This window comes from Sphingomonadaceae bacterium OTU29LAMAA1 (genome assembly GCA_024072375.1).
In the GTDB taxonomy this organism is placed as follows: domain Bacteria; phylum Pseudomonadota; class Alphaproteobacteria; order Sphingomonadales; family Sphingomonadaceae; genus Sphingomonas.
In genome coordinates, this window is sequence record CP099617.1 from 3,192,557 (window position 1) to 3,250,227 (window position 57,671).

The following is a 57,671-nucleotide window of genomic DNA, read 5'->3' on the forward strand; positions in this document are numbered from 1 at the left end:
CGAACGTTGCGGATACGGACAGGCGCATCGACGCGATGCGCGAAACGTTGCTGGAGCGCCGCATAGCGCTGCGCGGTAAGCCGGGTCGCGATCGCGGAGAGCGCGGGCACGTCGCCCTCATGCCCTTCGCGAACCGTCGCACCGCCGGTGTCGAGCACGGCGAACAGCGCCTGCTTCTCGTCGAGCAGGATCAGGTCGGGCGACAGGTCGATGCCGCTGATCGCATAGACCTGATAGCGTGCGGTCCCGATCGTTGCGGGGCCGAGCGGGTCGATGTGCAACTGGCCGCCCGGCAGCGCGGGAAGCGTGTTCTTCGGCGCCTTGAGCAGTGCACGGGCGTAGAGGCCGAGCGCCCAAGGACTAGCCGACTGGCCGATGTAGAGTGCGGCGCCGTCAACCTGCGCCTGTCGCGCGCCCATCGCGTCGGTCCAGCGCGCGATGCCGTCGTCGCGGGCGAAACGCTCGTGGACGTCGCCACCGAACGTCGCCTTGCCGTCGAGGGTCCAGCGCAGCGGCAATCCATCCGGGCCGAGGTCGATCGCCTCGTCCATCGTCGGGCCGCGACCGTTGTTCTTGACGTCGTAATGGATCGCGACGCGGTCGCCGGTGCGGACCGCATCGACGCTGCCGACCTTTTCACCATTGGCGATGACCGACAGGCGTTCATGGACTTGGGCTGCGGCAGCAGATGCGCTTGCGAGCAGCACCACGAGCAGGGCGACGGGGATCAGCTTCAAGGCCGCGAACTCCGGTAGAGGTGCGCGGCGGCGGCGAGGTCCTGCACCGCATGGCCGAGCGATTTGTAGAGGGTGATGTCGGCGGCGTGGGTGCGACCGGGAACCCGACGCAGCAGCACCTCGCCGATCTCCGCGACGATGTGGGCGTTGGTGACGAGGCCGGCGTCGCGCACGACGAGGAATTCGGCGGCGGCGTCGCGGGCGGAGGCAATGCTGTCGGCGATGTAGCGGCCCTTGAGAACGAGGGCGCTGTCGACCTCGACCGGGCCGGGGCCGCTCGATCCGACGAGGTTGACGTGGGTGCCGGGACGGACCCAGTCGCCGAGGATCACCGGCTGTGCGGCGGTGGTCAGCGTACAGATCACGTCGGCTGCGCCGGCGGCGGCTGCGAGGTCGTCGGCGCGTTCGCAGGGGAGGTCGGGGAAGGCGGCGATCAGCGCATCGACCTTGTCCGGCGAGCGGCCCCAGATCAGCACGCGCCCGAACCGGCGAACCAGCGGCAGTGCGTGAAGGTGCGTGTGCGCCTGTCCGCCGGTGCCGACGATCAGCAAGGTGGTGGCGTCTGCCCGGGCGAGCGCATCGGTGGCGACCGCACTGGCCGCGGCGGTGCGGATGTGCGTGATCTCCTCGGCATCGGCGATCGCGACCGGGCGGCCTTCGACGGGTTCGAACAGCACGACGACGCCGCGGTGACGGCGTTTACCGGGCGATCGGGGGTCGGCGAACACGCTGATCGTCTTGGTGCCGAAAAAATCCTGCTCGCCCAGGGCCCCCGGCATCTGCGCGAAGGTGCGGCCCGGCCCCAGCGACAGCATCGTCCGCAGCAACTGGCGGGTGGTGCCGGCGGACAGCGCCTGCATCGCCTCCCGCACCACCCGGATACAATCGGGATAGGTCAGGCCGGCGCGGACCGCGTCACTGTCGAAGATTGCCAGATCGTCGCGCGTCATGTTCGCTTCTCCGTCAGCCTGCCCCGCGCCCAGCCTAATGCGGGTGGCACGCAAAAGCTTGTCGATCGTTCGCGCCCATGGTGAGATGGCTGCAGCTTCAATCCCCGTTTTGCCGGAACCGTGCATAATCATGGCTGAAACTCTCGATCGCCTCGACCTCAAGATCCTGGACCGCCTGCAGATCGACTCATCCGAATCGTCGAGCGAGATCGCCGATCGCGTCGGCCTGTCGCAGTCGCCATGCTGGCGGCGCATCCAGCGGCTGAAGGACGAGGGCTATATCAAGGCGCAGGTCGCGGTGCTCGATCGTGAGAAGTTCGGCGAGAGCATGTACATCTTCGCGCAGCTGAAGATGGGCCGGCTGAGCGACGAGGGGCGTGAGCGCTTCATGCGGGCGGTGGAGGAATGTCCGGAGATCACCGAGGCCTATACGCTGTTCGGCGAGATGGACGTGATGCTGAAGGTGCTGGCGCCGAGCATGGGCTGGTATCAGAATTTCACCTTCCGCACGCTGCTGCGGCTGCCGGGGGTCGAGGACATCCGTTCGATCGCGACCCTGTCCGAGGTGAAATGCACGCATCGATTGCCGCTGCCGGCGGCGTGATCGGGGCGCATGCTCGCATTGGCCCGCGTGGCCCCGCATACGCTATGCACGGCGGGCGGTTGGGGCAGTGGGATCGGGCAGAATTTCGCCGAGCGTCACGGCTAGGCTGATCGCCCGAACGAAGGAGGCGTCATGACAGGTCGAATGTTACGCGTGTTGCCGGCGATGGCGTCGCTGCTGTTGCTGGCCGGGGCAGCGGGGGCGGAAGCGGACGGCCCGCGTCTCGTCGTTCGCCTCGCGCCCGGCGCTCCGGATGCGGCGCAGCATGTGCCATTCGTCGATGTGACCCTGATCGCGCAGGGCATGCATGCGGCGGTGGGCGAGGCGCTGTTCGAGCTGCCGATGGTTGCCAACACCGTGGTCACCAGCGGCAAGGATCTGCAAGGGCTCGCGCTGACCGACGGCGCCGGTCCGATTGCAGTGACGACGCAGGACGAGGTGGAGGACGGGTCGAACACGACGCGTCGGTGGCGGGCGTCGCGGGCGGTCGATGGCGTCGTCACCGTGCGCTACCGCGTGCCGATCGATGCGTCCGCGCCGCCACTGGCGTTGCCGCAATATGAGATGCGGACCGAGGGCGGGACCTTTTCCGCGGCTGGCACCGCCTTCCTGCTGCTGCCGACCGACACCACGCCGCGCCGGGTCGAGGTGCGCTGGGACTTTGCGGGATACGGCACGGGCGGAGCCGGGGTGTCGAGCTTCGGTGTCGGCGACGTGACGAGCGCGGCGGCTATCCCTGCGAAAAAGCTGGCGTCGGCCTATTACATGGGTGGTCGGCCGGGCGTGGCGGTGCCGGAGACGGACGGGTTCTTCGCAGCGTGGCAGGGCCAGCCGCCGTTCGCGATGGCGCCGCTGATGACCTGGGCCGGGGCGCTGCACCGCTTCTATGGCGGTTTCTTCGGTTATACCCCGCCCAGCTTCGGCGTGTTCGGGCGCACCAACACGCGCAATCCGGGCAGCGGCATCGGCCTGACCGACAGCTTCGCCTATACCTTCAACCATACGTCGAAGCCCGACGACCTGCGATCGCTGCTGGCGCACGAGATGCTGCATAGCTGGGTCAATTCGCTCGACGGATCGATGGACAGCGCCGGCGGGCTGGACCGGTCGTGGTTCGGCGAAGGGCTGGCGGTGCATTACCAACGGACCTTGCCGTTGCGCGCGGGCATGATCTCGGCCGAGGATTTCCTGAAGGATCTCAACGAGACGGCGGGGCGCTATTACACAAACATCAAGATCGCGACGCCAAATGCGGCCATCCCCGAAGGCTTCTGGCGCGATACGCGTGTGCGGGTGCTGCCCTACGATCGCGGGTCGCTGTATTTCGAGGCGGTGGATGCGCAGATCCGGGCGAAGTCCGGTGGCAAGCGTTCGCTCGACGACATCGTCCGCGCGATGCTGAAGACGCGCCGCGGCGGCGGCACGATGAACGAGGCGCTGTACCGATCGCTGCTGAAGACGGAGCTTGGCACGAAGGGGATCGTCGACCTCGACGCGATGCTGGGCGGGGCGACGGTGCTGCCGCCGTCCGACGCCTACGGCCCCATGTTTCGCCGCGTGACGAAGCCGCTGCGCCGTTACGATCTGGGGTTCGACATGGCGTCGTTGCAGGCAAAGCCGAAGATCGTGCGCGGGCTGGTCGCCGGGTCGAACGCCGCCGCCGCCGGGCTGCGCAACGGCGACGAGATCATGAACGGCTTCCCGCAGGATGCGTTGCAGGGTGACCAGCAGGCCTATGTAGCGCTGGACGTCAGGCGAGGCGGACAGGCTTTTCAACTGCGCTATCAACCCCGTGGCGAGACGGTGCAGGCCTATCAATGGGTCCCGGTGAACCGCGGTGCGCTATCGAAGTCAGCTCTGGCGAACGGCCGATCACGGAAAAGATAGGCATAATAGAAGGTCCGCAGGCGCCGGTGAAACGCGCGGATGCGGTCCTGATAGGCGAGCTGCGCGCCCAGATCGGTCCGGGCGAGACGGGTCAGCAGCGCCTGGACGCCAACGGAGGGCAGGAACCAGCCGAGTGCGCGACCCGCGGCGTCGCGCGCCTCCAGTCCGGAACGATACGCGTGGACTCGGTCGCGAACGCTGTCGTCGCCGTTCTGGTGAAAGGCGAGATACCATTTGTAGTGAAATTCCGGGCCAAGGGGAGCGGAATCCGCCCATTCGGGATGGCCGGCGTAGAAGCGGCGCATCGTATGCCCGCGCGGGATGTCCCATGCGTCGTTCACCGCCTCGCGCTGCGCCAATGCGATCTCCGCCCCCTGATCGACCGGGATAGCAGCGTTGATCGCGACGTTGGCCAGCGTCGGCGCGATCAGCACCAGCACCAGCCATGTCGCTGCCAGCATCGCCGCGTTGGTCACCGAACTCCGGCTGAAGCGGCCCACCAAAGCCGCCAGCGCGACCCAGAACAGCAGATAGGCGAGGGTCACCGCCAGCACGGCCGCGATGATGCCGGCACCGACGCCCTCCGCCATCGCGGCGATGCCGAACGGCACGCCCAGCGCTGCCCACAGCATTGCCATACGCAGTGCCGTCCGTCGCCGCCACAGCGCCCGGCCACCATTCGGCAGGGCCTCCAGCGTGCGTAGCCGCCCCGCTTCGCACTCGCCCGAGACGAGGTCGTGGAACAGCGCGATCACGAACAACGGCGCGAGGAAGACCAGCACGAAGGCGAAGTCGAACCGGCCGGGCAGCGCCAGTTCGGGATTGAACGTGTCGCCGTCGTAGATCTGCGCCTCCAGCCCCAGCGCGCGCACGCGCAGGATGTAGGGCGAGACGTCGCGCATGCCGAACGCGGCGAAGGCGAGCGGCGCGGGCGCGTCCCACGTCGGATGGAAGCTGTAATAGGCCGCGCTGCCGGCATCTTTCGTGCGGTCGACATAATCGATGACGGCGCCGATATCCTCAGCCTGCGCCACCGGAATTGCGGCGATGGCGGCGCGTTGTCGCGACACTTCGGCGATGCCCGCCGCCAGCGCGGCGCTGGTCAGCAACGCCAGCAATATCAGGGCGATCACCGCCAGCCGTTGGCGGCCGAACAGCCGCAATTCGTACATGAACAGGGTCATCGGCGCTCTCCCAACCGGCGCGTGACGATCGCGAGCAGCGCGAGAGCGATCACCAGCCAGCCGATCACGATGGCCAGCCCGGGTAGCGCGGCGGTGGCGAGCGCTGTCCCCGTCGGCGCGACGAAGCGAAAATCGGGCATCGCCTGCCAATGGTCGCCCGACACACGCTTGCGGCGATCGGCGCCTGCGTCGACCGCGGTATCGTCGGCGTAACTGACGCCGTCCGCCTGCATCCGGTTCAGCCGCTGCACCAGTGCGTAGCGATACGCCTCGGCCTGTTCGAGGAAGCGGCGATGGCCGGCGAAGTCCGTGCCGGCCGCCGCCATCGACAACGAACGCAGCGCGATCGCCGGACTGAGCAGGCCGACCGCCTCGACGATCCCGTTCTGCCGCGCCTGTGCGGCGAAGCTGGCGGCGGCGTAGCGACTGAATAGCGATGCGGTAAACCGCTCGCCTTCCAGCGCCACGACGCCCTTGTAGTTGACCGGCAGGTCCTCGACGGTCGCGACACCGTAGCGGTCCAGTACCGATTGCTTGAATGCGGCGAAATGGGGATCGTCGGGATTGTGGCTGTCGCCCATCTTCCGCAGGTCGCGTGCGATCGCGACGTCGGTCTGCAACCGGTTCGCCAGCGGCACCGCAGCGCTCGCAAGATCGGGCGCGACCCGCGGCAGTAGCACCACGGCGACCGCCCATAACGCGACCAGTGCCAGCAACGCGTCGCGACTGCGCCGGACAGATGCGGAAACGAGCAGGATCAGCACCGCCCACAGCGCAAGATAGGCCGCATAGCCGAGCGCGATGATTAGCATCGGCAACACCAGCGCGCCGGGCTGTCCGGCGATCAGCAGCAGCCCGATCATTGCCGGGGCGCCAGCGACTAGGGCGACGGCGCCCAGAGCCAGCAGTTTGCCGCCCACCAGACGCCGACGGCCGACGCCCTGCAGCATCAGCAGGCGCAGCGTGCCGCTTTCCATCTCGCGCGCGAGTGCACCATAGCCGAGGAAGATCAGCAGCAGCGGCGCCACCGCCTGCAAGACGAAGGCCGGGGTCAGCTGACCGAAGCGCACCAGCAGCGAGCTTTGCCGGACGTCGCCGAAATTGGCGGTATTCTGGCGGTGCCCCTCGAGAAACATGCTGTTGCCGGTATAGGCGTCGACACCGGAATCGAACGCCGCAAGCGGACCCAGCGGGCGGAAGATGAAGGTGCCGTAATGCACCATTCGGTGCGGATGGCGATCCGGCTGTGCATCGAACGCGGTTTCGGCGGCACGGGCGTGACGGTCGCGCAGCCCGGCAATACCGTTCTGATGTGCCCGCGAACTCACCACCGCTACCAGCGTCAGCAGTACTAGCAACGCGAAAGCGATCATGGCGACGCGGTTGCGCGCCATCATCCGCAGCTCGTCGCGCGCAATCAGGCGGACGATGCTCATGCCGCCAGCCGCTCGCTGCCGATCTGGAAGCGGGCGTGGAGCGCCCGCACATCGAAACGCTCCGGCCCGCTCGCTGCCACTTCGAGCGCGACGCGGCCTGCTTCCAGAAAGGCGATCCTGTCGGCGACGTCGGCTGCGGACAGCAGGTCGTGAGTGACCATCAGCACCGCCGTGCCCCGCTCCCGCACCGCGGCCAGCAACGCGTTGAAGTCTGCGGTCGCGCGCGGATCGAGCCCGGATGTCGGCTCGTCGAGCAGCAGCACGGGCACCTGACGCAACAGCGCGACCGCAATCGCGACCTTCTGCCGCATGCCCTTGGAAAAGCCGCCCAGTCGCTGATCCCAGGCGCGCTCCTGCAATCCCGCCGCCGCCAGTGCGTCGACGATCGCCCCGCGCTCCTGCCGCTGGCTGGACAGCGCAAGCAGGTAATCGGCATTCTCGACCGCGGAGAGGTGTTCGTAGAGTGCGACATTCTCCGGCAGGTACGCGACGCGGCGACGCGTCTGGTCGGGGTTCGCGGCAGGATCGATCCCGCACACCGCGATCGTGCCCGATTGCGCGCGGGTGAAACCCAACAGCGCGGACAGCGTGGTCGACTTGCCCGCACCGTTGCCGCCGAGCAGCGCGGTGATGCTGCCGGCGGGCACTGCCAGCGACAGGCGGTCCAGCACGATATGCGCATCATATGCCAGCGTCAGATCCTGGATCAGGATCGGATCAAGATGGGAAAGGATGGGCGTCATCGATAACCTCGGTCTGGAAACCGGGGCCACATGCCGCATTGCGGTAAATGTGACAAGATATCATTGACGATGTTACATCATCACAGGCATAAAGCACGTCTGTCGAGGTGCGCCGCTACGGCCCCGATATGTGTTGCCGAAGGGGATATTCATTGCGCCGTTCCATGCTCACCGCCGTCACGGCCGGTGCCTTTCCCCTCGTGGTCGCGCTCTCCTGTCCATTCGCATCGGCCCAGTCGATCAAGGCCGACGAGGAGGCTCGCCGGGAGCGCGAGGAGATCACCGTCACCGGCGTCCGCCAGCCCTATCGCGGCAATTTCGCGTTGCGGGAGATCCCGCAGGCGATCGCGACGATCGACGACAGCGTCATCGAGGAGAATGCGATCCTGCGGCTGACCGATGCGCTGGACCTGAACGCATCGGTGGTGCGGCAGAATACGCTGGGCGGCCTGTGGGACAGTTTCGCCGTGCGCGGGTTCGTCGGCGACGAGAATTTGCCGAGCGGCTATCTAGTCAACGGCTTCAACGCCGGGCGCGGGTTCAGCGGTCAGCGCGATGTGGCGGGGATCGAGCGGGTCGAGGTGCTGAAGGGGCCGGCCGCGGCGGTGCTGGGGCGCGGCGAGCCGGGCGGATCGATCAACATCGTCACGAAGCAGGCCGAACTCGGCCGCAGTTTCGGCACCGCCTCGCTGCAATATCGCAGCTTCGACACCGTCCGGGCGGAGGGCGACGCCAATGTGGCGCTGACCGGGAACGTCACGGCGCGGCTGATCGGCTATGCCGAGAGCGGCGATACGTTCCGCGACATGGTGGAGCAGAAGCGCTGGGGATTCCTGCCGTCGATCGGCGTCGGGCTGGGTGAGGCCACGCGGCTGACCTATGATTTCGAATGGACGCGGGTGGAGGTGCCGTTCGACCGCGGCATCGTCGTGCTGAACGGCGATTTCGATACCGTACCCCGCTCGCGCTTTCTGGGCGAGCCGGGCGACGGCGATACCGTGGCGCGCGCGACGGGGCACCAGTTGCGTCTGCAGCATGATTTCAGCGACACGTGGAGCCTGCTGGTCGGGGCCAGCCACCGCGACACGCTGCTGACCGGCGCGTCGTCCGATGCGGAGACGGTGCGGTCGCGCCAGAAGCTGTATGTCGATGGCCGGTCGTTGTCGCGTCAGCGGCGGACGCGGCGCTACACGTCCGAACACAGCGTGTTCCGCGCGGAGATCGCGGGTGAGTTCATGACCGGGCCGCTCCGCCACCGCGTGCTGGCGGGTGGGGACTTCGACTATTTCGACACCGACCAGATGTTCACCCGCTATCGCGGACCCGTGGTGACGGCGACCACGACGGACCGCGCGGGCTATGTGCTGGACCTGCGCAACCCGGTCTATGGCCGGTATCCGGTCCCGGTCACGACGCCGACCACCGATCGGCTCGACGTGCAGCGCACCGCCGGTGCGTATGTGCAGGACCAGATCAGCCTGACCGACCGGTTGCAGGTGCGGATCGGCGGACGGTACGACGATTTCCTGCTGCGCGTGGACAATCGCCTGACGGGCGTATTGGGCCGGCGCCAGCGCAGCCGCTTCAGCCCGCAGGCGGGCATCGTCTATGAGGCGAGCACGCCGCTGTCGCTCTATGCGGCTTACGGCGAGGGTTACCGCGCCAATATCGGGGCGGATGCGACCGGCAACGTGTTCGAGCCGGAGACGAGCCGGTCGATCGAGGCGGGCGTGAAGCTGACCGCGCTGGGCGGCCGGCTGACGGGGACGCTGGCGGTCTATCAATTGCAGAAATCGAACGTGCTGGCGACCGACACGCTCAACCCCGGCTTTTCGATCGCGATCGGCAAGGCGCGCAGTCGCGGCGTCGAGTTGGACGTCAACGGTCGGCTGCCGGGCGGCGTCGACCTGCTGCTGAGCTATGCCTATACCGACGCGGAGGCGCGATCGCGCGTGCTGGACCCCAATTTCTCGTTCCAGATCGAACCCGGCGATCCGCTCATCAACATTCCCGATCACAATCTGAACGTGCAGGCGATGAAGCGCTTCACGCTGGGCAAGCGCGACGCGATGCTGGGGGCGGGCATCCAGTATCTGGGTCAGCGCAGCGGCGAGACGGGGACCGGCTTCACCTTGCCGTCGCACACGCTGGTACGGGTGTTCGGGCAGATCGGGGTGACCGACGATGTCGAGCTGTTCGGGTCCGTCGCCAATTTGTTCGACGAACACTGGTATGCCAACAGCTATTCGCCGGTCTGGGTGCAGCCGGGCACGCCCCGCACCGCCACGATCGGCCTGCGCGCCCGTTTCTGACCGGGTGACACGGCGAGACCGATCGGCCCCCCGTCGCATCGTTCAGCGTCGTTGCCGCAGCGCGCCTGGATCGACGACATCGTCGTTCGGCAGGGGCGGGCGGGCCGCGAGCGGGGCCACGTGGCGTTGCACCGCCCATGCGTCCATCGTCGCCATGGGCTGTTCGATTGTGGGGGCGAAGCGATCCGACATCATGTAGCTGAGGACGGCATGACGCAGTGATGGAGCCCCGGGGCGATCGGGCATGGCATCGGCGTTGAGGTCGAACGCGCTGACGATCAGCCTGCCGGTTCCCACCCGAACCTCGAACAGCAGCGCCAGTCGCAGGCTGCGGTTCCAGTCGTCGATCGGCTGGACGATCGGCCGGATGTCGTTGCCGAGCGATTCCATGTTCATCGCCGTGGTGTTCTCGATCAGGTCGATCCACTGCCAGTCGCAATGCGCGTCGGTCGGGAATCCACTCAGCGCCGGGTGGTCCGCGTCGTTGAGCAGGCCCAGCATCCACGCGCGGTTGGGATTCATCAGCCGGTTCCAGAAGATGGGCACCGTCGTCATCGCCAGATCGGGATTGCTCGCTGCCGGTTTGCCCGACAGGAACAATACGCGCCCGCCGGCGGCGAGGGCTGCGCGTGCCTCGCTCCATGATGCCGTGACGACGATCCCGTCCGTCGAGATCGCCGGAGGCGCTGCGGGATAGACCCAGATCGGCCAGCGATTGCGGATGCCGGTGCCGTGCAGTTCGAGGATCAGCGTATGGAAGCCCGGTGCGGGCAGGCGCGACAGGTCTGCCTCGACGATGCCGAGGCTCGTTCCCTTGCCGCGCGGAGCGGGCCGCTTCGCCAGCCTGCCGGACAGCCGCGTCCGGCCAGCGGCATCGATGATGCGCCAGCGCGGGTCGATCGCGTTGAAATCGCGGGGGCCGAAATGATAAAGTTCGGCAGCTGCGGTCAGCCGGTCCTGTGTCGTGAAGACGCGCTCCTTCAGCCGTACCAACGGCACCGTGGCGCTGCAGAATTCACGCCATTCGGGTGCGGCGACATAGCCCTTCCCCTCCCAGAAGGCGTCGAGTGGCCCCACCAGCGCGCCGCCCTGGCCAAGGTAATCGTGCAGATCGAGCATCTGGAACCCGGAATGCGAAGAGGTTCGCAAATTGGCCTCGATCTCCTCCTTGTAGCAGGCGACCTGAAAGCGGCCGGATGCCCGCGCCAGGTCGGCGTTGATGTCCAACAGGCCGTGCGCACGGGCGAGATCGCGCATGATCTCGTAATTGCCGGGGACCATATACGGAAGGTCGCCCAGATCCTTGCCGCGGGGAAACGCGGTGTAGGACTGCACGCCGTCGAATTTCGCGATGACGGAGAAGTCGGGATAGGCGCACCATTGCCCGGTTTCGTGGCTGATCACCGGCTGTGGGATCTTCCCGACATGCCCTTTCAGCTCGTCCTCGTAATCCTCGCCGAACCAGCCGCGTGGTCCGCGGACATCGGCGCCGATAACCAGAAAATCCGCGGCATACCGCGTGCCGGGGCCGCCCGGCGGACGCGCGACGCGCCCGGTGCCGTCGGTGTAGAGCCGCCGCGGATCGGCGGCCTTCCACCGTTCGTCCCATTGCGGCAGTTGCGCGTGGAATTGCCCGGCGGGCTCGTTACTCGCGCCGAGCATGATGAAGGATGGATGGTTGCCATAGGCCTTGATCAGCCGGGCCGTTTCATCGTGCAGGAGTGCGAGCATCCGGCCGGCGGGATCGAAGTTGTTCCACATCCCGCATTCGGGCTGGAGGTAAAAGCCGAGTTCGTCCGCGGCGGTGAACGCCGCCTCCGGCGGGCACCAGCTGTGGAACCGCATGCCGTTCAGGCCCCACTCCTTGCAGATCGTGATGATCCGCTTCCACGTCTCTACGTCGGTCGCCGGATAACCGGTGAGGGGAAAGCCCCCGCCATCGTGCGTGCCGCGCATGTTCAGGATCTGACCGTTGATCAGGATGTCGCGACCTGCCGTCGTGATCTCGCGCATGCCGAACGTGATATCGCGTCGATCGGTGCCGGACGGGCTGTCCAGCGCCAGCGTTACGGTTTGCAGGTGCGGGGTGAATTCGGACCACGGACGCGCGTCGGGCAACGGCAGGTCGATCGCGGCGTGGCCGCCCGCGACCGCCCATTCGACTGGAACGGCGACGCCGTTCGCCTTCAGCACGCCGCGCCCCGCGGTATTGGTGGCGTTGCCGATCGTGACGCGGACCAGTGCGCTCCTGTCCGTCAGGTTGGGGTGAACCTGTGCGTCCTCGATCCAGACCGTCGGCGTCGCGGTCAACTCGATCCGGCCGACGACGCCGTTCCAGGTCGCGCCTTCGCCGTCTGATACGGCATGCCCGTCCGGACGGTATACTGGTTCCTGCATGCTGTTATCGATGCGCAGCGTCAGGCGATGCCTCCCGACCGGCAGCACACCGAGATCGAAGTCATGCGGCGCGACCAGCGACGAATCGGACCCGACCATCCGGTTGCCGACGAAGACGTCGGTGCGCCATCGGGTGCGTTCTAGATGTAGTTTTACGAGCTTGCCGGCCCAGGCCGCCGGGATGTCGATATCCCGCTGATACCAGGCGACGCCGAGATAGTGGCGGATCGGCTGGGAGAGGTAGGGGACCTTCACGTTCCCGGGGACGGTGTAATCCTTGTATTGCGGCAACGTATACCAGCGCATGTCGCGGGGCAGCGCGGCGACGAACTGCGTATCGGGCGTGATGGCGTTCCCGAACCCCTGCGTCTGGAGAATGCCCGGAAGGTTGATCCGCAGATCCGACGGCATGACCTTGTTGAACCAGTAATCGGCCGATCCGACGTCGGCCGGATCGAGTGCGAAACGCCATTCCCCGGCAAGCGACATGGCGTTCGCCCGCGCCGCGCGGGGCGGCGCCGGCACCGCATGGACGGCGGCCTGGACACCGGCGGCGCCGATCATTCCGAGGAACGCGCGGCGCGGTAGCAAGGTATCCGTCATCAAGGCCACTTTCCCGCAAAAGTACGCCATTCGCAATTGTTCTTGCCAGTGGCTGTGGCGTATTTGTACCACAACGTCATATTTTGGAACCCAATATCAAGTTCACCTGCAAAAACGTATTGCAAATATGAAATCGGCCTGCGACGTACACGGGGTCGTCATGGCAGCCACCATGCCATGACAGGGGAAGCGGGTGCCATTCCGGTGGTATTCGAATGACATACGGGTCCGTCGGCGCGCTTCGCGGCGGACAATCGATGCGCGATCACAAGACGATAAAAAAGAACGACATGGGAGAGGCAAGATGAGAAAACATGGGGTGAAAGCCGTCGCGCTGCTGGGGGTGTCGACGCTATCGATCGTATCGACGGGCTTCTTTCCAACGGCCGCCGTCGCACAACAGTCAGTTGCGCCGGTCACGGGCGCAAGCGGGCAGACGACGCCGCGCGCAACGCCCCCATCATCACAGGCATCAGCGCCGGGTGCCGCGCAAGCCGCCCCGAACGCCACCGACACGGTCGCGCCATCGCCGCAGACGAGCGCTACTGCCCCGGCACAGACCGCATCCTCGACGCGTGATCCCGAAGAGCTGAACCAGGATCTGGATCGTCCCGCGCGCGCGGCGCCCGATGCGGGCGGCGATCCGACCGATGCTGAAATCGTCGTCACCGGCGTCCGCGCCGCCGAAGCTTCCGCGATCTCGCGCAAGCGGACCGCGCGCACGGCGCAGGATTCGATCGTCGCGGACGACGTCGGCCAGTTCCCGGACAAGAACGCAGCGGAGGCGATCGCCCGTATCGCCGGTGTCGCGCTCGACGTGTCGGATTCGGGCGAGCAGGGCGGCTTCACCATCCGCGGCCAGTCCGCGGACCTGATCCGCGTCGAGGTGGACGGCATGACGACGCTGTCGACCAACGATCAGGGCGGTCGCGCATCGTCGGTCGGCGAATTGTCGTCCGACCTGATCAAGAGCGTCGACGTCATCAAGGGCCAGACGGCGGACATGACCCCCGGCGGCGTCGGCGGCACCGTGCGGATCGAACAGCGCAGCGGCCTCGATTTCAAGGAACCGCTGTACCGGCTGAACCTGCAGAGCATGTACCAGACGCTGAGCGAGAAGGCGTCGCCGCGTATCAACGCGATCGCCACGCGCAAGTTCTTCGACGGCGACGTCGGCCTGATCCTCAACGGTACGTACGAGGATCAGAAAGTCGGCACCGACTATGCCCGCGTCACCGTGGCGAATGCCGGCTATATCCCGCTCGGCGATTACGACAATTCACCGAACAAGAGCTTCACGACGCCCTTCGATCCCGTCGCCGCGGCGGTGACGACCAAGGCGGGTTGCGCGGCGCTGTCGACGACGGGGATCAACAGCCGCCTGAACTGCTATGCGCAATGGGAGGATTTCGTCCCGTCGTTCCCGCGTCCGGGTCGTCAGGTCAAATCCGATCAGCGCATCTCGTTCCAGGCGCGAGCGGACTGGCGCGTCAATCGCGACCTCGTCCTGTTCGCATCGTACAATCCGAACTTCCGCCGGGTATCGTCGCAGGATTACAATTGGAGCGTCGCGACGCCGGTCGGCACCACCAACACGTCCGGCGTGCTGACCGGCAGCAATATCCGCAACGTCGTCGTCAACGAGAACCATTATGTCACCGCATTCGATATCGCGCGGGGCACGGGCAACCAGTTCAGCAACACGCTGACGGTCACCAGCCAGGTTCGCGACATCCAGCGCAAGATCGAACAGCATTACGCGCAGACGGGTGCGGACTTCATCTCCGGGCCATGGACGGCCAAGGCGCGCATCCAGTACAGCCGGGCGTCGTCCAATCGCCAGGACAACGCCTTTTCGTTCCTCGCGCCGGCCGACGTCGCCAATTACAGCGTGTCGCCCGACAATGGCCTGTGGAGCATCAAGGTCCCGAACGTCGACCTGTTCAATCCCGCGTCTTATTATCCGACGGTCGGAACGAACGGCGTCAGCGCCGGCTCGCAATACGAATACACGCCCTATGACGACAAGAACAGCGAGTGGAACTACCAGCTCGACGTCGATCGCACGTTCGAAAGTCTTGGTCCGATCGTCCGGGTCAAGGCCGGTATCCAGCACCGCACCCGCGACAACGAAAGCTATCGCAACAACGGTTCGCAGCTGTCGCCGGGCGTGGTGCTGACGCGGGCGCAATCGCTGGACCTGATCCAGTTCTGCGATCCCGCGGCCGCGCCGGCGGCGACGCCGTGCCAGTTCGGCTCCGTACCGCGTGTCACGACGGCCGGAACCACCGATCAATTGTCGCGGATCTATACGCTGACGCGCGATCAGTATCAGAATCTGATCAACGGCAGCCTCGTCGGTCTGCCGGGCGCGGAATTCTTTGGCGGCGCACCCAATCGCGGCGACCTGATCTCGTCATGGGGCACGTACGACGTCGGCAAGTTCCAGAAGATCCTGAGCAGCTACATCGACCTCAACTACCGCAACCTCGACTGCCTGTACGAATGCACGGCCTCGGACGGCAAGACGTACAAGCGACCGACCTATCTGACGTCGGAAGTGACGTCGTCCGCCTATGCGATGATGGATTTCGAAACCCGGCCGCTGAATATCCTCGTCAACGGCAACATCGGCGTCCGCTATCAGCGGATCAAGGTGAACGCACAGCCGGTGATCGACTTCAGCCGCCGTGTCGCGACGCCGATCACCACGCCGTTCCCCGGCTATACGATCGAAAACCAGCTGATCCGGCGCGAGGTCGGGGATGTGCAGCGCACCAGCGAGGACTGGCTGCCCAGCTTCAACCTTGCGGTGTGGCCGATCGATGAGCGGCTAGGCCTGCGCTATTCGGCGGCGCTGCAACGCGCGCGTCCCAGCATCCTTCAGCTGACCGGCAACGGCACGGTGTCGTGCGGTCTGGTCGATCCTGCGCAGCGTGCCGCGCTGGAGGCGTTCATCGCCGCCAATCCGGGTGCGATCCAGGACGACGATCCCTCGACCGACGACAATGCCGAGGGCGGTGCGGTGCTCGCCAACTTCGTCAATCGCTGCACCGGCCGCATCGGCAATCCCGAGCTGAAGGGCTATGGCGCCACCACGCAGAACCTGTCGCTGGAATGGTATCCCAACAAGGACACGCAGTTGAGTGCAGCCGTCTACCAGATCAGCGTGCGGTCGGGTCGTCCGGAAGACATCAACATCGGTGCCTATCAACTCGGCGGCGATACCTACGAGGTTTCGACCTATCAGGACGGGCCGAGCGGCCTGCGCCAGCGCGGGTTCGAGGTCGCGGGCCGGACCGCCTTCACCTTCCTGCCCGGCTTCCTGCGTCACACCGGTGGCGGGTTCAACTATTCGTTCACCAAGTCGAACGAGAAGAACACGTTCGTCGACCTGTTCACCGGAACGGCGTTGCCGCCGCGTTCGGAGTCCAAATATTACTACAACCTCAACCTGTGGTATGACGACGGCAAGCTGAACGCCCGTATCGCCTATCAGAAGCGCGATATCTTCTATGCCTTGACCGAAGCGAATGCGGTGAACCGGATCCCCAGCACGCAGGGGATCACGGGCAGCGTGGCGACATCCTATTACAAGGTTGTCACTCCGGTGTTCAAGAACGGCACCGAAACGCTCGACGCCCGCGCCGCCTATGCGATCAGCAAGAGCTTCCAGCTGTTCGCCGAGGGCAAGAACCTGTTGGGGACGCCGATCGAGAAGTTCGCGCCCAGCAAGTATCGCGAGATCGGTGGCGGTATCCCGTACATGTACGATTCGCTCTACGCCGGAAAGACCTTCTATGCCGGCGCGATCATCACGTTCTGATCCCCTATGCGTGCCGGCCCGATGGCCGGCACGCCACGACCTTCCTCCCCCTGGAAGACCCTGGGCTGTCGGGATCTGACGATGTCGACAGCCCGTTTTCGTTCACAGTCTTGCGGCAGGAAATCATGACCCAGCTTTATGGCCGCCGATCGGCAACCGCAGCGATCCTCGCCATTCCCCTGTGTGCCGCACGCAGCCCGGCGCGGAGCCGGTCGATCCGCGAGGGCGGCGCCGTCGCGGATGGCGCGACGATCAACACGCGTGCGATCCAGTCCGTCATCGATGCGCTCGCCCGTAGCGGTGGCGGCACCGTCGTCGTGCCGCGCGGGGTGTTCGTCAGCGGGGCGTTGTTCCTCAAGCCCGGCGTCCACCTGCACCTCGACGCGGGCGCGGTGCTGCGCTGCACGACCGACATGACGCATTTCCCGCCACGGCGGACCCGGATCGAGGGCCATTTCGAGGAGAGTTTCACCCCGGCGCTGATCAACGCCGACCGATGCGACGGCCTGCGGATCACCGGTCAGGGGACGCTGGACGGCGCCGGGCGGCCGATCTGGGACCTGTTCTGGCGGTTGCGCAACGCCGCGCCGGACCCGGGAAACTTTCCCAACCTCGGCGTGCCCCGCGCGCGGCTGGCGCTGATCGAACGATCGCGGGGCGTGACGATCGAAGGCGTCACGTTCAAGGATTCGCAATTCTGGAACCTGCACCTGTACCGCTGTCGCGACGTCACGGTGCGACGCGCGCGGTTCGAGGTGCCGGACGATTACAAGCAGGCCCCCAGCAGCGACGGCATCGATCTCGACAGCTGTCAGGACGTGCTGATCGACGGCTGCGATTTCTCGGTGACCGACGATTGCATCGCGGCCAAGGGATCGAAGGGGCCGCGCGCGATGGAGGATGCCGACAGCCCGCCGGTCGAGCGCATCCGGGTGCGCAACTGCCTGTTCCGCCGCGGGCATCAGGTGTTCTCGTGCGGCAGCGAGGCGACGATCATCCGCAACGTATCGGTCGAGGATTGCCGGGTGACGGGCGCGATGGTGCTCGCCCGGCTGAAGCTGCGGCCGGACACGCCGCAGCGGTACGAGAATATCCGGTTCCGCAACATCACGCTGGACAGCGACGGCGGATCGATCGTCGCGGTCGAGCCGTGGACGCAATATCGCGACCGGTCCGGCGAACCGCCGCGCTCGACGGTCGATGGCCTGTCGTTCGTCGGCATCCGCGGCCGTTTCGGTGCGTTCGGCACGATCCGCCCCAATCCCGGCCAGACCGAGATCGGCAGCATCCTGTTCCGCGACGTGAACGTGCGGCTGACCCGCGACCGGCTGACGGCGACGGGCGTGCGCGATCTCCGCTTCGACCGGGTGATCGTCAACGGGCAGGTGCAGCGGAGTCCGGCCGCATGAGGCGGATCGCGCTGGTCCTGTCCACCGCCTTGCTCGCGGCGCCGACCATGGGGCAGGTGCGCAGCGACGGCGGAACGGCGTTGTGGCAGCGGTTCGAGACGCCGCCCGCCGACGCGCGACCGATGGTGCGCTGGTGGTGGTTCGGTCCGTCGGTCGACGATGCCGAACTGTCGCGCGAGATCGCCGCGATGAAGGCGGGCGGCTTCGGCGGGTTCGAGGTGCAGCCGACCTATCCGTTGGCGCTCGACGGCCAGTTCGCCGGCGTGCGCAATGCGCCCTATCTGTCGGACGGCTTCATCGCGTCGCTGCGCCACGCCGGCGTGCGGGCGCGGGCCGAGGGGATGCGCATCGATGTGACGATCGGCAGCGGCTGGCCGTTCGGCGGACCGCATGTGCCGGTCGACGAGGCCTCGTCCGCGCTGCGCCGGATGGTCGTGCCGGTGCCGGCAGGAGCCAACCGGATCGCCCTGCCGGCATGGGGGGCGGGGGAGACCCCCGTCGGCCTGTTCCTGGGCGACCGTCGTCTCGACGTCGCCGCGCCGACGATCGTGCCGGCGGCGATCGCACGGGAGGCGCTGCTGTTCGTCGCAGGCCGCACCGGGCAGCAGGTCAAGCGTCCGTCGCTGGGTGCGGAGGGTTTCGTCCTCGACCACGCCAACGGGAGCGCGGTGCGGCGCCATCTGACGCAGGTGGGCGACAGGCTGCTGACCGCCTTCGCCGGGGCCGCGCCGCCGACGGCGATGTTCTCGGACAGTCTGGAGGCCTATGGCGCCGGCTGGACCGACGACCTGCCCGCCGAGTTCCGCCGCCGCCGCGGATACGATCTGCTCGACCATCTGCCCGCGCTGTTCGACGACCGGCCAGATGGCGCGGATGTCCGCTACGACTGGGCGAAGACGCTCTCCGAACTGGTCGACGAGCGCTATCTGCGGCCGATCACCGAATGGGCGCATGCGCATGGCACCCGGTTCCGGGCGCAGGTCTATGGCTTCCCGCCGCCGACGCTGTCGAGCAATGCGCTGGTCGACCTGCCCGAGGGGGAGGGTGCCGACTGGCGGCGTTTCACCTCGACGCGCTGGGCGACGTCGGCGGCGCATCTGTACGACCGGGCGGTGGTGTCGTCGGAAACCTGGACGTGGCTGCATTCGCCGACATGGGCGGCGACCCCGCTCGACATGAAGGTCGAGGCCGACCGGCATTTCCTGCAGGGCGTGAACCAGCTCGTCGGCCATGGCTGGCCCTATTCGCCGCCCGGCATCGCCGAACCGGGCTGGGCGTTCTACGCCGCCGCGGCGCTCAGCGATCACAATCCGTGGTATCCGGCGATGCCTGCCGTCACCGGCTATCTGGCGCGGGTCAGCGCGATGCTGCGCGAGGGGACCGCCGATCCCGATGTCGCGATCTATGTGCCGACCGAGGATGCGTTCGCGGCAATGCGACCGGCGCGGGCGTCGCTGAACGAAGCGATCCGCGCGCGGCTGGACCCGATGCTGGTCGACCGGGTGCTCGACGCGGGGCGTGCCGTCGACTTCATCGACGGCGCGGCGGTGCTGGCCGGCAAGCTGCGTCATCGTACGCTGATCCTGCCGCAGATCGAGCGCATCGATCCCGCGGCGTACCGCGCCATCGCGGACTATGCGGCGCGGGGCGGCACGGTGATTGCCCTCGGCGCGCTGCCGAGCCGTGGCGTCGGGCTGCGGGAGGCAGCGGCGGGGAACCGGACCGTCGCGGCGGTATCGCGCGCGCTGTCGGGATCGATGCGCGTCGTCGCGCCCGAGGGGCTTTCGGGCGAACTGGCCGCGCATGCCACGGTGGCGCTGGCGCGGCCCGATCCGGCGCTTGGTTTCGTCCGCCGGCGGTTACCCGCGGGCGACCTGTATTTCGTGGCGAATACCGGTCCGGTCGCGATCGATACGACCGCCCGCTTCGTCGGGGACACCGGCAACGGGCAATGGTGGGACCCGGTGACCGGCGAGCGAAGCCCCACCGGAACCGGCGCCATCGCGTTGCGGCTGGCGCCCTATCAGTCGCGTATCCTGATCTTCGGCGACGGCGACATGCCTGCCGGTGCGGCATCCCGCGATCCCGGGACGATCGTCGTGCGCGACCTTTCGACCGGGTGGCGGACCAGCGTCGGCGCGCAGCTGCAACCGGGGCGGTCGTGGGACGGCGTCGCCGGACTGAAGGGCTATTCGGGGGCGATCACCTATACCCGCGAGGTCGATACGCCGAAGGCAGGAGGCGGGCGGCTGCTCCTCGATTTCGGCGAGGGCCGTCTGCGGGCGGGGGATGGCGGGGCGGATCGGCCGCGTGCGGCGATCGACGCGCCGGTACGCGATGCGGCGATCGTCCGGGTGAACGGCCAGACGGCGGGCACGGTGTGGACCGCACCGTGGCGGATCGACGTCACCCGCTGGCTGAAGCCGGGTCGCAATCGTGTGGAGGTGACGGTGATGAACACCGCGCTAAACGCGCTGGCGGCACGCCCCGCGCCCGACCGCCGGTTGCTGGTGGCACGCTATGGCGACCGTTTCCAGGATCAGGACCAGGACAAGATCGTAGCGCAGCCATCGGGACTGATGGGGCGGATCACGCTGCTGCGGTCGCGGTAGACGACGGAATATTCGGATGGGAGAGCGACGGTGACACGGATGAAGACCGCAACATTCATGATCGGCACGATGTCCTGTCTGGCCGCCGTGCAAGCCATACCGGCTGCGGCGAAGGTCGTCGGGATGAATCAGCCGGCGGAGAGCGTGACGGCGGAGAGGATCGCGGCACTGCCAGCCGCCCGGCGCGGGATCTGGACGGCTTATCTTGCGCGGTCGCAGGCGGCGATGCGGGTCGACAAGGCGGCACTCGCCGCCGAGCGCAAGCCGGGCGTTGCCGTTCCGGCGGCTCCGGCGACGGGCAATGGCGTGCTGACGATGCCGCTCGACCGGCCCGACGAATGGTATGCGGGTCCCGAAGCCCGCGCGGTCGCCGATACGATCGTGAGCTTTCAGACGCCGGCGGGTGGCTGGGGCAAGAACCAGCCGCGCGGGGCGGCGCGATTGCCGGGACAGGCCTATGTTTCCGACAATTCGAACGCGGCGGCGAAGCCCGGCGATTTCGATCCGACGCAAAGCTGGCACTACGTCGGCACGCTCGACAATGACGCGACCACGCACGAGATCCGGTTCCTCGCGAAGGTTGCGACGCGGCTGGGGCAGGGTGCGGCGGCACGACCGTATCGGGCCAGTGCCGAACGCGGCGTGCGGTATCTGCTCAACGCGCAATATCCCAACGGTGGGTGGCCGCAGGTCTGGCCGCTGGAGGGTGGATATCACGATGCGATCACGCTGAACGACAATGCGATGGCGCAGGTGCTCGGCCTGCTGACCGAGGTCGCCGATGGCAAGGGCGATTTCGCCTTGATGCCCGCTGCGACGCGATCGGATGCGCGTGCGGCGGCAGCGCGGGGCGTGGCATGCATCCTTGCGATGCAGGTGGTGCGGGACGGGCGACGGACGGGCTGGGGCCAGCAGCACGATGCCCTCACCCTCGCGATCACGTCGGCGCGCAATTACGAACCGGCTGCGCTCGCCGCGCCGGAGAGCGCGGCCGTCCTGCGCTATCTGATGGGATTGCCGCGCGGCAACCCGGCGGTCGAGACCGCGATCGTCGCCGCGGCGGACTGGCTGCGGGCCAGCGCGATCCATGGGCAGGCATGGCGCGACGCGAACGACGGTCTCGGCCGGCGGCTGATCGCCGATCCCGCCGCACCGCCGGTATGGGCGCGTTTCTATACCGTCGATGGCAACCAGCCGCTGTTCGGCGATCGGGACAAGACGCTGCACGACGATTATATGGAGCTGAGCACGGGTCGTCGCCGCGGCTATGCATGGTTCGGCACCGCGCCGGGTGCGGTGCTCGCCGCCTACGATGCGCGCGTGGGGAAACGATAGCGTTTCCCCACGCGCGGTCAGCGCGGCGCGTCCTCGATCGTCGCGCCGAGCAGGCCGATCACGACGTCGTTCGCGCGTGCGCGGATGGTGAGCGAGCGGAGCGACCGGCGCGGATCGAGCGGCAGGCCGAGCACGGTCGCCGCGCCCCCGTCGATCTCTTCGCCGGCACCGCCCGTGCGGACCCGTCCGGTCGCGAGGTCGACGCGCAGCGGCCGGGGGCCGGGTACGCGGAACTGATAATCGTCGATCAGATAGTCGCGTTCGATCGGCCACCATGTCGTCGGATTGTGCAAGGCCAGCCGCGCAGTACCGCCATCGGCATACGTGACGATCACCTCGCCATTGTCGATGCGGCTCTGCATCGGGTTGGTCGTACCCGTCATCAGCAGGCGCAGGAATCGTCCCTGCCCCGTCAGCGGCACGGTCGCGGCGTCGGGGTAGGCGTCCCACCGGGACACGAACACGGCGTTCGACCCTTCGCCCGGCGTACGGAAGCCGCCGCCGTCCGGGAGCCGGAACCAGCCGCCCGCAGCTTTGGCGGCACGACGCAACCCGCCGTCATCGATCCTGGCGGCGGCGTTCACATGCCCCGCCCATGCGCCCATACCCTGCGCGGGCAAGGCCAGCGAGACGAAGGGTGACCGCGGGCTACGGTATTTGCCGGCCTGAAAGATCGCGTCGATGCGATCGTTGAAGGCGTGCGAGAGGTCGACCGCGCGCTGCGGACCGACGGGCGCGCGGTCGACGACGACCGGCGGTGCGGGCTGCGCAACCGGCGCACCGGTCGGGGCCAGCCAGCGCATCGCACCCTGCCGCTTCGCCACCAGCTGCGTACCGCCTGCGGGCGCGGGTACGATCGCCTGCCCCGACCAGTGCACGACCACCTCCGCCGTCGATCCGAACGCGGTGTCGATCAGGATCGCGGGTGCGCCCACGGCGTCGGTATCGCGCTTCCACGCGGCCGGGCGGTCATTCACGCTTACCGCCGCGACGTCGTCCCGCCGCGCGACCAGCCGGAGCTGCACCTGCGCGAACCGCGTGCCGGTCTGCCGCAGCGTCCAGCGGTCGCGATCCCCCTCGCGGCGGAAGGCGATGCCGATGTCGGGGTGATGCAGTTCGGCGTGATCCCAGTCCGCCGGCAGGCCGGGGCGCACGGTCAGGCGGCGGGCGATCGCGTCGGGGGCGAGGCCGAACAATCCCTCCACGATGGTGCGCGCCATCACGCCCGATCCGTCGGCGAAATCGCGCTGCGCCTCGCGTCGGTAGACGTCGAGGTAGTTCAACGAACCGACGTTGCCGGGGCTGATCCCCATGTACATGCTGGCGAGCAGCGCAGCCTTGGCAAGCGTATAGGCCTGATCGGCGCGGCCGGCCTGCCACAGCGCCAGCGCGCTGTGCAGGTTCTCGCCCATCACCACGTTGTTGACCGACCAGCTATAGGGCATCCAGTCGCTCGAGGCGTAGACGGCGTACGGCCGGTCGGCGGGGACGCCGGGCCCCGCGACCGGGATCAGCGGCATGTCGCGTGTCACGGCATCCGCCATCCGCCAGGCTTCGTGCGTGGTGGGGACGCCCGAATCGACGACATGGTAGAAGCTCCACAGCCCGGCGCTCGGGTGCACCGCCCGCTCGCCCAGCCAGTCGCGATATTCGGCGAACCGGCCCTTGTCGGACAGCCACAGTTCGGCACGCATCGCCTGACCGATCAGCGCCGCCTCACGATCGTAGGGGGCAGGGTCCTCGCCCAGCGCCCGTGCGATCCGTGCCGCCTGCCGGTTGTGATAGAGGTTGTAGGCGGAAGCATAGGCGACGCCGCCGCCCGAATAATGGATGTCGTCGCTCGCCCAGATCTGCGCATAGGCTTCGTAGAGGGGCAGGCCGCGCGGGCCGAACGGCCGGCGGAACAGCCGACGCTGCCACGCCAGATGGCGCTGGATCGCGGGCCATGCCTCCCGTGCGAAGCCGATGTCGCCGGTCCAGGCGAGGTGGCGGAACAGCGCGTCGATGAAGACCGCGTTCATGTCGTAATGCGAATTGGACAGGTCACCGTTCGAATGCAGCGCGGTTTCGCTGCGCGCGAGATTGCTGGCCGCATCGGCGGGGGGCAGCGTCGCGGGCACGGGATCGACATTCTGGCGCGGCAGCCAAGCCCGGAAATTCGCCAGCGCACGATCGTGCCAGCCGAGCGCGTCGAGCGCATACGGACCGCGCCAGCCCAGCAGCTTCGTCCGCCACGCGACCGCCCCATGCATGATCGCGGACTGCGGACCGTCCCATACCGCGTCCGCGCCGACGTTGAGCGCACCGATGCTGGCGTCCAGCCACGGATCGGGCGTCGAGATTCGGACGCGCGCGCGCAGGGCCGCGAAATGCGCGCGCGCCGCATCGAACGCCGCGGGCAGGGCGGTTGCGGCATAGGCCGTCGCGAGCGGCGGCAAGGGCGGCGCGGCGCGACGGTCGGCGCTGACCGCGGCGTAGGTCGCGAGGTCGGCGTTCGTCTTCGGCGCATAGGCGGTGCGCTGGAGCAGCAGATGCGCATCGCCGTCGAGGGCGAGCGTGCCGATCGCGATGGGCCGGGCCGGGATTGCTCCGGCGCGCCGCGACGCGAACAAGGCCGCCGGATCGTCCCACCCCGTGGCATCGGCGATGCCGGTGATCGCGCCGTTGCGCACGGTGCCGGTGATCGTGCCGGGGGGACCGGCGATAGCGAAACGGTCGTGTCCCGCGAGCGTGACGGCGTTGCGCTCGGCCAGCGCCGGGCGGAACCCGAACCATTCGCTGATCGGCACCTTTTCCGTGCCGATGTCGCCGTCGCGCTTGCCACGCTGGCCATTCACCCCGCCGAACGACCACATCAATGCGGTTCCGGGGGCGATGCCGGCCCCGCGCGCCCGTACCGCCACGCCCTCCGTCGCCGCGAGCGCGACGACCGTCAGTTCGATCGTGCCGCCGAGCCGGGGATCGGCGATGCGATAGTCGAGCTCGCCGGGCCGATAGCGCGTCGTGATCGAGCGGGCGTCGTGCAGCCACCAGCTCTTCCCGTCGCGGCCCCGCACCGCAAAGCGGAGATTGCCGCCGCGGCCCGGCAGGTAGAGCACGAACTCCGGCCGGTCGCCGCCATCGACCCGGAATGCGGTGTTGCCGCCGTACAACGGACGGTTGAAACGTTCGGTCCCGTTCTCGATGACGAAGGCATCGCCGTCGGGCCGGTAGCGGATCGGGCGGTCGAGCCGGCCCTTCAGATTGGGCTGGACACCCTCGGTCGCGACCAGCGTCTGCGCCGCCACCATCGGCGACCACGCCAGCACCATCATGGTCGCGCCGAGGAGCGAGTGCCGCAAACGAGGCAGGCGGGTCGACATCGTCACCTCAGCCGCCGCGAACCGTGGCACCGGTGCGGCTTTGCCATGCCGGATAGGCGGCGATGACGCGCGCAGGCATGGCGACCCACCAGCTGTAACCGTTGCGTCGCCCCGGCGAGAGGTCGTTGACGTCGTCATGGATCGACTTGTCCTTGTCACCGAAGATCGGCCGACCGGTAACCAGATCGTAGTTGCGCGACCACAGGGGCCCGGCGCCGGGACGGGGGATCAGCTTGCGTCCTTCCGATCCGACCCTGGTGAAGGCGACGTCGTGCAACGCCGTGGCCTTCAGCCAGGCGACCCCCGCATCGATCGCTGCACGGACCGCGGGCGATGGCTTTGGCTCGCGCATCAGGAACATAAGGATGTCGGTCGTTTCCCCGCTGGCGATCGACCGGGGTTCGTAGTTGCGTGCGGAGATCGGCGCGAGCGTCAACGCATCGACCTGTTGCGGCCAGCCGGTCAGCCGTCCGTCCACGCGGACCTGCGCCCGCAGGATCATCGCGGTCACGCGCGTTGCGGCAGAACGGGCGCGGGCACGCAGACCGGCAGGCACGAAACGATAGCCGTCCGCTTCGCCGACCTCCTCCAGCAGCATCGCGACCTGTGCGACGGCATTGTCGTTGAAGGTGATGCCGTCGTGAAAGCCGCCTTCCAGCGGCCAGACCTGCGGCCAGCCGCCGTTGGGATATTGCGCGTTCAGCAGATATCGCACGCCCTTGACGGCGCTGGCGCGATACCGGTCGCCGTCGGAGCCGGGCAGGGCCGCCGCCAGCCGCGCGAGGAAGCGTATCTCCGTGGTGGTGGCGCCGTTGTCGATGGTGCCGACGAAGGTCCAGAACCGGTCTGCCGGCGCATCGAAATTGCCGGTGCCGACCTCCATCGTCTCGGCATCGTTGGCATAGCGTTGGCCGCGCAGTCGCGGTGCACCGCCGCGGTCCTGATTCTTGCTCCATCCCCCCGCGGGCGTCTGGAAACTGACCACGGTATCACCGATCCGTCGCGCCTCCGCCGTCGCATACCAGCCGGCATCGGCGTCCAGCCGCGCCTTCTTCTGTCCGCCGCCCACGGCCATGGGCGGTGGCGGCGGCGTTTCGCCGCGCCGCAATTCGGCGGCCAGCGTGCGACGATCGATCGCCATCTGCGCGTCCGACCGGTTGCGATAGGCGCGCCAGACCCGTTGCTCCGCTGCCGGCAGACGAGCGATCCGCTCACGCGTCGGCGATGTCGCCGGCACGTTCGTGCCGATCACCTTCGCATCCGCCCCCGGCGATATCGCGGCGACCAGTATCGCCATGAGCGTCGTCGTCATCATCCGGTGCATGATCATTTCCCGTCTCGTACGCTACCGTCCTTGGCCGTCCACCGGGCGAAGGCGGCGATGACCACGAACGCGGCGGCGGGGATGAGCATCGCCGCCGTGATTCCTGCGCGATCGGACAGCCAGCCGATCGCCGCGGTCAGCAGGGCGCCGCCAATGATCGCCATGATCAGCAGCGACGATCCGGCACGGCGCAACGGCCCCAGACCCTCGACACCCAGCGCGAAGATCGTCGGGAACTGGATCGACATGAAGAAGCTGGTGCCGACGAGCGCGTACAGGCCGAACCGGCCCCCGACGGTCGCGGCCAGGATCGTCAGGATTGCCGCGATGCCGGCGAATACCGCGAGGATCGTTGCCGGGCGCACCCTCGCCATCGCGATGGTGCCGGCAAAGCGGCCGGCGGCGAACAGCACCAGCGATACGAACAGTGCATCCGCCGCCTCTCGCTCGCCGATACCGGGGATGTTCGCCTGCGCGTAGCGGATGGTGAAGCTCCACAGGCCCACTTGCGCACCGACGTAGAGCAACTGCGCCGCTGCCGCGAAGATCAGGCGAGGACGGCGCGCGGCGGCCCGGATGCCCGACCACGACGCCACTGCCGGCGCGCCCGGATCGCCCGGCGGAAAGCGCAGGCAGGCCGCCACGGCCGCAAACGCCAGCACGATGCACCCGATCAGCAGATAGGGGGCCTGCACCGCGCGGACCTCCATGCCGTAATAGGCGAGCCGCTCCGCCGCCGTCATGGCACCCAGCGTGGCCTCGTCATGCTCGATGCCCGACAGGATGAAGTTGCGGCCGATCAGGATGCCCGTGATCGCGCCGACCGGGTTGGCGGCCTGCGCCCAGTTCAGCCGCCGCGCCGCAGCGGCGGGATCGCCGAGTTCGGTCATCAACGGATTCGCCGCCGTCTCCAGAAACGCGAGGCCCGACGCGATCACGAACAGCGCCAGCAGGAACAGCGCATACAGGCTGCCCTCCGCCGCCGGATAGAACAGCAATGCGCCGCAGCCGTAGAGGATCAGGCCGGTGACGATCGCCGCCTTGTACCCGCGCGCGCTCATCAGCATCGCTGCGGGGATCGCGAACAGGAAATAGCCGAAATAGAATACTTGCTGGACGAAGCTGGTGCCGAAATCCGACAGCGCGAACGCCTTCCTGAACTGCGCGATCAGGATGTCGTTGAGGTTGTTCGCCATCCCCCACAGGAAGAACAGGCTGACCGTCAGCACGATGGCGGCGGTGTAGCGCGGTTTGGTCTGTCCGGCGGTCACGGTCGGCATGGCGTGGGTCCTAGCTGAGAGCGCGATCGAGGTGGACGTAGCCGCCGTCGGGGACGATCCATTGCCCGGTGGTGTGCGTGGCGCGGTCCGACAGCAGGAAGACGACCGTGTCGGCGATCTCGCGATCGGTCGTCATGCGATGGCCGAGCGGGATGCGCGCGGCGATCCGGTCCAGCTGTGCGTCGGGATCGTCCGTCGTCTCGATCCAGCGGCGGTACAGCGGTGTCATCACCTCCGCCGGCAGCACGGCGTTGACGCGGATGCCGTCCTTCGCCAGCGCCGCCGCCCATTCCCGTGTCAGCCCGAGTTGCGCCGCCTTGGCTGCGGCATAGCCGCTGGTGCCGCCCTGTCCGGTCAGTGCGACCTTGGACGAGATGTTGACGATCGACCCGCGCGCCGTCCGCAGATGCGGCAGGCAATGATGCGCCATGCCGTAATAATGAAACAGGTTCGCCCGCAGCGAGGCGGCGAAGGCATCCACCCCGGCGTCCAGCCCGACACTGTCGTTAGCGCCGGCGTTGTTGACCAGAGCATGGATGTGGCCGAACCGGTCGACGACCTGCGCCACCGCGCGGGCGCAGGCGTCGTCGTCGGCAAGGTCGACCTGAACGAACAGCGACTGCGGTTGCAGCGTCGCCAGCCCGGCGGCGAATTCGTTGTCGAGGGGACTGCGACCGAGGATGACCGGGATCGCGCCCTCTTCGGCCAGCACGGTCGATATCGCACCGCCGATCCCCGATCCGCCGCCGGTCACGACGACGACCCTGTCCGCCAACCCCAGCTTCATGCCGCGACGGGGGGCACGAAGCGATAGCGGTCGAGCGAGGCGGGCTTCATCTCGATCGAGAATCCCGGTCGCGTCGGCGGCATGTAGGCGGCGTTCCGGACCACGCAGGGATCGACGAAATGCTCATGCAGATGATCGACATATTCCGCCACGCGTCCCTCCATCGTGCCCGAGACCACGACATAGTCGATCATCGAGAGATGCTGGACATATTCGCACAGGCCGACCCCGCCGGCGTGCGGACAGACCGGCAGGTCGTATTTCGCGGCGAGCAGCAGCACCGCCAGCACCTCGTTGACGCCGCCCAGCCGGCAGGCGTCGATCTGGACCACGTCGATCGCGCCCGCAGCCATGAACTGTTTGAACATGATGCGGTTCTGGCACATCTCACCGGTGGCGACCTTGACCTCGCCGATGCCGCGGCGGATCGCGGCATGCCCCAGCACGTCGTCGGGGCTGGTCGGTTCCTCGATGAACCACGGATCGGCGAAGGCGAGCGCGCGGACCCAGTCGATCGCCTCGGACACCTCCCAGATCTGGTTGGCATCGATCATCAGCCGCACGTCCGGACCCGCCGCCTCTCGCGCGATCCTGAGGCGCCGGATATCGTCGTCCAGATCGCGACCGACCTTCAGCTTGACGTGGCGGAAGCCGGCATCGACGGCTTCGCGCACCAGCCGCCGCAGCTTGTCGTCGTCATAGCCGAGCCATCCCGCGGATGTCGTGTAGCAGGGATAGCCCTGCGCCTCGATCGTCGCGATCCGATCCGCCTTGCCGTCCGCTTTCGTACGCAGCAGCGCCAGGGCGTCGTCAGGCGTCAGGCAGTCGGTCAGATAGCGGAAATCGATCGCGCGCACGAACTCCTCGGGTGTGAAATCGGCGACCAGCCGCCACAGCGGCTTGCCCGCATGCCTGGCCCACAGGTCCCAGACCGCGTTGACGACGGCACCCGTCGCCAGATGCATTGCGCCCTTGTCGGGGCCGATCCAGCGCAACTGGCTGTCGGCGGTGACATGCCGCCAGAAACGGCCCGGATCGGCGATGATCCAGTCGAGGTCCAGCCCGACGACAAGATGGCGCATCGCCTCGATCGCGGCGACGCAGATGTCGTTGCCGCGGCCGATGGTGAAGGTCAGCCCATGCCCCTCCAGCCCCGGGCGGTCGGTCTCCAGCACCACATAGGCGGCGGAATAATCGGGGTCGGGATTCATCGCATCCGATCCGTCGAGCGACTGGCTCGTCGGGAACCGGATGTCCTGCGTCCGCAATGCCGTGATCCGCGTCAAAACAGGCTCCATCCGCCGTCGATTACCGCGGTGGTGCCGGTGGTGAAGGCGCTTTCGTCGGATGCGAGGTGCACGGCCAGTGCGGCGATCTCGTCGACGCGTCCCAGCCGGCCGACAGGCTGGCGTGCGGCGAAGGCGGCATGCGCCTCCGCGACGCTCGACCCGTCGCGGTCGGCGCGTTCGCGCACACGCGCCAGCAGCGACGGCGTTTCGACCGTGCCGGGGCAGATCGCATTGCAGCGGACGCCGTCGCCGACGAAGTCCGCTGCCACCGCCTTGGTCATGCCGATGACCGCCGCCTTGGTCGTGCCATAGGCGAAGCGGTCGGGCACGCCGATGATCGACGATGCGACCGAGGCGATGTTGACGATCGAACCCTGCCGCTGCGCGATCATCGCCGGCAGACAGGCACGGATCGTCCGGAACATCGCCGTCACGTTCAGCGCGAAGCTCGTGTCCCAGTCGTCGAACGTGCAGTCGAGCGCGCTGCCGGCGTGGACGATCCCCGCCGCATTCACCAGCACGTCGATCGCACCCGTCCGTTCGGGTAACCGGTCGATCGCCGCGTGATCGAGCAGGTCGAGAACGATCGGGTGCGCCGCGTCACCGAGCAGCGCGGCGTCGCGATCCAGCGCGAACACGGTCGCACCTTCACGTTCGAATGCCGCGACGATCGCATGCCCGATTCCCTGACCCGCCGCCGTGACGAGCACGCGCTTGCCCTCCAGTCGTCCGCCCATCCGCTCCTGCATTCTTTCTGAAACTATGTTTTACAGGTGGAAGCTAGCTGGATGGCGGGGGCTAGGCAAGAACGCTTTTCAACCCGTCGCTGTCGTGAGAAACCGCGAATATGACCGAGAAGAGCACAAAGTCGCGCAGCGCCTATGCCGCGCCCGCACTGGAACGAGGCTTCGACATCCTCGAATTGCTGGCGACCATGCCTGCCGGTCTGACGATCAGCGAGATCGCGCAGCAGCTTGGACGATCGATGAGCGAGGTGTTCCGCGTGACGATCGTGATGGAGCGGCGCGGCTGGCTGCGGAAGGACCCGCAGTCCGATCATTACAGCGTCTCCTACTGGATGCTGGATGTCGCCTATCGCGCGACGCCGGCACGATCGCTGGCCACGGTTGCCGCGCCGGTCATGCAGTCGCTGGTCTCGGCGACCAACCAGTCCTGCCATCTGGTCGTCCGGGCGGAGGCGCGCGGGCTGGTCGTCCAGCGGATCGAGAACCTGGGTCCGGCGGGGTTCGCGATGCGCGCCGGCGCCGTGATCGATCTCGTCACCAGTTGTTCGGGGCATGTGCTGCTGGCCTTCGCCGACGACGCGCAACGCGATGCCATCATCGCCGCCCAGCCGGCGGACGCAGCCGCCGCGATACGCAAGCTGCGACCGCATCTGGCGGTCGTGCGGGCGCAGGGATACGAGATGAGTCCCAGCGCGCGCGCGTCCGGCGTCACCGATATCAGCGTGCCGATCTTCGCCTTCGGCGGTGCGATCACCGCGGCGTTGACGGTGCCCTATCTCGAGATGATCGACGGCTCCCAACGCACCGATCTGGTGGCGACGCGCGAGATGCTGATGGCGGCCGGCGCGGCGATCTCGGAGTCGCTGGGTGCATCCTCCGGACCGCGTCGTCCCGACTGAGTGTCCCGACCGCTGACGGGAAACCCGGGATAACGCCCGTCAGGCGGCGGCAAAGCGGCGATTGTACAAGGCGGCCGCGGCGGGCATGGTCGCGGCAGGATGCCTCAGGGGAATAAAACAACATGAACCGCCTGCTCACCGCGTTTACCTGCATCGCCACGCTCGGGGCCACGGCCGTCGTCGCGCAGACGGTCGCACCGTCGAAGGAGATCGCCGCCGCTGTCCAGTTGCCGACGCGGACCCCGGCGAACCAGGCGCGCGATGCCTATCGTCACCCGGCGCAGACATTGGCCTTCTTCGGCGTGAAGCCGACGCAGACCGTCGTCGAGTTCCTGCCGGCCGGCGGCTGGTATGCCGAAATCCTCGCGCCACTGGTGAAGGGTCGCGGGCATTACGTCGCATTGGTGCCGACCACCCAGGCCGAGCGTACCCGCACCGCGTTCGCCGACAAGGCATCCGTCTATGGTCCGACGCAGGTCGCCACGATCGACTTCAAGACGGGGGCATCGTCGATCCCGGCCGGCAGCGCGGACGTGGTGCTGACGTTCCGCAACGTCCACAACCTGCTGATGCAGGACGATCCCGCGGTGGCGGAGCGTGTTTTCAAGGCGTTCTATGCGGCGTTGAAGCCGGGTGGCGTGCTGGGTGTCGTCGACCATCGCCTGCCCGAACAGATGGATTCGGCGCGCGAGAAGACGAGCGGTTACATCAAGCGGTCGACGATCGTCCGGCTGGCGCAGGCGGCGGGTTTCCGGCTTGCCGGCGAATCCGCGATCAACGCGAATCCCAAGGATACGCACGACCATCCGGAAGGCGTCTGGACGCTGCCCCCGACATACCGGCTGAAGGACGTCGATCGTGCGAAATACGCCGCGATCGGCGAAAGTGACCGCATCACGATCAGGTTCGTGAAAGCGCGCTGATCGTTTCAGGACGGGAGCGTTCCGTAACCGCTCGCTCCCGGCCATCTACGCCGACGGCTATTCCAGATCGTTCTCGCTGATGACGACCACTGTCTGGTCGGGATTGCGGGCAAGCGCGCTCAGGCCGGCCTCGGCGATCTCGTCGGAAAAGCGGTTGAACATCTCGATAGCGTCGTCGTCCTCGGGCGCATCGCCGCTCAGGGCTTCCAGCACGTCGTAATGGACGGCGAACTGCACCTCGTCCGCATCGACCTCTCCGGAAAATTCCACCTGCCGTTCGGTGGGATTGTCCTGAACGGACGCGATGTCGATATCGAGCTTGTCGGCAGCCATGGTAACCTTTCAGATCTGTCGGCCCGTGTCGCCGGACCGATCGCCATAGCGCCGGACGTTCTTCAATGTTCCCTGCCGGTCGTCACACGGAGGCGATCACGCTCCCCATTCCGGACCGTCGTCATCCGGATAGAAGCCGTGTGGGTCGGCGTCTGCCCGGCGCGATCGACCCGACGGCGACGAGGACGCCTCCGGCGGACGGTCCGGCAGCGTCGGAGCATCGCCGCCGAATCGCACCCGCACGAATGCCGACCCGCCGTCCAGTGCCTGGAAGATCGCCCTCACCGATTCGCCGCGGGCGATCCGCGCGCCGATATAGGGCGCCCGCTCGGCCGTGACGTAGCCGATCTGCACGCCGCGCGGCCCGACCACGGCGATCGCATGACTGTCGTGCCTGTTCTTCGGCTCCGGCACCAGCTCGACCGGTTCGCCGGGCAGCGTCATCATGATCTCGGACCGGCGATTGCTGCCGTTCCCGTTCGGGAAGTCGATGCCGACGATGGCGAGGGTCAGTTCCTGCATGCCCGTCCTCCATACTCTTGCGGCCCGGCGTCGAACGCATATTGTGGGCCGATGGCTGATTTCGACGACAGTTTCGATCCCGAACTCGGGGCGGCATGCAACCGGCTGGCGGCCTGGGTCGAACCGTTACCGGAAGGCGCCGTGATCGATCCGGTCTCGCGGCTTACCGAGCGGGACCTGGCGCTGATATTGCGACGTCTGCATGCCACTCGCCTCGCCGGGGATGCGCAGGACCGACCCATGAACGAGCCGCCCCGCAGCGCCGGTCGCGCCTCGGTACCGCTCACCGCGAAGAGCTGACGTCCGGTTCGGGGGGCGGGCCGGGGCTCGCCCGCGCGACGCGGACGATCACCGCGGTCGACAGCAGGATCGACGTGACCATCGCACCGATGGCCAGCAGGCCGGACGTATCGATCGCCAGCTCTGCCCGAACGATCGACCGGCGCCCGATCCTGACCTTGAGCCGGGCATGATGGCGCGCATCGTGCAGAGGCCCCATCACGCCGCCTGGCTGAGATCGGGAGCGGTCGCGATGTCGGTCACCACGTCCACCGCCGACGCCAGCGAACCGACATAGCTGTCCGCGCCCAGCACGCGCTGGATCTGTTCGTCGCTAAGCGCCGCTTCACCCTGCGGCCACAGCCCCACCAGGATGTGTGCGCCCGGTGCTTCGCGGCGAAGGCGCCGGACGAGATACCGCAAGTGGCTGGGGCTGCCGCCGATCTCCAGATACGACAGACAGATCATGCGGGTGCCGCTGTAGTCGACGCGCTGGACGGCATCGCGCGCGACGGCGGCATGCGGAATACGCCGCGTGCCGAACCCGCGCCGGGCGAGCAGTTGCGCCAGCATCGCGGTGACCGCGTCGTCCAGCACGCCGCGGCCGGCGATGCAGGTCACGGCATGGCTTTCCCGCCAGTCGTCCGGCGCCTGCGTGGCGCCGGACGCCGGCACGACCATCCCCGTCGTATCGGCGGCCGGCATCGGGTTGAGCGTCTTTGCGACCGGTGCCGCTGCCGGCAGTCCATCGTCCTGCTCGCTGAGTTCATCGACGACCGTCGACATAGCGTGGACGATCCGCTCCGCACCGGCGCGATCCACGACGCCGCGACGCGCGTCTTCGGCCGCCAGTTTCAGACCACCGAGTGCGACCTCGTCGTAATAACTGGCGAGCGAGCGGTCCTTCAGCAGCAGTTCCGCCTGCTCCAGCGCTTCTTCGGGATCGGCCGCCAGCATCCGCTGGTAGAAGCTCTCGACCGGGGTCAACGCCGGTCGATCGCCAAGCAGGATATCGAGGAATTCCAGCGCCGGAACATGGCGGCCCAGCACCACAAGGCACAGCGTCAGCGGCATCGACAGGACCAGACCCACCGGTCCCCAGATCCAGGTCCAGAACACCGCGGCGAGGATGACGGACAAGGGCGAAAGGCCCGTCGAATGGCCGTAGAGCAGCGGCTCGACGACATAGCCGATCAGCGGCTCGACCACCGCGAACAGCACCGCCACCTCGATCACCATCGTCCAGCCGGGATCGACGCCCGCTGCCAGCGCGAGAGGCAAGGCGGCGCCGAGCAACGCACCGACATAGGGTACGAACCGCAGGATCCCTGCGAGGATGCCCCACAATGCCGGCACCGGTACGCCGATCGCCCACAATCCGATGCCGATGACGATCCCGAAGCTGGTGTTCACCGCCAGCTGCGACAGGAAATATTTGGACAGGCGCGCGCCGGCGTCGTCCATCGCAAGCGTAGTGCGGTGCAGGTCCGACGATCCGAACAGCCGGATCATCCGATCGCGCAGATCCTCCTTCTGCATCAGGATGAAGATCGCCACGACGAGGACGATGACGAACGTCTCGAACGGCCCGACGACCGGGCCGAGCACCTGTCCCGCGACGGTGAAGGCATCGGGTTCGCGATCGGTGACGCGAACAGGCACGGGTTCGCGCGATCGGCTCGCCAGCACACGCTCGACATTGCTTTGCGGCGGTCCGGCGGCGGCGCGTGGCGGTGGCGCCTTGTCCTGTGCGAAGAAGGCGACGCGATCGGCTGCGAAGCCCTTTGCCGAGGCCACCTTGTCGTCGATCGTCCGCAGATATCCGGGTGCGTCGTCGGCAAGCGAAGCGACCTGCATGCCGACGAGCGTGCCGACGCCGCCCAGCAATCCCAGCGCCGCCAGCACCGATATCATCACCGCCAGCCCCTTGGGCAAGCGGGCGTGACGCAGCGCGGCGACCACCGGCGACAGGACGAACGACAGCAGGATGGCGAGCGTGATCGGGATCAGCACGTCCTTCGCGAAGAACAATCCCGCTATGACGACCACGCCGACGGCCAGCCCCAGCAGGCCGTTCATGCCCGGCACTTGCGCGGGCACGACCCGCGCAGGCCCTGCGAGCGACGCGCTGTCTACAGCTTTGCGGTCGCCCTGATCCATGTTTCACCCCTGATGTTGTGGATCGCGAACGAACGGCGGGGTGGCGAGTTCACGGCGGTGTACGAATTGCTGCCGTTACGGCACGACCAGCGGCGTGCCGGGTGACCCGTCCGGGTCACCCGGCCGGCGATCACTTCTTGCGGGCGCGCTTCGGCGCTGCCGCGGCCTCGGCGTCTTCTTCCTCGTCCGGCTGGTCCTCGCCGGCCTCGGTCAGGGCTTCACCCAATGCCTTCAGCTTGTCCTGCGACTTGTCCGCCTTGTCAGCGATCCTGGTGGTGGCGGTGCCCAGCCGGTGCAGCAGGGCATGGACCCGGTCGCCGTCCGGCGTATCCTTTTCCAGCTGCTTGCGCAGGGATGCGAGGTCGCGCAGGATGCCCTTGGCCCCCGGCACGTCGACATCGGCGAGTGCGGCTTCCCAGTCCTCGACCATATCGGCGCCCTTGCTGGCCTTGGTCTCGTCGAGACCGCGATTGATCGCGTTCATCGTTCCGGCAAATTTGACGGCCATCGGCGTAATCCTCTCACATGGGATAGGTCCCGGGCTGCGAACGAGGTGTGGGTGGAATGGCTCCGCCGACGCGGCGGCGATCGTATTGATGCATCGCAAGTCACCCCCGGGTACGCACCTCCTGCAGGTCCAGCTCGCGGATCAGCTTCTGCGCGACGCTGCTGCCGATCCGGCGTTCGCGTGCCGTTTCGAGGATCGCCTTACGCTCCGCCTTCAGCCCGCGCAGCCGCAGGTCGCGCTCCACCCGGTCCTGCAACCGTGCCTCGGCGGATACCCTTGCCCCCTGACTGCGGCTCTCGATCCGGTCGCGATAGAGGTCCATGATGCGGCTGCCCGCCGCGGAGTAGAAATCGGCGTTGCCGTGCGCCTCCGCCAGTTCGTGCTGGGCGTGTTCGATCTCGCGGATCGCCGCTTCGCAGGCGGCGACCCGCGCGGCATCCTCCTCGGCCTGCGACGAGGGCTCGGCGGGCAGCGTCAGGTCCTTGAGCAGGATCGGCAGCAGCAGGCTGGCGATGATGAGGGAGGCGATGATGACGCCCGCCGCCAGAAAGATCGCGAGGTCGCGTGCCGGAAACGGCGATCCGTCGTCGAGCGCCAGTGGCAGCGTCAACACACCCGCCAACGTGATCGCCCCGCGCACGCCGGCAAACGACATCGCGGCGATCAGGCGCCAGTCGGGGCTGCGCATTGCGCCGTCGGGGGCGTCGCGCCGCTGGCGCAGCAGCGTCAGCCGAAGCGATATCCAGACCCAGCCGAACCGCAGCGCGGTAAGGCCGACGAGGATCGCGACGACATAGGCGCCCAGCCACAGGGGATTGGCGTGGCCGGTGATGCGGACGGTTTGTGCCGCGCCCGCCAGTACGCCCGGCAATTGCTCGCCGAGCAACACGAAGATGATGCCGTTCAACGCGAACTGGATCGTATCCCACACCGAATTGCGGCGCATGCGGGTCGCCGCCATCGCCTGACGCGAGATTTCGGCGAAGGTCATGGTCACGCCCGCAGCCACCGCGGCGAGGATACCGGAGGCGTGGACATGCTCGGCCAGCAGATACGATCCGAACGGGATCAGCAGGCTGACGAGGATCTGCGATGCGGTTTCCTCGCCATAGCGGCGCGATACCCATGCCTTGGCGCGCGTCGCGGCGATGGTGACGGCCACGCCGATCACGATCCCGGCGATCGCCACCCACGCGAAATTCACGGCGGCGGCGGCGGGCGAGAAACTGCCGGTCAGCGCCGCGGCCACGGCGAAGCGCAGGCATACCAGCCCCGATGCGTCGTTGAGCAGCGATTCCCCTTCGAGGATGTGCATCATCCGCCTGGGAATCGGTACGCGCGCGGCGATGGCGGACACCGCGATCGGATCGGTCGGCGATACCACCGCGGCGAGGGCAAAGGCGACCGCGAGCGGCATGGCCGGGATCATCCAGTGGATCAGCAACCCCATGCCGATCACGGTCAGCAGCACCAGTCCGAGCGCCAGTTCGAGGACGACCGGCAGATCCTTCAGCAATTCGTCCTTGGGAATGCGCCAGCCGTCGAGGAACAGCAGCGGCGGCAGGAACAGCAGCAGGAACAGCTCGGGATCGAGCTCGACCCGATAGGATGTCGACAGGCCGATCAGCCCGCCGAGCACGATCTGCACCAGCGGCGTCGGGATCGGCAGCGGCAACATCCGCGACACCGCGCCGCTGACCACCACGGCCAGCAACAGAAACAGAACGATCGAGATGACTTCCAACGCTTAACTCCTACGACCGGATGTGACGGGCGGGGTCTAGTGCCGTCGACCGGCGATGGCGACCGCTTCATGCCCCGTACGCCATCGGTCCTCCGGAAGGGGCGATCCTCCGAAAGGGTCGATCCTCCGGAAGGATGGCGCGGGTCGCCGCACGCGGCTAGTCGCGGCGCGATGACGACGAACCTGCCGCATGTCCTGATCGTCCTGCACGACTTCTCGCTCGGCGGGACGGAGCGAGTCGCCCTACGCCTGGCGAATGCGTGGACGGCGGCGGGCTGCGCGGTGACGATTTTCGCCGGGTCGGACGCTGGGCCATTGCGCGATCTGGCGGGGGAGGGGCCCGGGATCATCCTGGCCCGACCCGCGATTCCCCGGGGGCCGCGATCGCGTGACCGGCTGGGGCGGGCAGCGCGCGCATTCGCCGCCGGCGGCCGGTTCGACGTCGTATTCGTGCCGGGCAATTACCACTGGCCGGTCGCGACGGCCTTTGCGGGTTCGGATATCCCCGTGGTGGCGCAGGTCAGCGCCGCGCTCGACAAACCCCAACGCGGCGTGTTGCGCCGGTGGGGCTTCGAACGGCGGATGCGTCGATTGCTGCGTCATGCCGACGCCGTGGTCACCTTGTCCGACGTGGCGCGGGATCAGGCGAACGCGATTCTACGGCGACCGGCAGCGACCACGATCGCACTGCCAGCCCTGAGCGATGCCGTACCGCCGCCGACGGCAGCGCCCGATACGGCATCGCCGCTGGTGATGGCGGCCGGGCGGCTGGTTCCCGAAAAGGGGTTCGCCCGTTTGATCGAGGCATTCGCAGCCCTGTCGCAATGCGATGCCCGGCTGGCGATCGTCGGCGATGGGCCGGACGCCCGGTCCTTGCACGATCTGGCGGAGCGGCTGGGGGTGGCCGGTCGGGTGACCTTTCCCGGCTATGTCGCCGATATCCGGCCGTGGCTGGACGAGGCACGGTTGTTCGTCCTCGCATCGGATTTCGAAGGGTTTCCTGCCGTCGTGGTGGAGGCGCTTGCCGCCGGCCGGCCGGTCGTCGCCACGGATTGCACGCCTGCGACGGGGTTGCTGCGGGCGCCCGGTGCGGGTGCGATCGTGCCGGTCGGTGCGATCGCCGGGATTACGCGGGCGATCGAACGGTTGCTCGACCAGCCCCCTCCCGATCCGCACGCATTGGCGGCGTCGGTCGGACGGCACCGGATCGGGCCGGTCGCACGCGCCTATCTGACGCTGTTCGCGGACCTGCGGCGATGACGGCCTCGCCGATGCGTATCGCCTATATCATCAACTCCGTGGAGGGCGGCGGCGCGGCATCGCCGGTGCCGGCGGTGCTCGGCGTGCTCCGCGACGGCGGGGCCGAAGTCGCGGTCTTCGCACTGACCCCGCGCGACCGTCGCGGCGAGGCCGCGATGCTGGCTGCCGGGATCGCGGTGCAGGTGCGCGATGGCGGCGAGGGCGATCACGTCGCCGCGCTGCGCTGGCTGGACGAACGGCTGCGGGACTGGGCGCCGACGCACCTGTGGACGTCGCTCACCCGCGCGACCTTGCTGGGGCAGCTGATCGGGTTGCGGCGGGGCTGGCCCGTGGTCAGCTGGCAGCATGCGGCCTTTCTGAAGCCCGCCAATCGCGTCCTGCTGCGGACGATGCGAGGCGCGTCCCGATTGTGGATCGGCGACAGCGCGGCGGTGACCCGGCTGACCGCCCGGCGACTGGGCGTTCCAGCGGAGCGACTGATGCAATGGTCGATCTTTCGTGCCGATCCCGAAGCGCGTGCGGCGATACCGTGGCGGCCGGGCGACACGGTGCGGATCGGCACCCTCGGGCGGCTGCACCGCGTGAAGGGCTATGACGTCCTGATCGAGGCACTCGCATTGCTCGATCCGGCGACACAGTACGAATTGCTCATCGCCGGCGATGGCACGGAGCGCGATGCGCTGGAAGCGCTGGCGCTGGCGCGGTCGGTGACGACGGTCCGTTTCGTCGGTTATGCGACCGAGCCTTCGGCGTTCCTTGCATCCTGCCACCTCTATGTGCAGCCGTCGCGGTCGGAGGGCTTGTGCGTGGCGGCGCACGAGGCGATGCAGGCGGGATTGCCGGTCATCGCCTCGGCCGTCGGGGAATTGCCCGACAGCATCGTCGATGGCGTCACCGGCGCGCTGGTGCCCGCCGACGACCCGGTGGCACTGGCGGGCGCGCTGTCGACTTGCCTCGCCGACCCGGCGGCACTGGCGCGGATGGGACAGGCGGCACGGGCACGAGTGCTGGATCGCTTCGGCCCGGACCGCTTCGTCGAGAGTGGCCGCGCTATCCTTGATCGTCTCGCCGCGTTCTGATCCGCCGCGCGAGCTTCCGGACCTCGCGGATCGCCTCGATCGACAGGCCGTGTGGCGACAGTTCGGTGCGTTTCACATCGATCAACGTCACCGGTCCGGCTGCGGCCAATGTGTGGAAGCCCTCGACGAACGGTGCCGCGGCGGCGGGGGCGTTCAATGCGGCGCCCGCCGATGCCTCGAACCGATCGGGGGTCAGCACCGTCATCGTCAACGGGCGGATCGCACCGCCATAGGTACGACTGCAATCCTGCACCGGCAGCACGATCCGCCCCTCCACGACGATCGGCGTGCCGCCGGGGCGTGCGCTGGCGACATCGACGCGAACGGGATTGCAGGGGTGCGGGGTCCAGGGACCTGCGAGCCGATCGGCGAAGGCGACGTGCAGCGCGCTCATCTTGTCCGGCTCATGCGAGGCGGAGGTGTAGAACAGCCACCATCGCCCGTCGTGGAACACCGGCGTCGCATCGACTGCGACATGGTCGAGCGCGATGACGTGCGCCGCCTCCCAGCGACGCGGAAAGTCGACCGCCCGGTATAACGTCAGTCGGCCGGACCGATGCGCCTCCGGCAGCATCCATGTCTCGCCCTCCGCCTCGAACACCAGTGGATAGGACAGATGCCACGGCTCGCCCAGCACCGGATGGCGTTCGATCAGCCGCAATGCGGCATCGTAGACCAGCACTTCGATCGCGCCGATCCGGACGCGGTAGTCGTAGGTCTCGACGAAGACGTACAGCCGGTCGTCACGCCATAACCCGAACGGATCGGCGAGAAAGCGGAAGCTGCCCATCGGCGGCAACCATTGCAGCGGCAAACCCTCGATCGACCCGCGGGCGAGGATTTCCGTGGCGGTCGCCCCGACGATCGCGGGTCGCCAGATGTCCTTGCGTAGAGCCACGGTCTTCCATCGCTTCCTGAACGGCGGGCGGGCACCCGCAATGACATGGCCCTGTTGCCGCCGATCAGGCGACGCGCAAGCCCTCGTCGGTCCGCATCGTCGCCGCCGGCCGGTGCAGCGGCGCCCTGGATGCCGTATCTCCGAGCACGCTCATGACCGCGCGGGCGGCCCGGACGGCCGATCGTTCGCCGGTCAGTTCGAAGCTGCGCTGGAAGAGGGCGCGTTGCACCGGTCGGTATGTATCGTGTCGTGCCACCGCGCGGTCCAGTGCGTCGCCCAGATCGCCGGTCGATGTGACGACCTCGCCCGCCTGCCAATGTGCGTAATTGGGATCGCCGGCCCACGCCGTCGCATGCGCATCGAGGAACAGGCACGGCCGCGGCCGGTGGAGGAATTCGTAGACCTGGCTGCTGACGTCGCCGAGGTAGATGTCCGCGGCAGCGGTGTAGGTCATGTCGGTGGACGAGGCGCTGCCCAGATCGATGTGGATGTTGGGCGCGTTCCGATACCGGGCATCGATGGTGCCGGCGCGATCGATCCGGAACCGGTCTATCGTCACCACGAAGCGGCGATGGAACAGCATCACATGCGGTGCGAAGATCAGATTGTAGCGATCGTCGCGCAGGAAATGGTCGAGCACCGCGCGTCCTTGCGCATACCAGGACGACAGATGCGGCGAGGGGTGAGGGTTGTAGAGTACGGTCGGCTTGCCGTTCGCCTGAAACGGCAGGCGCGGCGCCGGATCGGGCATCAGGTCGAACTTGGGATAGCCGATCAGGCTCATCCTCTCCGGATCGACTCCCGCATCGTGGATCAGGCGCTGGCGGATCTTGCTGCCGGACACCAGCACGTGATCGAACATCGCGCTATGCCGGTTGAACCCGATCGCGCGGTCGCCGGCGCCGTGACGGGTATGGATGATCTTGAGGTCGTCGAGCCCGTACCGCGTCTTGAGCAGCAGCGACGTTTTTTCGGCCACCACCAGCGCGTCGAGCGAGCGGAAGAACTCCAGATTGTCGCGGTAGATGCCGATCTTGGTGACCGGCAGGCCCCATTCCAGCGTCGCGGCGAGCGCCCGCGTCGTCGGGCGGCGGAGCGTCAGCTGCACCAGCGGCACCGTGACGTTCAACCGCTCGCACAGCCGCATCACTTCTGCCGTCAGCCGGTCGTTGGTCGTCGCGATGACGATCTCCGCCTGCGGATAATCCTCTGCCATGGCAAGCGCGGTGGGCAGGGCATGCGCGACCTGATGCACCTGGTCGTGGTTGAACAAGAAACCGATCTTCATAACCGTGAGACGAAGGCAAGCGCGGTCACCCACATTAAACTTTCCGTCATGAACGGATTTTTCGGAACTTTCCGGTCGTCGGCGCAACGCGGCTGTCTTATTGGCCCCGCGATGCGTTCGCCGTTCCGCCATTCCGCCGCCCGACAGGAGGATCGCCCGTCCCCCAAGGCGGGCGTGCGGCTGGTGCTCGCCAACCTCGGTCACCTGCTCGGGGGCAAGGTGGCGGCGGGGGCGATCAGCCTCGTCTATCTCATGCTGGTGACGCATCGGCTGGGCGCAGCCGATTATGGCGTGCTGGTACTCGTGAACGCCTATGCCGTGCTGATCGGCAGCGTGCTGGCGTTTTCGGGCTTTCACGGCGTGGTGCGCTATGGCGGGATCGCGCTGGAGGGCGGCGACGCCGCGGGGTTCGCGCGTATCGTCCGCTTCATGGCGGTGGTGGAGCTGGGCTGCGGTGTCGTCGCGATCCTGGTCGCGGCGGTGCTGGCGCCGTTGATCGGGCCGAAGCTCGGCTGGTCCGCGGACACGATCCGGATCGCCACCGTCTACAGTCTCGCGGTGATCGCCACCGTTCGCGCCACGCCGCAGGGATTGTTGCAGATCGCCGGCCGGTTCGATCTGATCGGGCTGCATCAGGCGGTGTCCCCGCTGATCCGTCTGATCGGGGCGCTGGGGGTATGGATCGCGGGGGGCGGACTGATCGGCTTCCTCACCGTCTGGCTGGTCGCAGCCGTCGCCGAGGGGCTGGCGATGTGGGGCTTCGGTCTCGTCGCGTGGCGCCGTCTGGCGCAGGGCGAGCGGTTGCGCGGCCCGTGGCGCGGTGTGGCGCGCCAGACGGACGGCTTCACCCGCTTCATCCTCATCACGAATTTCGACATCACGGTACGCGAACTGGCGCCCAATCTGGCGCCGCTGACCGTCGGCTGGCTGCTCGGCCCCGCCGCCGCCGGTCTGCTGGCGCTGACCCAACGCGCGACGGCGCTGCTCGCGCAGCCGACGGTCCTGCTGAGTCAGGCGAGCTACGCCGTGCTCGCCGGTCAGGTCGCGCGCGGCGAGCTCGCCGCGTTGCGTCATACGGTGTGGCGGAGCGCGGCCATCGCACTGGCGGTGGCGGTGCCGATCATGCTGGTGCTGGCGCTGCTGGGCGATCGGCTGTTGATCGCATTCGGCGGCAGCAGCTTCGGCGGCGGCACGATGCTGCTCATCCTGGTCGCGGCGGCGCGGACGGCGGGGCTGGCGAGCGCACCTCTCGCCGCCGGGCTCACCGCTTTGGGTCTGCCGCAGCGATCGATGGCGGTGGGGCTGGTGACCAGTCTGGCGCTATATCCGTTGCTGCCGGCGCTGCTCTGGCTCGACGGCACCGATGGCGCGGGCTGGCACGCGTTGCTCCAGAACGTCGTGGCGATCGGGGCGCTCGCCGTCATGTTCCACGTCGACGCACGCGCGCCTGCTCCGGTCGCGGCGTGAACGATACCGGTCACGCCGGCGGATTGCGCGCCGTGTTCCTCGCCGAACGCCCCTTGTTCCTGCGGCTGCTCGTCGCCCGGCTGGGTAATGTCGACGAGGCGGAGGAGGTGTTGCAGGACCTCTGGCTCAGGCTCGACACCGCCGTCGGGGGGCCGATAGCCGATCCGGCCGCCTATTTGTACCGGATGGCGAACAACATGGCGATCGACCGCCGCCGCCGGGCGGCCCGTCGTCTCGACCGGGATACCGCCTGGTCCGACAGCCGTCCCGGCGCGAGCGAGCATCCGGATGCCGAGCGCCTGATGATCGCGCGGGATCGACTGGCGCAGGTCGAAGCGGTGCTGGCCCGCCTGCCCGAACGCGTCGCCACCGCGTTTCGCCTGTATCGCTTCGAGGAGCTGTCGCAGAAGGCGATTGCCGAGCGCATGGACATCTCGGTCAGCGGCGTCGAAAAGCTGTTGCAGCGCGCATATTTGCGAATTCATGCACGGCGCGGATCGTCTGGTGAGGATGACGGTCGGGCAGGACGTCTTACCCATGAGGAGGACCGCTGCGATGGCCGGTGATCGCGAGGATGTCGGACGGGAGGATGTTGCGCACGCCGCTGCGGTGGCATGGCACCTGCGCTTGCCGACCGCGACGACCGACGACTGGCAGGCGTTCACCGACTGGCTGGAGGCGGATGCCGCGCATGCCGGCGCCTATGACGCGCTGACGCTCGCCGATGCCGAGCTCGGAGCGGTGCTGGTTCCGGCGGACTGGACGCCGTCCGCTCCGCTGTTCGCCCCGCCGGTCGCCGCCAACGATCGCGACCGGCCGCCGCTGCGAGCGCGGCGATGGTACGCCGGAGCGGGCGGACTGGCAGCGGCAGCGATCGCCGCTGCCGTACTGATCCCGCAACGTGGTCCGCCGGTAGCGGCACGGATCGTCGAGACGCCTGCCGGTGTGCGGCGGACGTTGCTGCTGGCGGATGGCAGCCGTGTGGCGATGAATGGTGGCACGCGACTGGCGATCGCCGACGCCAGTGGCCGATCGGTGGTGCTGGAGCATGGCGAAGCGCTGTTCGACGTCGTCCATGACGCGTCGCATCCTTTCGTCGTGCGGTCCGGTGCGATGCGGATGCAGGATACCGGCACGGTATTCGACGTCTCGCGGGTCGGCACCCATCTGAGCGTACAGGTCGCGGAGGGCGGGGTGCTGTTCCAGCCGCAGGGCGAACGGATCATGCTGACGCCCGGTGCGGCGCTGTCGCACGTCGATGGCGGATCGGCGCGAATGTCGGGCGTCGCGATCGGCGATGTCGGCAGCTGGCGCGAGCAGCGGCTGGTCTTCAGCCAGACGCCGGTGCGGCTGGTGGCTGCCGCGCTGGAGCGCAGCACCGGCATCATGGTGACGGCGTCGCCGACCCTGCGGGATGTGCCGTTCACCGGATCGATCCGCGTGACGGGCGAGGCCGACCAAATGATGCCCCGGATCGCCGCCCTGATCGGCGGACGCGCGATACGCGACGGAACGCGCTGGATCTTGACCAAGCGGGAGAGCCCCGTTCCCTGATCGTCGCATCATGGCGGTCGTGACGGCAGCGTCGGCGCTATGCGTGCCGGTGGCCGCCGGCGCACGCCCCGACGAACGTCATGGCGTCGATATCCCGGCAGGACCGCTCGATCGCGCGCTGGCGATGCTTGCGCGTCAGACCGGCAGCGATATCGGCAGTGCCGAACCGGGTATCGGACGGATCGCGACGGCCGGGTTTCGCGGTCGGCTGACCGCATCGGCGGCGCTCGACCGCCTGCTTCGGGGCACGCCGTTCGCTGCGCAAGGCCTTGGCGCCGGCGCCTATCGCGTGGTCCGCCGCCCGACCGTGCGCCGGGCCGCAGCCGCCCGGGCCGCTTCGGCCAAACCCGTGGCAGCGCCCGATCCTGTCGCGGAGACTGCAAAGCCGCCGCCCGACATCGTCGTCACCGCGTCGAAGCGCACGGTCGCGCTGCTGGGCTTCCCCGGCGCGATCACGGTATTGCGATCGGGCAGCGGCTTGCGGGTCGGCGACGTCGCCGGCGACACATTAGACGAGGCACTGGCGGCGACCCCGATCCTGCAGGGAACCGCCCTGGGCGCCGGCCGCAACAAGCTGTTCATCCGCGGCGTCGCCGACAGCAGCTTCACCGGCCCGACCCAGTCCACGACCAACGTCTATTTCGGCGAGGTGCCGCTCGCCTACAACGGACCCGATCCGGGACTCAGCCTGTACGACATGGACCGGATCGAGGTGCTCGAGGGGCCACAGGGCGCGCTGTACGGCGCCGGCGCGATCGGCGGCATCATCCGGCTGGTGCCGCGCATCGTCGATCTCGCCCGGATCGCCGCCGAGGTGTCGGGCGGGGTCAGCGGCACGCGCGGCGGGGCGGCTGGCGGCGACGTGGCGGCGATGATGAACGTGCCGCTGATCGGCGGTGTCGCGGGCGTACGTGCCGTCGGCTATCGCATGCACGATGGCGGCTATATCGCCGATGTGGGCCGCGGACTGTACCGGGTCAACACGGTGACGACGACCGGCGGGCGCCTCGACCTGCGCCTGCGTCCGGGTGAAGGCTGGACGATCGACGCCGGTGTCGTGCTGCAATCCGTCGCGGCGCCGGATTTGCAATATGCGGAACGGGGTGCGCCGCCGATGTCGCGCGCGTCCCTGCTCGCGCAGCCGTTCGATCAGGACTACCGGCTCGGACGGATCGTCGTCGACAAGCTGTGGGACGACGGCCTGCATCTGGTGTCGGCGACCGGGCTCGTCCTGCGCGATGCGGACAGCCGTTTCGATGCCACGCGGCGCAATCGGCCGACGGTGCCGATCGCGTATGACACGACCGAGCACAGCCGGCTGTTATCGCACGAGACGCGCGTGTCGCGGACGCGCGCCAACGGCGTCGGCTGGCTGGTCGGCGTGTCGCTGCTCGAGGCACGCGATGCCTATGAACGGATGTATGGCGCGCCCGACCGGCTGCGCGATATCGTCGGCGTCAGCAACCGTACGATCGATGCGGCGGTGTTCGGCGAGGCGGGGTTCGTGGTGACGCCGCCGTTGACCGTCACGCTGGGCGGACGGGTGACGCATCAGCGAAGCGACGGCGAACCGATCGCCGGTTCGCGTCTGAACGCCTTCATCCGCGGACGCAGCGTGACGCGGATCGATCCTGCGATCGCCGTGTCATGGATGGTGCGGCCCGATATCGCCGCTTACGCCCGCATCCAGTCGGGATTCCGCACCGGCGGCATTACCGTGGCGCCCGGCATCGGCCGCGTCGCCGATCTTCGGCCCGACACGATCCGGGTGGCGGAGGTGGGCATCCGCACGGATCGGCCCGGGCCGACCGGCGTCGCCGGATCGGCGGGGCTGTCGATCGCGGACTGGCGCCACGTCCAGGCCGACCTGGTCGACCGTACGGGATTCCCGTTCACGACCAATCTCGGCAACAGCCGTATCCACGGGCTTGAGGCGGATGTGAACTGGATACCGATCGTCGGTCTGCGCGGCGATCTGGCGATGTTCCTCAACGATGCGCGGATCGACGACCGCGATCCGACGATCCCCCGATCGCCGGGAGCGCGGCTGCCCAATACGCCGCCGTTCGCCTTGTCGGCCAGCCTCACGTACGACTGGCGCATCGCATCCGGACAGGCTGCCGGCGTCGACGCGGCATGGCGCTACGTCGGGCAATCGACGCCCGGCACGCGGGCGCCCTTCGACGTCGCACAGGGCGGCTATGGCACCACGCGTATCGGTGCACGCTGGAGCGATGGACGTGTCAGGCTGACTGCCAACGTCGAGAACCTGTGGGACGTGACGGGTGACCGGTTCGCAGGCGGCAATCCATTCGCGCAGGCGCTGCGCGACGAATACACGCCGCTGCGCCCGCGAACGATCCGCATCGGCGGCGCCGTCAGCTGGTAGCGTCGCGGGTTATCCCGCCTGTTGCGCATCCCGGATCATGCCGCCGAGATACTCTTCCATCGGACCGATCACGGTATCGTGCAGCACGACGCCGGAGCCCGAGCGCAGCACCTGCTGCTGCTCGACGAGATAGGCGATCCAGCGCCGGCCGACCGTGGGCATGCAGCCGACCGCATCGAACAGGGCGGCCTCGTCCATCGCGCCGTTCGCCCGGCCGATGTAGAGCGCCAGCAGTATTTCCCACGCGAATTCGTCGAACAGCGCGGGCGGGAACAGGGCTTCGCGTCGATGCCGCGCCTGCAGCAGAGCGGCGGCGTATCGCGCATGATCGGTCATCTGTTTGCCCCCTTGCCAGACGGCCTACCATCATCGTTTCGGTGGCGAGATCAACAGGTAAACGCAGGCGCGGTCACGATCCGCGGGATTGAAGTCATGCCGTCCGGAAGCGCAAGGTGACCCGCAATCCCGGGCGCGTGTTCGTGATGTCGAGATCGGTTCCCAGTCGCTGCGCGGCCGACCGGACGATGGCGAGGCCCAGACCGCTACCGTCCTTGCTGCCGCCCCCATTGCCGCCGCCCCCATTGCCGGGGCCGTTCGCCAGCCGGACGAAGCGTTCGCCGATACGGGCAAGGTCGGCGTCGGGCAGGCCCGGCCCGTCGTCGGCGACCGCGATCGAGGTGGACGCATCGTCGGATGCGATGCTGACCGCCACCATGCCGCCGGGACGATTGTAGCGGATCGCATTGTCGAGCAGGTTGGACAGGATTTCGAACAACAACGTCCGGTGACTGGCGATGACGACGGTCTCGTCGGGTGCGTCGAGGTGCACGTCGACCCGCGCTTCAATCGCCTGCGCGATCCGGCGGTTGATGACCGCCACGGCGACCTCGCGCAGGTCGACCCGTTCGAGCGGGGGCGAGGCGCCGGCTTCCTCTGCGCGGGCGAGCGCGAGCAATTGCGTCACCAGCCGTTCGAGCCGGTCGGCGGCGTCCGCGATCTCACCCAGTGCCTGCGGATCGCCGCGCCGGGCGAGCGCGACCTGTACCTTCAGTACGGCAAGCGGGGTGCGCATCTGGTGCGAGGCATCGGCGGTGAACCGTCGTACCCCCTCGGTCGCGGTATCGAGGCGGGCGAGCAGATGGTCGAACGCGTCGGCGAGCGGGCGCAACTCGGCCGGCAGCGGCCCGGCATCGAGCGGCGACAGGTCCGGCGTCGCCCGCGTATCGCGCGACGCGACCACACCGCGCAGCCGCGACAGGGGACGCAGACTCCATGCTAGCGCCGGCCGGATCAGCAGCATCGCCACGCCGACCAGTACGATCTCGCCGATCAGCAGCGCCATCATCAGCCGCCGCTGAAGCGCGGCCCGCCCGTCGAGCGTCTCGGCGACCTGAACGATCACCGGCTCGGCGATCCGCGGCAACGCGCGACGTACCTCTGCGATGCGGATGCGCTGGTCGCGATAGCTAGCGAAGCGGAACTGCGGCGTGTCGATCGCGAGATCGGCGATGTCGGGGGCGGGCAGGTCGGCATAGCCGGTGAGCAGCCGGCCGCCGACGGCGACACGGTAATAGACGTTGTCGCGCTCGCTGTTCTCCAGCATGCCGAAGGCGGCGGCAGGCAGGTCGAGCGTCACCTCGCCGCGCTCCACCTGCACCGTCTCGGCGATCGCACCGAGGGCGCCGCCCAGCACGCGGTCGTTGGTGCGCCGGACGACGTCGGCGATCAGCGTCGCGCCCGCGAGTCCCAGCAGCAGCGCGATGACGAGCAGCGGCGCCAGCATCGTCGCGAGCAGCCGGGTGCGTAACGCCAGTGCGCCACCGCGTTCCGGGGTGCGGGGATCAGGAGACATCGAGCAGATAGCCGACACCGCGCACCGTGCGGATAGCGGGGCCGTCGGGGGCGAGCTTGCCGCGTAGACGCGTGATGTTCACCTCGATGGCGTTGGGGCCGACCGGTTCGTCGAAGCCGAACACCTCCGCCTGCAACGTCTCGCGCGTGACGATCTGGCCGGCGCGGGTGGCGAGGGCGTCCAGCACGGACAGTTCGCGGCGGCGCAGGTCCAGCACCCGGTCACCGACCCGCGCCTCTCCGGTCGAGCGGTTGAGCGCCAGCGATCCCACCACCAGCTCCGGGGTCGGATCGCCACCCCGGCGACGGCCGAGCGCGCGGATGCGGGCCTCCAGCTCCTCCGGCGCGAACGGCTTGCGGAGATAGTCGTCGGCACCCAGATCGAGCCCGCGGACACGATCGTCCAGCGCATCGCGCGCGGTCAGCATCATCACCGGCACGCGCTCGCCCCGCCGTCGCAACGCCTTCAGCACGGCGAACCCGTCCAGATCCGGCAGCCCGACGTCCAGGATCACAAGCGCGTAGTCCTCGTCTGCCGTGACCATCAGCGCGTCCTCGCCCGTCGCGACGTGATCGACCGCATGGCCCGCGATACGCAGCAGCGCGACGATGCCGCGGGCGAGCGGTGCGTCATCCTCGACGATCAGGATTCGCAAGGGGCCGGTCCGTGAAAGGTTGATGACAGCTTGCCGGTGTAGCCCATGCTCGTTGGCTTACCCGAACGTAGAGGCGGGAAGCGAGAGGAGCTTGCATGATGCACCGCCTGTTTTCGATGATGTCGATCCTGACACTGCCCGTTCTGATGCTGGCCGTGCCCGTGCCCACGGCCGCGCAGCGCCCCGCCGGCTACCCGCGTTCCTACGATGCGCTGGTGGCGGAGGCGCGGACCGAGCGGGGCGTGCACGTCTACGGCAACGCCGACGCGTCGGCGATGGCAACGGTGATCGCGGCGTTCCAGCGCACCTGGCCCGGCGTCAGCGTGACCTACAGCGACCTCGAATCGCATGATATCTATCGCCGCGTCGTCGCGGAGACGCGTGCCCGCCGTCCCACCGCGGATCTCGTCTGGTCGTCGGCGATGGATCTGCAGGCGAAGCTGATCAACGACGGCTATGCGCAAAGCTATCAGAGCCCCGAAAAGCCCGCGCTGCCGCCCGCCGCGGTGTGGAAGAACATGGGCTATGGCGTCACCGCCGAACCGGTCGCCTTCGTCTACAACAAGCGACTGATCGCCCCCGCCGACGTGCCGCACACGCACGAGGCGTTCGAGCGGCTGCTGCGTGCCCGCCGTGCCGCCTTCGCGGGCAAGGTCGCGACCTATGACCCGGCACGATCCAACGTCGGCTATCTGTACCTGACCGAGGATTATGCGATCACCCGCGACACCCGCTCGCTGCTTCGGGCGATCGCGGCGACGCGGCCGCTGCTGTCGCGTACCACGGGACCGATGCTGGACGCGGTCGCCAGCGGGCGTGCGGCGATCGCGTACAATGTCGTCGGGCCCTATGCGCTGACCCGCGCCCGCCGCGATCCCCGGATCGGCGTCGTCTTCCCGCGTGATTACGCCCTGGTCGCCTCTCGCGTCGCCTTCATCGCGCGCGATGCCCGGCATCCGGCGGCGGCGCGGCTGTTCCTCGATTTCCTGCTGTCGCGTACCGGGCAGACGCTGCTCGCGCGGCAATGGCTGCTGCCGGTGCGCACCGACGTGCGCGCGCCGCGTCTGGGAGCTGACCGCGCCCGACCGATCCGCGTCGGACCGCAGCTGCTCGTCAATCTCGACTCGATCAAGCGGCGGCGCTTCCTCGCCGACTGGACCGCCATCCTCTCCGAAGGAGCCCTCGTAAAATGACCCTGTTGCGTACCGGTTGCGCGCTGATCGCGCTCGTCGTCCCCACCCCGGCGCTGGCCCAGATACCCAGCGCGGACGAACTGGCGACCCTCGTCCGCGCGCAGGCCGCGGAGATCGCGGCATTGAAGGCGCGTCTCGACCGGTTGGAGGGCGCGCAACAGGTCGCGGCCATGCCGGCGCCCGCCACCCCAGGTACGGTGGCACCCACCTCCGCTAGCGCCCCCGCGCCGGTGCAGGTCGCGCAGCAGACCCGTCGCCCGCAGGTCACCGCGCCGTTCGCGCCGCAACTCGTGCCCCCCGGACCCGCCGAGCGCGACGTGGCGCGGGCGCGCGAGGCGAACGATGCCGGCGTCACTACAGAATGGGGCGCGGGGCTGCCGGTGTTCCACTCGGCGGACGGCGTCTACACGTTCAAGCCGCGCGGCCGCATCCTGACCGATGTCAGTTCCAGCTTCGGGTCGAAATATGACGGCCGCAACATCACCACGACGGGGATGCGCGCGCTTCGGCTGGGACTGGAGGGCGGCGTCGGCACGCACTTCTTCTACCAGTTCGAAAGCGACTTCTCCGAGAACGAGGTCGATGTCGTCACCGCCTTCATCGGCTGGCGGAACCGCATCGCGGCGGGCCTCGATTACGATGTCCGCGCCGGCCATCTGTTCAACGATCGCGCCTTCGAAGGGTCGACGGGGTCGGATTCGACGCCGTTCATGGAACGCAGCACCGTCTCCACCGCCATCATTCCGCAGCGCGGCTTCTATGGCATCGGCATCATGCCGCGCCTGTTCTGGAAGACCGGCCACGCGTCGCTGACCGTCACCGGCGACCGCGTCGACGGCAATCAGGCGGTCAGCGACAGCCGCACGCTGCTCGGGCGCGTCCACTGGAACCCGATCAAGACCGCGAGCGGCGTGCTCCACCTCGGCCTGTGGGGCTTCGACGAGTCGCTGTCGAGCGCGGCGACGACGCTGACCCGCAACACGGTGATCGGAGGTCGCTTCAACGGCGCGCTGCGCGTGTCGAGCGGGCCGCTGATCGGCGGCACCGGCACCACCGGCTATGGCGCGGAACTGGGCGGCTATGCCGGACCGGTCTGGATCATGGGAGAGGCCGGGCGACGCAACGCGCGGCTCGACGGCGGCCGGCCGGACTTCGTCAGCAAGGCGTGGAGCCTGTCGGGCGGCTGGTTCATCACCGGCGACCTGCCGCCGTACAATCCGCGTCTCGGCAGCTTCGGCCAGCCCCATGTCCTCGATCCGCTGTTCGAGGGCGGGGCGGGCGCGATCGAGCTGACCGCGCGCTACGAGAATCTCGACTTCACCGACCTGCTGACCGGCGGCGAGGGCTGGGCGGCGACCGTCGGCGTCAACTGGTATCTGAACAGCTTCACCCGCATCCAGGTCAACGCGATCCACTGGAACACCGACAATCGCAGCGGCGCCTTTATCGGCCCCGACGACGGCGAGACGGTCAGCGCCCGTGTCGCGGTGACCTTCTGATGCCGTTCCGCTCCACCTCCTGCCAAGGAAGCATCGCATGAGCCTTGCCCTGTACGGCTTCCTGATGGTCGCCACCTTCATGACCCTCATCATGACGAAGCGGATGACGCCGCTCGTCGCGTTGATCGTCGTTCCCACCATCTTCGCGCTGATCGCCGGCTTCGCGGGCGGCGTCGGCGACATGATGATCGACGGCATCAAGAACCTCGCGCCGACCGGCGTGATGCTGCTGTTCGCGATCCTCTTCTTTTCGATCATGACCGACACCGGCCTGTTCGATCCACTGGTCAACCGCCTGTTGCGGCTGGTCCACGGCGATCCGTTGAAGATCCTGATCGGCACCGTTGCCCTGTGCGCGATGGTCAGCCTGGATGGCGACGGGTCGACGACCTACATCATCACGATCGCCGCGCTGCTGCCGCTGTACAAGCGGTACGACATGAACCGGCTGTATCTGTGCTGCCTGTTGATGACGACCAGCGGCATCATGAATTTGACCCCTTGGGGCGGACCGACCGCGCGTGCGGCGAGCGCGCTGAAGCTCGATCCGGCGACGTTGTTCCTGCCGTTGATCCCCGGCATGATCGCGGGGCTCGGCTTTCTGGTCGGACTGGCGATCTGGTTCGGGCGGAAGGAGCGGGCCCGCATCGGCCACGTCAAGACGAACGAGCCGACCGCGTTCAGCGGCATGGCGGTGTCGCAGTTCCCGGAGGCGCGCCGGCCGCACCTGCGCTGGTTCAACGGCGCGCTGACGGTGGTGCTGCTCGCCGGGCTGGTATCGGGCATCCTGCCGCTGTCGGTGCTGATGATGCTGGCGTTCGCGGTGGCGATGATCGTCAACTATCCGCAGGTCGCCGAGCAGAAGGAGCGGATCGCCGCGCATGCCGGCAACGTCCTGTCGGTCGTGTCGCTGATCTTCGCCGCGGGCATCTTCACCGGCATCCTGTCCGGCACCGGCATGGTGGAGGCGATGAGCAAGGAGGTCGTCGGCTTCATCCCGCCGGTGATGGGTCCCTATATGGCGCCGATCACCGCATTGCTCAGCCTGCCGTTCACCTTCTTCATCTCCAACGACGCCTTTTATTTCGGGATGCTGCCGATCCTGGCGGAGGCGGGGACGCATTACGGGGTGGAGCCGATGGCGATCGCGCGTGCGTCGCTGATGGGACAACCGGTCCATCTGCTCAGCCCGCTGGTGCCGTCGACCTATCTGCTGGTCAGTCTGGCGGGCGTCGATCTGGCCGACCACCAGCGTTTCACGCTGATCCCGGCGGTGATGGTATGCGCGGTGATGACCGTCGTCGGCATGCTGGTCCTCGCCTTCCCGTTCGTCGGGTGATCCGATGAATACGCCCGGCCCCGTGCAGGAGATCGCATCATGATCCGTCGATCCATTCCCCTCGTCCTGCTCCCCGCCATGGGTTGCGACGGGCAACTCTGGGCGCGGCAGGTGGTCGACCTCGGCGATGTCGCGCATCCCGAACTGGGCGACCTCACCGTCGACGATACGCTGGCGGGCATGGCGGCGCGCGTGCTCGCCTATGCGCCCCCGCGATTCGCGGTCGCGGGGGTCAGCCTCGGCGGCTACGTGGCGTTGGAAATGGTGCGACAGGCACCGGAGCGGATCGACCGCATCGCGCTGTTCGGCACCCGCGAGACGATGCGGATGCGGCCCCGCACCGTGCGCGAGCAGGGGATGCTCGCGACCGCGCCACACGCCGACCCGATGCTGACCTCGATCATCAGCGGGCCGGTGCAGGCGATGGCAGAGCGGGTGGGGGCCGAGGTGTTCGAACGCCAGCAGCGTGCGTTGCTCGCCCGGCCGGATATCGGCCCTGCGATCGACGCCGTGCACGTGCCGACACTGGTCGCAGTGGGCGACCGCGACCGCATCTGCCTGCCGGACGACGCGCGAGCGCTTGCCGATCACATTCCCGACGCCCGCTTTCACGAACTGCGCCATTGCGGACATCTCGCGCCGATGGAGCGGCCCGGCGAGGTGACGATGCTGCTGCGGGAATGGCTGCAATCTGGGGTCCGGCCGCCGTCCTGAGGGCAGAACCCAATGATGAAACGGACGCAACATCATAAGGTATTGATACAGATCAACTACCGGAAACAACGGCTTCTCTGATCGTTACACCGGCCTAACGAAATGGGGCCGCCTTGTTCATAATGCATTTGGCTTTGGGGGGCTGCCTGAAGGCCCCTCCGATCGATTTTGGCATTACGGCGGATTCCGGGGGCCATCTGGCCTATGTGATGGACGCAGCGCTGGCACAGGCGGCGCTGACGGACGTCGAGCAGGTCACGCTCGTGACGCGAAGCTTCGCGGAGGAGAACCTGCCGTCGAACCACGCCATGGCTCGCGAAATCGTCGCTGATCGGGTGACGATCGACCGGATTGCGACCGACAGTCCACGTTATCTCGAGAAAGAGGCGCTTGCGGCCGAACTGCCGGCATTCTGCTCGGCGTTCTGTCGGTATCTCGATATGCTGCCGGTTTTGCCCGACGTCATCCACGCGCATTTTGCCGACGCGGTCGTGGCAGCGATCGAGGCTCGCCGGCGCTTCGGGATTCCATTCGTCTATACGCCGCACGCGCTGGCCATCGACAAGCGTGGGCAAGGGCTGGGCGATGCGGGTCTCGACGCGCGGATCGCGGCCGAGCGACGGGCGATCGCGCAAGCAGACGCCTTGATCGTCTCCACCCATGATGAGGCCGACCGGCAGGTGCGGGCTTACGGCGTGGCGGTGGACGACCGCATCCGCTGCATCGCGCCGGGTGTGCCACAGCGCGAGAGCAACCCCGATGCTCCGACGTTGGTCGATCGGCTTGGCGAGATGGTCGACCGACCTGACCTGCCGATCATTCTCGCCATCGCGCGACCCGTCGCCAAGAAGAACCTCGCCGGTCTCGTCCGCGCGTATGCGGCCGATCCGCTGTTGCAGGCGCAGGCTAACCTCGTGATCCTTGCCGGGCAGGACGACGGCCGTGCTTCGGCGGAGGAACGTGCGGTGCGAGCGGACCTGCACCGGTTGTGCGCCACTCCCGCTTTGCGAGGTCGCGTCGCCCTGCCGGCGCGACACGACGCAGCCGATGTGACGGCATTGTACCGCCGCGCGGCGGCAGGCGGCGTATTCGTCAATCCGGCGCTGCACGAACCGTTCGGGCTGACCCTGATCGAAGCGGCGGAAGCGGGCGTGCCGGTCGTCGCCACCCGCCACGGTGGCCCCCGCGAGATCCTGGCGACCATCGGCCACGGGCTGTTGGTCGACCCGCGCGACACTGCCGCCATCGCCGTTGCGTGCCGGGAGGTGATCGGAGACGCCGCCGCGCATGCTCGCTTCCGCGTCGCCGCTCTGGCGAACCATCATCGCTACGACTGGCGCCGCTATGCGGCCGAATCGGTAGCGGTCTACCGCAGCCTGCGAAGGCAGGCGGCGTTGCTCGCGTGCGATATCGACCACACGCTGACAGGCTGCGCCGCGAGTGCCGAAGCATTCTCGCAATGGCGGCGGGCCAGCGCATTGCACTTCGTCGTCGCCACCGGCCGATCGTTCGCCGAGGCACGGGCAGTGCTGGCGCAATGGCATCTGCCGGAGCCGGATGCCTTCATCACCGATGTCGGAACGCGGATCATGCTCGTCGGGCCGGATGGCACGTGGCGGGCGTGCGACGCGTACGGACGGTCGCTGGATGCAGATTGGGATATGCCTGGGGTCCGGGCCGCGCTGGAACCACTGGATCTCACTCCCCAGGCGGAGGCGACGGCCGGTCCGCACAAGCTCAGCTTCTTCGGCGATGCGGTAGATGCGGCAGCTATCCGGACGGCGCTGTCGGCGGAGGGACTGTCGGCGCGCGTGATTTTTTCGCACGGACGGCTGATCGATGTGCTGGCACCTGCAGGCGGCAAGGCGGCAGCAATCGCAGCCTATGCGGCACGTGTCGGTCTGACGCTGGCGGATTGCATCGCGGCGGGGGATAGCGGCAACGATATCGACATGCTGGAACGCTGCGGCACGGCGATCGTCGTCGGCAATGCCGGTCACGAACTCGCCGGCCTCACGCCGCGCCCCGGCCTGTACCGGGCGAAGCGGCATCATGCCGCGGGTGTGATCGAGGGGCTGGAGCGGCTGGGCCTGGCGACCCCTCCGTCGAAGATCGCCGCATGACGCGCCCGTTCGGTTATTTCGTCCATCATCAGGGTCGCGGCCATGCCGAACGCTGCGCCGCGATCGCGCACGCGTTGCCGGTGGACCGGCCGCTGACGATCTTCTGCGCGCGCGACGACATCTTCCCGCCCTTGCCGGCTCAGGCGACGATCGTCCGCATCCCGTCGCTG

General features: G+C 68.0%; 45 protein-coding genes (2 of these 45 running past the window's edge). 22 read left to right on the forward strand and 23 right to left on the reverse strand.

The window, feature by feature from the left end:
• Together NF699_15355 and NF699_15360 are read right to left on the reverse strand one after the other, a co-directional pair.
• On the reverse strand, positions 1 to 737 hold the 5' portion of the coding sequence (locus NF699_15355; GenBank protein USU04406.1) for an amidohydrolase family protein. It extends 1,336 nt beyond the left edge of the window; 737 of the gene's 2,073 nt are visible here — the first part of the coding sequence; it begins with the start codon at positions 735 to 737; its stop codon lies off the left edge, out of view.
• On the reverse strand, positions 734 to 1,687 hold the full coding sequence (locus NF699_15360; GenBank protein USU04407.1) for an ornithine cyclodeaminase family protein: 954 nt from the start codon (positions 1,685 to 1,687) through the stop codon (positions 734 to 736). Before NF699_15360 ends, NF699_15355 begins: the two co-directional genes overlap by 4 nt.
• A 130-nt stretch (positions 1,688 to 1,817) precedes the next feature.
• On the opposite strand from NF699_15360, the gene NF699_15365 reads away from it, so the two are divergent.
• Positions 1,818 to 2,291, forward strand: a complete 474-nt coding sequence (locus tag NF699_15365; GenBank protein USU04408.1) for an Lrp/AsnC family transcriptional regulator — start codon at positions 1,818 to 1,820, stop codon at positions 2,289 to 2,291.
• A 132-nt stretch (positions 2,292 to 2,423) separates the two neighbouring features.
• The gene (locus NF699_15370; GenBank protein USU04409.1) at positions 2,424 to 4,178 is read left to right on the forward strand and encodes a peptidase M61; all 1,755 of its coding nucleotides are present in this window, start codon (positions 2,424 to 2,426) and stop codon (positions 4,176 to 4,178) included.
• Here the strand turns inward: NF699_15370 and NF699_15375 are convergent.
• Genes NF699_15375 through NF699_15385 form a run of 3 tightly spaced genes read right to left on the reverse strand, consistent with a single transcriptional unit; the run spans position 4,106 to position 7,541 of the window.
• The gene (locus NF699_15375; protein ID USU04410.1) at positions 4,106 to 5,362 is read right to left on the reverse strand and encodes a DUF3526 domain-containing protein; all 1,257 of its coding nucleotides are present in this window, start codon (positions 5,360 to 5,362) and stop codon (positions 4,106 to 4,108) included. The genes NF699_15370 and NF699_15375 overlap by 73 nt on opposite strands.
• The gene (locus tag NF699_15380) at positions 5,359 to 6,798 is read right to left on the reverse strand and encodes a DUF3526 domain-containing protein (protein ID USU04411.1); all 1,440 of its coding nucleotides are present in this window, start codon (positions 6,796 to 6,798) and stop codon (positions 5,359 to 5,361) included. Before NF699_15380 ends, NF699_15375 begins: the two co-directional genes overlap by 4 nt.
• Positions 6,795 to 7,541 (reverse strand): ATP-binding cassette domain-containing protein, encoded by a 747-nt coding sequence (locus NF699_15385; GenBank protein USU04412.1) that lies wholly within the window; start codon positions 7,539 to 7,541, stop codon positions 6,795 to 6,797. The genes NF699_15380 and NF699_15385 overlap by 4 nt, the downstream gene beginning before the upstream one ends.
• Positions 7,542 to 7,705: 164 nt before the next feature.
• On the opposite strand from NF699_15385, the gene NF699_15390 reads away from it, so the two are divergent.
• Entirely contained in the window at positions 7,706 to 9,853 is a 2,148-nt protein-coding gene (locus tag NF699_15390; protein USU04413.1) for a TonB-dependent siderophore receptor, read from the forward strand.
• Positions 9,854 to 9,895: 42 nt separating this feature from the next.
• Here NF699_15390 and NF699_15395 read toward each other — a convergent pair whose 3' ends face one another.
• Positions 9,896 to 12,853 (reverse strand): hypothetical protein, encoded by a 2,958-nt coding sequence (locus NF699_15395; GenBank protein USU04414.1) that lies wholly within the window; start codon positions 12,851 to 12,853, stop codon positions 9,896 to 9,898.
• A 304-nt stretch (positions 12,854 to 13,157) separates the two neighbouring features.
• Here NF699_15395 and NF699_15400 point away from each other — a divergent pair, with 304 nt between their 5' ends.
• The 4 genes from NF699_15400 (at position 13,158) to pelA (NF699_15415) (ending at position 22,035) form a co-directional block, all read left to right on the forward strand.
• Positions 13,158 to 16,679, forward strand: coding sequence for a TonB-dependent receptor (locus NF699_15400; protein ID USU04415.1), 3,522 nt, complete (start codon positions 13,158 to 13,160; stop codon positions 16,677 to 16,679).
• A 125-nt stretch (positions 16,680 to 16,804) separates the two neighbouring features.
• On the forward strand, positions 16,805 to 18,088 hold the full coding sequence (locus tag NF699_15405; protein ID USU04416.1) for a glycosyl hydrolase family 28 protein: 1,284 nt from the start codon (positions 16,805 to 16,807) through the stop codon (positions 18,086 to 18,088).
• The gene (locus tag NF699_15410) at positions 18,085 to 20,700 is read left to right on the forward strand and encodes a hypothetical protein (protein ID USU04417.1); all 2,616 of its coding nucleotides are present in this window, start codon (positions 18,085 to 18,087) and stop codon (positions 20,698 to 20,700) included. Before NF699_15405 ends, NF699_15410 begins: the two co-directional genes overlap by 4 nt.
• Positions 20,701 to 20,739: 39 nt before the next feature.
• Positions 20,740 to 22,035 carry a pectate lyase gene (gene pelA, locus NF699_15415; protein ID USU04418.1) on the forward strand — a complete coding sequence of 432 codons (1,296 nt, stop codon included), beginning with the start codon at positions 20,740 to 20,742 and terminating at the stop codon, positions 22,033 to 22,035.
• Between the two features lie 17 nt (positions 22,036 to 22,052).
• Here the strand turns inward: pelA (NF699_15415) and NF699_15420 are convergent, their stop codons facing one another.
• Genes NF699_15420 through NF699_15445 form a run of 6 tightly spaced genes read right to left on the reverse strand, consistent with a single transcriptional unit; the run spans position 22,053 to position 30,826 of the window.
• Complete coding sequence (locus NF699_15420; GenBank protein ID USU04419.1) at positions 22,053 to 25,427, reverse strand: DUF4450 domain-containing protein; 3,375 nt, start codon at positions 25,425 to 25,427, stop codon at positions 22,053 to 22,055.
• Positions 25,405 to 26,721: a pectate lyase gene (gene pelA / locus NF699_15425; protein USU04420.1), complete on the reverse strand. Its 1,317-nt coding sequence runs from the start codon at positions 26,719 to 26,721 to the stop codon at positions 25,405 to 25,407. Before pelA (NF699_15425) ends, NF699_15420 begins: the two co-directional genes overlap by 23 nt.
• Before the next feature lie 2 nt (positions 26,722 to 26,723).
• Positions 26,724 to 28,001 (reverse strand): L-fucose:H+ symporter permease, encoded by a 1,278-nt coding sequence (fucP, locus tag NF699_15430; protein USU04421.1) that lies wholly within the window; start codon positions 27,999 to 28,001, stop codon positions 26,724 to 26,726.
• Between the two features lie 10 nt (positions 28,002 to 28,011).
• On the reverse strand, positions 28,012 to 28,788 hold the full coding sequence (locus tag NF699_15435) for an SDR family oxidoreductase (GenBank protein USU04422.1): 777 nt from the start codon (positions 28,786 to 28,788) through the stop codon (positions 28,012 to 28,014).
• Positions 28,785 to 30,074 carry an L-fuconate dehydratase gene (locus NF699_15440; GenBank protein USU04423.1) on the reverse strand — a complete coding sequence of 430 codons (1,290 nt, stop codon included), beginning with the start codon at positions 30,072 to 30,074 and terminating at the stop codon, positions 28,785 to 28,787. Before NF699_15440 ends, NF699_15435 begins: the two co-directional genes overlap by 4 nt.
• Positions 30,071 to 30,826 (reverse strand): SDR family oxidoreductase, encoded by a 756-nt coding sequence (locus NF699_15445; GenBank protein ID USU04424.1) that lies wholly within the window; start codon positions 30,824 to 30,826, stop codon positions 30,071 to 30,073. Before NF699_15445 ends, NF699_15440 begins: the two co-directional genes overlap by 4 nt.
• Before the next feature lie 98 nt (positions 30,827 to 30,924).
• Here NF699_15445 and NF699_15450 point away from each other — a divergent pair, with 98 nt between their 5' ends.
• Positions 30,925 to 31,722: an IclR family transcriptional regulator gene (locus tag NF699_15450; protein USU04425.1), complete on the forward strand. Its 798-nt coding sequence runs from the start codon at positions 30,925 to 30,927 to the stop codon at positions 31,720 to 31,722.
• Between the two features lie 122 nt (positions 31,723 to 31,844).
• Positions 31,845 to 32,645: a methyltransferase gene (locus tag NF699_15455; GenBank protein USU04426.1), complete on the forward strand. Its 801-nt coding sequence runs from the start codon at positions 31,845 to 31,847 to the stop codon at positions 32,643 to 32,645.
• A gap of 57 nt (positions 32,646 to 32,702) precedes the next feature.
• Here the strand turns inward: NF699_15455 and NF699_15460 are convergent, their stop codons facing one another.
• Both NF699_15460 and NF699_15465 read right to left on the reverse strand, forming a co-directional pair.
• A complete protein-coding gene (locus NF699_15460; protein USU04427.1) occupies positions 32,703 to 32,978 on the reverse strand; it encodes a DUF1488 family protein in 276 nt (91 codons plus the stop codon).
• 96 nt (positions 32,979 to 33,074) lie between these two features.
• Positions 33,075 to 33,500: an HIRAN domain-containing protein gene (locus NF699_15465; protein USU04428.1), complete on the reverse strand. Its 426-nt coding sequence runs from the start codon at positions 33,498 to 33,500 to the stop codon at positions 33,075 to 33,077.
• A 51-nt stretch (positions 33,501 to 33,551) separates the two neighbouring features.
• Here NF699_15465 and NF699_15470 point away from each other — a divergent pair, with 51 nt between their 5' ends.
• The gene (locus NF699_15470) at positions 33,552 to 33,800 is read left to right on the forward strand and encodes a hypothetical protein (GenBank protein USU04429.1); all 249 of its coding nucleotides are present in this window, start codon (positions 33,552 to 33,554) and stop codon (positions 33,798 to 33,800) included.
• On the opposite strand, the gene NF699_15475 is transcribed toward NF699_15470, so the two are convergent.
• From NF699_15475 to NF699_15490, 4 genes are all read right to left on the reverse strand, one after another.
• Positions 33,784 to 33,999: a hypothetical protein gene (locus NF699_15475; GenBank protein ID USU04430.1), complete on the reverse strand. Its 216-nt coding sequence runs from the start codon at positions 33,997 to 33,999 to the stop codon at positions 33,784 to 33,786. The two genes, NF699_15470 and NF699_15475, sit on opposite strands and share 17 nt — an antisense overlap.
• A complete protein-coding gene (locus NF699_15480; GenBank protein USU04431.1) occupies positions 33,999 to 35,939 on the reverse strand; it encodes an AI-2E family transporter in 1,941 nt (646 codons plus the stop codon). The genes NF699_15475 and NF699_15480 overlap by 1 nt, the downstream gene beginning before the upstream one ends.
• 130 nt (positions 35,940 to 36,069) lie before the next feature.
• Positions 36,070 to 36,447, reverse strand: coding sequence for a hypothetical protein (locus NF699_15485; protein ID USU04432.1), 378 nt, complete (start codon positions 36,445 to 36,447; stop codon positions 36,070 to 36,072).
• 100 nt (positions 36,448 to 36,547) lie between these two features.
• A complete protein-coding gene (locus tag NF699_15490) occupies positions 36,548 to 38,191 on the reverse strand; it encodes a Na+/H+ antiporter (protein ID USU04433.1) in 1,644 nt (547 codons plus the stop codon).
• A gap of 171 nt (positions 38,192 to 38,362) precedes the next feature.
• Between NF699_15490 and NF699_15495 the strand changes: the two genes are divergently transcribed.
• Both NF699_15495 and NF699_15500 read left to right on the forward strand, forming a co-directional pair.
• Positions 38,363 to 39,451, forward strand: coding sequence for a glycosyltransferase (locus NF699_15495; protein ID USU04434.1), 1,089 nt, complete (start codon positions 38,363 to 38,365; stop codon positions 39,449 to 39,451).
• An 11-nt stretch (positions 39,452 to 39,462) separates the two neighbouring features.
• Positions 39,463 to 40,530 carry a glycosyltransferase gene (locus tag NF699_15500; protein USU04435.1) on the forward strand — a complete coding sequence of 356 codons (1,068 nt, stop codon included), beginning with the start codon at positions 39,463 to 39,465 and terminating at the stop codon, positions 40,528 to 40,530.
• Here NF699_15500 and NF699_15505 read toward each other — a convergent pair.
• Both NF699_15505 and NF699_15510 read right to left on the reverse strand, forming a co-directional pair.
• The gene (locus NF699_15505) at positions 40,502 to 41,428 is read right to left on the reverse strand and encodes a formyl transferase (GenBank protein ID USU04436.1); all 927 of its coding nucleotides are present in this window, start codon (positions 41,426 to 41,428) and stop codon (positions 40,502 to 40,504) included. The genes NF699_15500 and NF699_15505 overlap by 29 nt on opposite strands.
• 64 nt (positions 41,429 to 41,492) lie before the next feature.
• Complete coding sequence (locus NF699_15510) at positions 41,493 to 42,716, reverse strand: hypothetical protein (GenBank protein ID USU04437.1); 1,224 nt, start codon at positions 42,714 to 42,716, stop codon at positions 41,493 to 41,495.
• Positions 42,717 to 42,827: 111 nt separating this feature from the next.
• Here NF699_15510 and NF699_15515 point away from each other — a divergent pair, with 111 nt between their 5' ends.
• From NF699_15515 to NF699_15530, 4 genes are read left to right on the forward strand one after another with little or no spacing between them, the layout of a single operon-like run.
• Complete coding sequence (locus NF699_15515) at positions 42,828 to 44,183, forward strand: oligosaccharide flippase family protein (protein ID USU04438.1); 1,356 nt, start codon at positions 42,828 to 42,830, stop codon at positions 44,181 to 44,183.
• A complete protein-coding gene (locus NF699_15520) occupies positions 44,180 to 44,749 on the forward strand; it encodes an RNA polymerase sigma factor (protein USU04439.1) in 570 nt (189 codons plus the stop codon). The genes NF699_15515 and NF699_15520 overlap by 4 nt, the downstream gene beginning before the upstream one ends.
• Positions 44,739 to 45,737 (forward strand): FecR domain-containing protein, encoded by a 999-nt coding sequence (locus NF699_15525; GenBank protein USU04440.1) that lies wholly within the window; start codon positions 44,739 to 44,741, stop codon positions 45,735 to 45,737. The genes NF699_15520 and NF699_15525 overlap by 11 nt, the downstream gene beginning before the upstream one ends.
• Before the next feature lie 10 nt (positions 45,738 to 45,747).
• Positions 45,748 to 48,126 carry a TonB-dependent receptor gene (locus NF699_15530; GenBank protein USU04441.1) on the forward strand — a complete coding sequence of 793 codons (2,379 nt, stop codon included), beginning with the start codon at positions 45,748 to 45,750 and terminating at the stop codon, positions 48,124 to 48,126.
• 9 nt (positions 48,127 to 48,135) lie between these two features.
• Here NF699_15530 and NF699_15535 read toward each other — a convergent pair whose 3' ends face one another.
• From NF699_15535 to NF699_15545, 3 genes are all read right to left on the reverse strand, one after another.
• Positions 48,136 to 48,462, reverse strand: a complete 327-nt coding sequence (locus NF699_15535) for a hypothetical protein (GenBank protein USU04442.1) — start codon at positions 48,460 to 48,462, stop codon at positions 48,136 to 48,138.
• Between the two features lie 94 nt (positions 48,463 to 48,556).
• Complete coding sequence (locus NF699_15540; GenBank protein USU04443.1) at positions 48,557 to 49,978, reverse strand: sensor histidine kinase N-terminal domain-containing protein; 1,422 nt, start codon at positions 49,976 to 49,978, stop codon at positions 48,557 to 48,559.
• Positions 49,968 to 50,633, reverse strand: coding sequence for a response regulator transcription factor (locus NF699_15545; GenBank protein USU04444.1), 666 nt, complete (start codon positions 50,631 to 50,633; stop codon positions 49,968 to 49,970). The genes NF699_15540 and NF699_15545 overlap by 11 nt, the downstream gene beginning before the upstream one ends.
• Positions 50,634 to 50,728: 95 nt before the next feature.
• Between NF699_15545 and NF699_15550 the strand changes: the two genes are divergently transcribed.
• The 6 genes from NF699_15550 to NF699_15575 all read left to right on the forward strand — a co-directional run.
• Positions 50,729 to 51,826: an ABC transporter substrate-binding protein gene (locus NF699_15550; protein USU04445.1), complete on the forward strand. Its 1,098-nt coding sequence runs from the start codon at positions 50,729 to 50,731 to the stop codon at positions 51,824 to 51,826.
• Positions 51,823 to 53,325, forward strand: coding sequence for a porin (locus NF699_15555; protein ID USU04446.1), 1,503 nt, complete (start codon positions 51,823 to 51,825; stop codon positions 53,323 to 53,325). The genes NF699_15550 and NF699_15555 overlap by 4 nt, the downstream gene beginning before the upstream one ends.
• Before the next feature lie 37 nt (positions 53,326 to 53,362).
• Positions 53,363 to 54,664: a CitMHS family transporter gene (locus NF699_15560; GenBank protein ID USU04447.1), complete on the forward strand. Its 1,302-nt coding sequence runs from the start codon at positions 53,363 to 53,365 to the stop codon at positions 54,662 to 54,664.
• A 39-nt stretch (positions 54,665 to 54,703) separates the two neighbouring features.
• The gene (locus NF699_15565) at positions 54,704 to 55,378 is read left to right on the forward strand and encodes an alpha/beta hydrolase (protein ID USU04448.1); all 675 of its coding nucleotides are present in this window, start codon (positions 54,704 to 54,706) and stop codon (positions 55,376 to 55,378) included.
• A 209-nt stretch (positions 55,379 to 55,587) separates the two neighbouring features.
• A complete protein-coding gene (locus NF699_15570; protein USU04449.1) occupies positions 55,588 to 57,501 on the forward strand; it encodes a glycosyltransferase in 1,914 nt (637 codons plus the stop codon).
• Positions 57,498 to 57,671, forward strand: partial view of a hypothetical protein gene (locus tag NF699_15575; protein USU04450.1) — the 5' portion only. Its footprint extends 960 nt past the window's final position; 174 of the gene's 1,134 nt are visible here — the first part of the coding sequence; its start codon is at positions 57,498 to 57,500; the stop codon falls past the right edge of the window. The genes NF699_15570 and NF699_15575 overlap by 4 nt, the downstream gene beginning before the upstream one ends.

Bases quoted from the DNA above. Each gene is read 5' to 3' on its own strand.
- NF699_15395 (USU04414.1), bottom strand. From the start codon at position 12,853: ATGACGGATACCTTGCTACCGCGCCGCGCGTTCCTCGGAATGATCGGC.
- NF699_15380 (USU04411.1), bottom strand. From the start codon at position 6,798: ATGAGCATCGTCCGCCTGATTGCGCGCGACGAGCTGCGGATGATGGCG.
- NF699_15535 (USU04442.1), bottom strand. From the start codon at position 48,462: ATGACCGATCATGCGCGATACGCCGCCGCTCTGCTGCAGGCGCGGCAT.
- NF699_15445 (USU04424.1), bottom strand. From the start codon at position 30,826: ATGCAGGAGCGGATGGGCGGACGACTGGAGGGCAAGCGCGTGCTCGTC.
- NF699_15450 (USU04425.1), top strand. From the start codon at position 30,925: ATGACCGAGAAGAGCACAAAGTCGCGCAGCGCCTATGCCGCGCCCGCA.
- NF699_15495 (USU04434.1), top strand. From the start codon at position 38,363: ATGACGACGAACCTGCCGCATGTCCTGATCGTCCTGCACGACTTCTCG.
- NF699_15540 (USU04443.1), bottom strand. From the start codon at position 49,978: ATGTCTCCTGATCCCCGCACCCCGGAACGCGGTGGCGCACTGGCGTTA.
- NF699_15360 (USU04407.1), bottom strand. From the start codon at position 1,687: ATGACGCGCGACGATCTGGCAATCTTCGACAGTGACGCGGTCCGCGCC.
- NF699_15510 (USU04437.1), bottom strand. From the start codon at position 42,716: ATGAAGATCGGTTTCTTGTTCAACCACGACCAGGTGCATCAGGTCGCG.
- NF699_15370 (USU04409.1), top strand. From the start codon at position 2,424: ATGACAGGTCGAATGTTACGCGTGTTGCCGGCGATGGCGTCGCTGCTG.
- NF699_15565 (USU04448.1), top strand. From the start codon at position 54,704: ATGATCCGTCGATCCATTCCCCTCGTCCTGCTCCCCGCCATGGGTTGC.
- NF699_15530 (USU04441.1), top strand. From the start codon at position 45,748: ATGGCGGTCGTGACGGCAGCGTCGGCGCTATGCGTGCCGGTGGCCGCC.
- NF699_15435 (USU04422.1), bottom strand. From the start codon at position 28,788: ATGAAGCTGGGGTTGGCGGACAGGGTCGTCGTCGTGACCGGCGGCGGA.
- NF699_15455 (USU04426.1), top strand. From the start codon at position 31,845: ATGAACCGCCTGCTCACCGCGTTTACCTGCATCGCCACGCTCGGGGCC.
- NF699_15555 (USU04446.1), top strand. From the start codon at position 51,823: ATGACCCTGTTGCGTACCGGTTGCGCGCTGATCGCGCTCGTCGTCCCC.
- NF699_15525 (USU04440.1), top strand. From the start codon at position 44,739: ATGGCCGGTGATCGCGAGGATGTCGGACGGGAGGATGTTGCGCACGCC.
- fucP (USU04421.1), bottom strand. From the start codon at position 28,001: ATGCCGACCGTGACCGCCGGACAGACCAAACCGCGCTACACCGCCGCC.
- NF699_15365 (USU04408.1), top strand. From the start codon at position 1,818: ATGGCTGAAACTCTCGATCGCCTCGACCTCAAGATCCTGGACCGCCTG.
- NF699_15410 (USU04417.1), top strand. From the start codon at position 18,085: ATGAGGCGGATCGCGCTGGTCCTGTCCACCGCCTTGCTCGCGGCGCCG.
- NF699_15500 (USU04435.1), top strand. From the start codon at position 39,463: ATGCGTATCGCCTATATCATCAACTCCGTGGAGGGCGGCGGCGCGGCA.
- NF699_15390 (USU04413.1), top strand. From the start codon at position 7,706: ATGCTCACCGCCGTCACGGCCGGTGCCTTTCCCCTCGTGGTCGCGCTC.
- NF699_15460 (USU04427.1), bottom strand. From the start codon at position 32,978: ATGGCTGCCGACAAGCTCGATATCGACATCGCGTCCGTTCAGGACAAT.
- NF699_15405 (USU04416.1), top strand. From the start codon at position 16,805: ATGACCCAGCTTTATGGCCGCCGATCGGCAACCGCAGCGATCCTCGCC.
- NF699_15475 (USU04430.1), bottom strand. From the start codon at position 33,999: ATGGGGCCTCTGCACGATGCGCGCCATCATGCCCGGCTCAAGGTCAGG.
- NF699_15465 (USU04428.1), bottom strand. From the start codon at position 33,500: ATGCAGGAACTGACCCTCGCCATCGTCGGCATCGACTTCCCGAACGGG.
- NF699_15560 (USU04447.1), top strand. From the start codon at position 53,363: ATGAGCCTTGCCCTGTACGGCTTCCTGATGGTCGCCACCTTCATGACC.
- NF699_15550 (USU04445.1), top strand. From the start codon at position 50,729: ATGATGCACCGCCTGTTTTCGATGATGTCGATCCTGACACTGCCCGTT.
- NF699_15375 (USU04410.1), bottom strand. From the start codon at position 5,362: ATGACCCTGTTCATGTACGAATTGCGGCTGTTCGGCCGCCAACGGCTG.
- NF699_15570 (USU04449.1), top strand. From the start codon at position 55,588: ATGGACGCAGCGCTGGCACAGGCGGCGCTGACGGACGTCGAGCAGGTC.
- NF699_15480 (USU04431.1), bottom strand. From the start codon at position 35,939: ATGGATCAGGGCGACCGCAAAGCTGTAGACAGCGCGTCGCTCGCAGGG.
- NF699_15470 (USU04429.1), top strand. From the start codon at position 33,552: ATGGCTGATTTCGACGACAGTTTCGATCCCGAACTCGGGGCGGCATGC.
- NF699_15485 (USU04432.1), bottom strand. From the start codon at position 36,447: ATGGCCGTCAAATTTGCCGGAACGATGAACGCGATCAATCGCGGTCTC.
- NF699_15400 (USU04415.1), top strand. From the start codon at position 13,158: ATGAGAAAACATGGGGTGAAAGCCGTCGCGCTGCTGGGGGTGTCGACG.
- NF699_15385 (USU04412.1), bottom strand. From the start codon at position 7,541: ATGACGCCCATCCTTTCCCATCTTGATCCGATCCTGATCCAGGATCTG.
- NF699_15515 (USU04438.1), top strand. From the start codon at position 42,828: ATGCGTTCGCCGTTCCGCCATTCCGCCGCCCGACAGGAGGATCGCCCG.
- pelA (USU04420.1), bottom strand. From the start codon at position 26,721: ATGCACCGGATGATGACGACGACGCTCATGGCGATACTGGTCGCCGCG.
- pelA (USU04418.1), top strand. From the start codon at position 20,740: ATGAAGACCGCAACATTCATGATCGGCACGATGTCCTGTCTGGCCGCC.